Source organism: Ancylobacter sp. TW_SC_1 (assembly GCF_056836805.1).
On record NZ_JBWZZR010000002.1, the window covers coordinates 1 to 43,214 of the forward strand.

Genomic DNA, 43,214 nt, shown 5'->3' on the forward strand with positions numbered 1-43,214 from the left:
TTGCTGAGGGGTGGTGCGGACGGCGGGGGTCGAACCCGCAAACCCTTACGGGCGAGGGGTTTTAAGCCCCTTGCGTCTACCAGTTTCGCCACGTCCGCATGTCACTCGGCCAGCTCTTTGTCACCGAGTTTGTCACCTCCTTCGAGCACCTTGAGCACGTCGTCAAGGTGCTTGGGCGCGAGGTGCGCATAGCGGAGCGTCGTCTGGATGGCCTTGTGCCCCATCCACGTCTTGACCCGCATGAGGTCAACACCCCGCTGGACCAGTCGGGAGGCGCACGTGTGGCGGAACGTGTGGATGACGGCCTCCCCGATGAAGGGGTGATGCGTCCGCAGGCGTTCCCAAACCGAGCGGAGCGTGCTGCGGTTGATCCAGACGAACGGGCCTGCATCCCCCGCCCCGGCCGCTCGACGGCGCTCTATGGCCTCCCTAGCGCGTCCCGTGAGGGGCACGGTTCGGCTGTTGCCGGCCTTCGTCTCCCAAAAGGTGACGGAGCGGTTCCCCTTCGAGACATCCTCCCAGCGCAGCTTGTACGCCTCCCCGACGCGCGCGCCGGTGTCCACGAGGAAAAGGAAAAGGTCGCGGTGCGCAACGTCGCCCCAAAGCAGGAGCGTGTTGAACATGTCGGCCTCCTCCTCCTCGCTGAACCAGCGGAGACGCCCCTCGCCTTCCTTCTGGCGCGGGAGGTCTGGCAGTTTCTCGATGAGGGAGAGCTTTTGCGCCGTCTTGGCGAGGCTGGAGATGGCCGCGAGGTGCCGGTTGATGGTGCTGCCTGAGCGTTCCCCATCGCGCAGGAACTCGACGTACTCATGGACTTGCGAAGTGTCGAGCGCCTCGGCTGGAGGCGTCGAAGGCCCCACCCATCGGACGAATGCCTTCGCGGTAAGGAGCATGACGCCCGACTTCTGAGACGCCCAGCGCACGGCGTTCACGCGGCTCACAAGGGCGTCAATCGTGGTGATGTCTCGCCCCGGCCTGCGGTCGCGGGGGCCTGCCGGAAGGGCCTTCCCCCGCTTGATCGCGGCGAGGGCTTCCAGCTCCCACGCCTCGGCATCCTCTATGGTGCGGAACCCGAACTCCCGCACCCGTTTGCCATTGGACATGAAGTCCACAAAGTAGGTCGCGCCTTTCGGCCTGACGCTCATAATCTGTCCTCCTCACGTGCGATGAGAGCGCGCGCCAAGAGGCCGGAGCCCTTCTCGGAGAGCCAACGGCGCTTGGAACGCTCGTCCTCCCCGACTTCCTCCTCAATGAGGCCGCGCTCGCGCAGTTTGATGAAATTCTCAGAAATTCGGGGCGCTATAACGCCTAAGCGTCGCGCTAGGTCGGTGGCCGTTGATTCGCCCTCAACGGCAAGGGCGAGGAACGTGACAAGCTCCATGCTGGAGCCTTTAAGCTGCTCTCGCAGCGTCATTATTGCGTCCAGAAAGGGCGCCGCTTTCTTCGAGATATCCATAGAACCTCCTGCACGCGCTCACCGCGTTACGGTTGCATTCTGGCATAGGTGCTACGGATAAGCGACACGTTCCTCAGGGGGGCGGAAACACGTAGGCGCTCACGTAAGCGGTCCCTATCCAAAGCTCGATATGCTGCCCGTCACGGCGCCACGTGATGAACGGACGCTTGCGCCGCGTGTAGCCGCCTTCGACGGCCGCCTCTAAAAGGCGCGGGATGCGCACGTAGAAGGACTTCATTCCTACACTGCCTTGATGTTGGGGCATTCATTCCTAGAACCTTTCGTCAGATACACATACGCAGGCGAAGGCGTCAAGAACGAACCGTGAACAAACGGGTAACGATGCACCCCTTATCCACGCTTCGGCGTTTGCCAGATTGTCACTTTACGGGGGCCTTCACGAGCCGATTGCGGCCTCGTTGGCTGGCATCATCAGGCGCGCGGCACCGCCCGCACGCGACGGGCTAAGAGGCCCGTTTCGCCGTCTTCTAAAGGGCTGAGACGCCCCGTTGTCCAATGAGTTTTGTGAATCACTCAGGGCGGAATGATTCACGCCGTTGATGGGGAACGCGCGCGCTGGCGCGGAACCGCTAGGCGTAGATCAGCCCATCGTCCCCAACGTACGGCCACACCTCGCCGGCCTTGGTAGCCGCCTCATCTAGCGCCGTGGCGTGCGGTTCCGGCCAATCGCCATCCCAAAACCCCGCCCCGTGCCTGCACCGGGTGAGCCAGAAGTCGTGACCGGCCATAGCGGCCTTGCGGGCCGCGAGGCTGCCCTCAAACTCGCGTGAGAGGGGCGCGCCTTCACATTGGATATGCGCGAGGTTCGCCGCGTAGAAGGCTCGGCAATCGGCCTGCATCACGGCCAGCGTTTCGGGGGCGATATCGTCGATGTCGCGGCCCGTGTCGAGCGGCTCGCCTTCGTCATCCGTGGAAGACCAAAGCGCGGCGCCGACATAGGCCCGGAAGAAATGCCATTCGGGGGAGCCTTCGCGGAGGGTGTCAGTCATTGGCCCGGCCTCCCGAAGGGGCGAGGGCGCGGAGGACGGCTAGGGCGCGGTCGGCGTCGAGGGTTGCCACCCGGTCAATGCCGAGCTTGCCGTCTGCGTAGAGCCGCCCGGTCAAGTAGAGGTCTCCCCTCCCCCAAACCTTGGCCTCGCACTGGCCCGGCTCAATGCGCGGATCAACGTCGAGCCAAGGGCAAGCCGCGCGGAGCGCCTCAACATGCCCCATGAGGGCCGTGGCGCGTTGCTCCGCTTCGGCCACCTTCGCGCGGGTCGCTTCGAGGCATTCACGGGCGGGTGCCAGGACGCGCCGTGACACGTCCGCCGCAAGCCTCTCGATAGGCCGCGCGGTGCTGATACAAGCGGAAGGCCAGCTTATCCGGTCGGAATGGTGCAACTGCCGAGCGAGGTCGCCAGCGCTGGCACCTACGGCAACCTTGTCGCCCTTGTCGCGGCGCATCCAGAATTCGATGCCGTCCACGATGAACCTACCGACGCCATAGGGGCCCTCTTCGGCCTGCGTCAGGGTGCCGCCCATGGCCGCACTAAGGGCGGCAGCGAACGCGGCGACGTCAACGAAAGGCGCGTCCCAACGGTCGCGCTTGATGAACGGGTTATCAGTCATCGGGGTTGCCTCTAGAGCTTGAGGATTGGTAAGGTTCCCCCCGGCAACCCCACGCCCTTGCGAGCGTGAGGAAGCCGTCTCTAGAGCCAGAGAATGAATAGGGCCGTGAGGGCTGCCACCCTCGCGGCTTTCTTCATTTTCGGGACCTTTCCAGAAACGAAGACGAGCACCACGATTTGCATGGTTCGTTTCTCCGGGGGGTATCAGCCGGACTTGATCGCCCGGCCGGGCACGCTAGGCGCACCACAAGGCGCACCCGATGCGGGCCGGATGCGCCCTAGCTGCGTCTCGTTGTGGGGTTGTTAGGGGCGCGCCATGGCGTCCCGATAGGACACCACTGCGCCGAGGCAGCGGGAGCGGAGATAGACGCGCCCCCGGAAGTCATGGGCGAGCCAATCGCCCGTTGCAGGGTGAAATGAGACCATCAAGCGGCGCATGTTCAAGCCGCCACCCGAAGCCGGGGCGGGTTAGCGAGCGCCTTACGCGCCTCGCGGCAAGCCTCATGCACCATATCGGTGAAGTAGCTGCCATACCGGCACCCGTCCGCCGCGCTCTTGGCGCCTAGGCCGATATGGTCGCGGAAGTCGGCAGGGTCAGAGTGGATCGAATTTCCGAGGTAGTCGCAGGCGACCAGAAGGCCGTCCAAGGTGACGGAGACACGGAAGCAGTAGACGCCCCATTCGCCGCTCTGGCACTTCGCAAGCACCTCGCCGGTGTCGTCCCACGATAGGTCCGCGTCGTCTTCCCACTGCCAGTCCAACGAGACCGCGAAGCGTGCCGTGCGGAAGGTCCAAAGGTTGTTCCAGCGGCTCATGATCATGCCCCCCCGTTGAGCTTCGCCACGGCTGCGTAGATGTCCGCTTGCTTATCGCCCGTGGTGATGATCCGCATGTTGTGCTTGGCGTAGTAGTCCAAGCCGTCTGTCTTCTCGTCTTCCACCGTCTGGCGGTCATAGTCCCCGAAGTGTATGCCCCAAGGCGACTTGGCGTTGTCCCGAACGAGGAGCGTGTAGTAGGTGCGAGCCATGATCACGCCCCCATCAGCTTGAAGGCGACCGCCTTGCGGGTCATCCAACGCGCCCAAAGCGTGGCGCGCATCCGGTGGAACGGCCCGGCGAAGTAAGAGGCCCGGATGGTCCGCCCATCGTGAGCGTTGAAGACTTCCGCCAGCGAACCGCCAGCGAATGGCGTGGTGACTTCGTAGTCTCGAAAGACGCGCATTGCGGCCCCCTTATTGCAACGATAAAGCGTCGCATTTGGACGTGGTTTCGGCCCTGCTAGGCCATCATCAGGGGTGCAGCATCAGCACCCGACCTATTCACTTTTCAAACAACCCGCCGCTAGCCCGGTGCCGTTCGGCGTTGGGCGTCGCTTCGTTGAGATGCAACGTATTTCCGTCGTATCGGGATTGCAAGCAAGAAAATGCTCGTTGATTGAATTTTTTTGCGGATCGTTCAATTGCAACGGTTTGTGCGCCTTCATTGTCACCAATCGGTGACAAAGCGCAGCGCGGGAATGCGCCACAAGCGACGCAATGGCGTCACGCTAGGCGCGGCCATCCGTGGCGCCTAGGGCTGGCGTTAGGGTGCTCGCCGGGCGGTCGTTAGGGTGCCACAAAGGGGATAGACGGGGATTGGACACCCCATCAAACACGGACACACGAAAGCTTTTGCTCATGTCGAGCATAAGTCACTCAAGGCGCCCCATCAGGCCCGCCTCACATACCCATAAGATGCCACATCTAACGCGAACCAAGGCGCCGCAACGGTTCCCGCGCCCGTGGTGACAATGCGAGGTGACAGGGTGCCCGCCCTGCCCCGCTCAAATGCCAATTCGAGGCCCCCGGAGGGGGGTTTCGCGCACCTTTCTCTATTCAGATGCGCACACGGATTTTCCCCACAAATCATCCGGGGTCCCTTCACGAGGACTCCAGCGCCCCCTAGGGTGCCCGGAGAGCGCCGCTGAGAGGGGTTGAGAGGCAGTGACTACAGGAATGCTGTTCAGTTGGGCCGACCTTCGACGCCACCTCCAGACGCACTACGGCAGCGCCGAGTGGACGATGGAGGAGGTGGCGGCCCTAGAGTCCTTCGTCGCCATCTGCAAGAAGGCTGGCGTCCCCATCGTGTTCGACGAGGAGGCGCGGGATTCGGGGCTGGCGATTGTCGAGATGCTCCCCCTGAACACCCGGATCATGATCCATAAGTACCGCTCATCAGGCGGATGGATGAGGCGAGCGGGCCACTCCTTCATGCTCTGCACGGGGCGTATGAACGCAGACCTTTGGGAGGCTCACCCTCCGGGCAGCTCCCTCGCGCGCGCTCTGACCATCATCGCTACTCCGGTGAAGGAGTTGCTGCCCGAACTCTTTGAGGCCCCAGCCCCGAACAAGGAGAGTCCGTGGGCTAGGGTGGTCGCTGGTGATGGTGACAGCCAAGCGCGACGAACCAACTGAGACTTGAGTCCACCACTAGGCTGCCCTCCCCCGAGGGTGCATAGAGGCCCCCTCAAGATACCTCTTGACCTACGCCCTCCTGAGCGCCAGCGAAGGAGGGCACGACCAGCTCAGGGCAGCCAATGAAGACCGCCATCCTCGCCGTAGCTCTATGCCTCGTAGCCGCTCCTTCCAATGCATCGTCAGCGTACCAACGTCTCTCGCCCCTTTCGGCTCGCTACATGGCATGCCTCTCAACGCAGTCGCTCGTATATGCTGGGCAGCATCCTAAGGCGGACGCTCGGGATGTCTTTGACCTTGCGAAGCTCTACTGCGACTCGGCGTGGATGGACCTGATCCGAGATGGCGGGCAAGAGCCGGCGGACCTGATTAGAGATACGGTCTTCGAGGCGCTGAGGTCCGCAAAGGGGGAGTAGCCCCGGTCGGCTCTCTCTATGTAACCAACCGGGGCTCTTCCTATAGTGGGGGGTTAGCCAAAGCGTTGCGGCGTAAGGCTTTCTACATCCACGTCTGAGGCCATTCTCTGGCCCCTAGAACGCCCTCCATGAACCGCTCAAGCTCCTCGTCCATGAGCCTCGCGTTGTGCTCAGAGGCGGCCTTGTCGGTGTCTGAGGCCATCTGCTCCACCCAATACTGACACGCCCCCGCGAGGGCATCCAAGCGGTCGTCGTGCTTCAGGGCGCCGCGCTCCTTGGTGAGGCGGGTGAGCTGGTGGAACAGGCTGTAGTGGCTGGCGAGTTCGACCGCCAAGCCCTCGACCGAGCGGAGGTCTTCTTCGACCACCTTGCGGTCCACGATGATCCGGTGCTGGTTCATCAGGGGCTCCAGCGTCTCGGCGATGCGGGCCTCCTTCTGCCCCTTCGCTCGCACCTCCTCCACCGTGACCGGGTGAACGCGGGTGAGGACGGGCTTCATGAGCTGCGTGAACATGCCGTCACCGAAGTTGCTCTCGATGAGCACCCGGTTGACGCCCTGCTCCTTCGCGATGAGCGCGAGGCGCCGAAGCGTGTCCTCGCTGTAGCCGCCTAGGAAGCCGCCCGAGGCGGTCACGCAGAGCCACCCGTGGATGATCTTCACCACGGCATAGGCCGTCTCGTCCTTGCCTCGGCCCGAGGGGTCGATGAACATCACCGAGCCGGTGTACTCGGCCATCTCGTTAGCGGTCCACATGGGCCGGTGGAAGCGGTCTCCGCTCATTCCGGGGTTCGGGATGTCCTCAAGGACTTGGTCCACGCCGGCCGCCCACACGAACTTCACGGGGGCCATGCGGGGGTCGAGGGTGAACACGAGGAGGTCGGAGAGCTTCAGCGGGTAGCGGTCGGCATCCGAGAGCGAGCTGTCGAGCATGAACTGAAGCGCGAAGCCCGAGCGTCCGTACTCTGCCTCCTTCTCCCTCAGCACCTCCTCAGGGAAGCGCGGGGACACCGGGTCGCCGGCCTTGGCCCCGTTTGCCATCAGCCCGAGGATGTAGGGAGCGAGCCGCCCGGCGTACTTCTCGGGGTTCGTGGGGATGCGCGCGGGCCAGATGCGGATTTCGTACCCGCGTCCAGGGAGGTCATTGTAGATCGACATTTCGGACTGCGGCGTGCCGAGGTAGGTGATGTACCCGCTCTCGGGCTTCACGACCGCCGCGAACTCCTTGACCAGCTCCAGAAGGCGCTCTCGGGCCTGCGTGGTGTAGGAGTTGTTCGTGGTCTCGATGTCGTCCGCGATGATTTCGTCAGCGCGGGAGCCGGTAATCTGACCGGTGATGCCCACGGACTTGACGGAGGGGTCCTTCGACGTTCGGGCCGGGCCGAAGTCGAACATCACCACGCTGTCCTTCTGGCCCTCTCGGGGGCGCAGATGTTGCAGCATGGGCATTTCGTCGATGATCTTCTTGACGAACATCGACAAGGAGTCGGCCGCCACCTTCGAGGCGGACACGACCATCATCTTCCAGTCGTGGTTCGTGTAGCCGCGCCAAGCGACGAAGGCCCCGTAAATCCAAGACTTCCCGACTCCTCGGAAAGCCATGATCATCTTCTTCTTGGGGCCGTGCTGGAGATAGGCGGCGATGTCGTACTGTTCGGGCGTCGGGTCGGGCAGGCCGAGGTGTTTCCAGACGAGGAACAGGAAGTTTCGGAAGTCGGCCTTGATCGGGTCCGCGTGGACGAAGACCGGGCCGTTCGGCTTGGTGATGGGCACTCCTGAAATGGAAGCGCCCCCTCAGAGGGTGTCCAAGGGGGCGCAATAGGTGGGCGATAGCGGCTTAGTGGGCCGCGTGAGGCTCGTCTTCGTCTCCCGTGAAGGGGAGCGAATGGAGCACGTTCTGCACGGCCGGCGAGGTCACGGAAGCCGTGATGCCGTTGTCCTTGAGGAACTTGATGGCAGCCGAGATATCGGCCGCAGTCGCCTCCCCGCGCTGGATGCGGTCGGCTAGCTCCTTCGCCACGGCGGCGTGCAGGGAGTCGAGGGTATCGTTGTCAGCCTTGCTCACGAGAAGAAGCGTTCCAGTTTGGCTCGGAAGAGGGTCCAGAGGCCGGCGAGGACGGCGAGACCGCCACCCCAATAGGCCAGCTTGTTCGCGTGGCGCGCCTGCCCGGCTTCAAGAGCCTCGACGCGGCCTTCGAGTTTGATGCGCGCCTCTCTTTCGGTAGCGGCGCTGGCGCTGATGCCGTCGAGCTTTCCCTCGATACGGCCAAGGGCACGGTGGAGTTCGGTGTCGGTTGCGTTCACATTTCAGTCTCTTCGGGCACCGGCTGGAGCCCGAGTAAGGTGAGGGCCTCATGGCCCGGCACACCAACAACCGCGCTGATGCGGTCAGGGGCAGCAGGGAAGGCCGCTAGCGGCTCCTCCCCGCCTTCTACAGGCCGCATATCCGAGACCGCGAGCAACGCCTGAGCGCGCTCTGCGGCGTCCATATCGGCTCCCCATGCGGGGATGGTGAGGGGTTCATCAGGCACCCGGATGAAGGCCGGCCATACGGGGCCAGACGCGACAGCGTAGCGTTCGCCCGCTGCGTCCTGCCAAGCCGCGCTGCGGAAGGTCTGTCCGTCAGCCTCCCCGTAACCTACGCAGCGCGCCAGTTCGTTGGCGTCTCCGATCAAAGCGGCCGGCACGGCGATAGTGACTATCATCTGCTCAGTCATGAAACCCTCGGCGCGGCGGCCTTGTAGGGGTGGCCATCGTCGAGCAGGGACACGGCGTCGCTTGTCCACGCGCACCAGCCCTCGAACTTGGCTTCATCCTCGGGGGATAGGCAGGCGTCGATATAGGCGTGTGAGCCGAGCCGGATGTATCCGCCCATGCTGTACTCGCCGCCGTTGTCTTCGAAGGCGGGGGATGGCGAGGTCCCGGCGTTTATCGTAAGCCCATTATGACGGAAGCCGTATTCACCGACGGGTCGGCTCGTCTTAGCGGAAATGAGGCACGGCGCGCCGTCTTCGATAACCCACCCGCTGGTGTAGAGGTCCGCGAGGCTGGGGGTCCGGTTGAGGCCGAGAACCCGCTTCCCCCCGCTTGAGTAGCTCTTGACCAAGCCCCACGCTCCCGGCGCGTCGTTTCCGACAATGGTTAGCCAGTTGGCGGGGTCGGAACCGATAAAGGCGAACAGGCCGATGAACGTTCGTGCCGCAGGGGCCGGAGACATGCCCTCTATGCGCCAGTTGCGGTTCCAATCGCTGAACATGCAGGGGCCTCCCGCCAGCCCTGTTGCCTCGTAGGCCGGCCGGGCCGCCTCGTCCGGCTGTGTGTAGCGCATCGAACCGGCCGCCGCATTCCACGCGGTTGCGTCGGCAGCGACCTTGCGGATGTCGAACAGGCCCACAACTTCGGGAAGCTGCTTGGGGGTCCACATGCGGAACGGCGCGCTGACAACACCGAGGAGCTTGTAGGCAATCTCCGCTCCCTCAAGGTCGAGGGTTACGGTCAAGCTCTGTTCGGTAGCTCCGGGGCTTGCGACCCCGTCTGCGAGCCAATAGCCGCCCGGCTTGCTGGCCTGAAGCACGCTACCAGCGTACCCGCTGCCGGCGCTGACAGAGATAGTCGGCGCAGCGAGGCCGGTCTTAGGCCCGAGGAAGCCCTCTATGGCGCTGATTGTGGAAGCATCGGTCGCTCCACTAATCATTACGAGGCCGTAGAGGCGTCCCCGGAAGGGGAACGCTGAGCCCGCACGCATCCCCAAATAGGCGCGATGATTGCCGAAATTCCCGCCCCCTGCGGGTGAGCCGGCAGAGTAGACGCCCGACGACGAACCATCGAAGCGCGCGCGCATCTCGTCGACAATGCCCGAACCAGCGATGTTGAACGCGCAGCTCGTCACAATGTTCGTGTCGAGGGATGCAGGCGCCACTACGGCACCGAGCGAGCTGGAACCGCGCAAACTATACCCCGCGCGGCTTGCGCCCCCACTTCCGCCGCTTGGCGCTGCGAAATTGGCGCTTCCGGGGTAATCCACCGCAAGCGCGCTTGGTGAGGTCTCAAAGAGAAACCCGTAGCCGTTAGGCGCGCCCAAGAACCTGAAGCCCGCCCATGCAGTCATCTTGTCGGATGCGGACAGGTCAAGCGTGCCGATGGTGGACATAAAGTCGTCGACACCGTCGAAGTCGAGATACCAGCGCCCCAATCCATCGGTCTGAAGCGCCGGCCGGGAGAGTGCCGTGGGCTGCACGAAGTGGTTTCCGCGCCCACTCTTGTCGCGCATGAGGGCGACCTGCTGACCCGCTGTGTTGGCCGGAAGGAACCCGTCAATGTCCTGATAGAGCGTCGAGAGGTCAGACGGGTCCAGCCAAACGCCCTGCGCACCGGAAGCGAACAGGGCGGCGATGAGTTCGGCCCGGCGCCCCATAGACGGGATGCCGAAGCCGAAGCCAAGTCGCCGCATCAGGGGACCATGTGGACGTTCGAGACGGTGCCTTCAGCCCACACACGGGTTCCGGCCACCTCAAACCACCCGGCAGGGACGCCGGTTACGGTGCGCTTGATGCCGCGCGCGCTGGTGAAGACAAGGGTGCCGCCAATGCCGACCCAAAGCGCGCGGAAGGGCTCGGGGGTGTCGACGGTGTTCGAGGGGGTGACGGGGATGAGGTCAGCCGCAGGGCCGGTGTTCTTGATGTTATCGAGACTGAGCATTCAATTCCTTCAGATGCGGGTTGAGGCACGGATGAACAGGTCGTCTACCTGCTCTTCGGACAATCCAAGCTCGCTCGCGAGGGCGCTCAGGTAGGCATTGTCCCGCTCAAAAGTGAGCGCGTCCTGCCACCAGATGCGGAGCTGGAAATACGGATGGGTTTCGACAAGCGCCTCTACCTGAGGCAGGAGGCCGTCTTCGTAGAGGATGATGCGTGCCTGAGCGCGGGTGACGGAGGTAGGAACTTCCGCAGCGCGCGGCGCGTAGGCCCACTCCGAGCCGTTCCAATCGTAATCGCCCCCCGGCCGAAGAGGTACCGCCACGGTACCCTCAGGCTGAGCGGCAATGGCCACCTCAAGGCTTTCTGCGATACTCTGCACATACAAGCCATCGGGCCGAATAAGCCCGTATTCTTCAATGCCTCTCATCGTAATTCGGTCCAATTTGTCAGTGTTGCGCTTCCGTTGATGCGGTAATAGTGGCCGGCCGGGACAATAAATCCTGACTGCCACGTCCCCGAAGCGCCAATGACACCCACCGTTACCCACACACTTCCGTTGGCCGATACCTGCATCTCGCGGAGAGCTGACGCTGCCGCCTGAATGTAGACGCCAATTTGGTACCCGGTGGAGTTCTGGTAGACGGTGCTGCCGGAACGCGACGCGGTCACGTCCTGCCAAGCGGCTCCCGGCCGGAGTGCTCTGGAGGAGAGGGCAAAGTAACTCCCCAATTCACCCCAAGCGGAGGTCCAGATGGTACCGTTCACGCGCAGCGCGGCGTGGTTGGTTCCGTTCTGGTCCAGATAGTAAAGGCTCCCATCCCCGCCGCCAGCGAGGTATTTCCGGTAGACGTTCGGCCGATGGAGCGAAAAGCGCGGGGTGCCCTCTGAGGTGTGCTCAATGGACGCCCCGCCGTTCACGGTGAACGGGCCTGCCATGCTGTCGCCACCCGTCCTGCTCACAGGGGAATAGTCGAGCGCCGCCTGCTTGCCGGAAAGAGCTGCGTCGAGGCCGCTAACCTGCGCGATAGTGTGCGCGTGGGAGGAGTTAGCCTTGCCGGTAAGGGATGTCTGGAGCGAACTCAGCGAGCTTTGAAGCGTGTTGAGCGCCGCTGTGACCTTGCCGCCCGCGACGGAACTTCGGTTAGTCACGTCGTCCGAGTCAATCTCGATGATGCCCTGCGCCATTGCGATGACGTCAATAGCTGCCTGAATGTCCGCCGCAGCGAGGCCAGAGAGAGAGCTATCGTAGGCAAGGTCACTGGCCGTGGTCGGGCGCACGGCCTCGTTTGCAGCCGCCGCATTCTGAGCCGCCGCAATCGCCACGGCCTGAGCCCCTTCAGCCGCCTCCTGAGCGGTCAAGGCGCGAGAGGCTGCTGAGTTCGCAATGTCGGTAACAGAGGAGGCCGCCGCCTGCGCGAGTTCCGCCTGCTCCTGAGCCGCCGAAGCCGCCGAAGCCGAACTCACGGCTACCTGAGAAGCCGCCGAGACGGTCTCGTCAAGCTCCTGCACGATGTGCAGTGCGTGGTCGTAGGTGGAGTTGAGGTCCGCCCCCGTGACCGTAGAGCCGTCTGAGAAGCGCACGACGGGCGCGCGGTCAGTCTCGCGATAAACCTCGACCTTGGCCCCCGCTGCCGGTGCCGAGGAGAGCTGGATTTGCGTATCGCTGAGCCACTCGAAGGTTGCGGACGCACCATTTACGCGCGCCTTCACATAGGCGCGCGAGAGCTTTTCGAACGGGACCACGAAGAGACGGTTCGAGCCGTTTCCTACGTAGACCACGTATGTCGTCTGGATTGCTGTTTTCCTTATCAGTTGTGAGACTTGGGGGCGTAGTCAGGGAGGTCCCGCGACATCGCCCCTAGGAGGGTCGTGACGGGGAGGATGTTCTGCCAGATGAGTGGCCGGACCATCGCCCGAACCTCAGCCTTCGAGCGGCGACGGCCCTCCATAAGGGGCTCTACGAGGGCGTTGATGGCGCCCGGAACGTCGTCGATGAGGCCCGTGGTGGGGTTCCCGAAGATGGCATTCGACGCCTGCCCGGTGGACCGGCTGTTGAAGACGCCGCCACGCCCGGCAACGGTCATGACGCTGTCGATGACCATCGGGAGCAGAGCGGACATGCCGGTGCGCTGGAAGCCTCCCATGGCGATGCCCTTGATGGACAGGCGCTCTTCGAGCTGCTTCTCCGTCAGACTAGGCGCGTTCGCCACGGTCTGCATCACGTGACCGAGCTGGGCCGATATACTGGTCGCGAGGAAGGTCGATACGCTCTCCCGGTCCCACATATGGATGTTGTGGAGGAGCTGCTTGGAGTGCGCCCCGATGACGAAGGAGCGGAACTGAAGCAGGACTTGAGCGGCCGGGTGCGACATCCACTGCATGAACATCCCCGGCGAGTTCTCCTGCACGACGCGGCGCGCCATGCGATCCACCGCGCGCTCGAAGTGAGCGGCAGCCTGAAGGTCATCCCACTGGTCCACGTTGATGCGCCTGAGGGTCTTGGAGCCGTCCGCAAGGGAGCGGTGCTGGCGGATTTGGGCGAACACCCTATCGGCCATCTCATCGGACAGGCCGAGGGCGCGAAGGCGCTGGGCGTTCTGTGCCACCGTCCCGTCCGCCATCATCGAGAACTTGTGGAGGATGGCGCTGCCGGTCCAGCGGTGCAGGAGCGTGTTGATGCCGCTGAGGCCAGACACCTCGGCGGTAAACCGCTTGCCGAGCCCGAAGCCCTTCTCCACTGCCTCAAGGCGAGGGCTGGAGGCCGCCACGGTGCCCCATTCAGCGTCACCGGCGATGCGCCATTCGCCCGCCGAGCGGAGGCGTTCAGCGCCGAGGCCGGTGATTGCCTCGAACTCGTCCGTCAGCTCGTGAGTGACGCGGCCGGATCGAGCGTCGCGGACCAATGCACGGAACGCCGGGAAGCCCGACATGGCCGCCTTGACGCCCGCCTGCGAGACGATACCGCCAAGCTCCGCAACCTGTGCGAAGCCCACCTGACCCATCACTCGGAGGAAGCCGTAGTCCCGCGCGAGGCGGCTGACTGTCGAACCCATCGTGTTCGGGTCGTGGATGGGAACGCCGGCCACGTTCTTGAAGAGGTAGTCGAGCAGCTTGATGTCGGCCTCAAGGGCCGTCCTGTCCTGGCCCACCTCGGCCGCCACGGCGCGGACCTTCTGGAGATAGTTCTCCCACTCACCGCCGTGCGTGAAGCCGTCGATGAGGAGGTTCTGCTCGCCGTCCACGTCCTTACCCACCCGCGTGCGGGCGAGTGCCACCCACCCCGAGGTCTGGCGGTTGTAGACGCGGAAGAGCTTGTCAGCGTCCCGCTCAAGGAAGAGGTCCGCGAAGGAGGCCGCCCGTCCGTCCGGCAGCTCCATCCTCAGGTTCTCGTCGAGGAGGACGCGGTGCTTCGTGCGGGCAATCGACCCGCCGTCCACCGGCCGGGACATCTTGGCAATGACATCCTCGGCGTCCTCAGGGTCCACGCCGGGGAGGTCCGAGAGGAGCTTTCGGAGGCCCTCAAGGTCGTCGCTGAACATGGCCCCGCTCTCGCGGATGTTCATGCCGTAGGCGAGTTCCTTGAGCTTCCTGACGTAGCCGCGAGAGACCTTGTCCGCCACCTCCTCGGCCAGCTCGGGGGCCTTGGCGCGCATTGCCGTGGCGACTGCCTTCGAGAGCACGTCCGGCCCGTAGGCGTCGAGCATCTCGACCACCTTGCCGTAGCTGAAGATGCGCGGGAGGTAGTTCGCGTTCTCTGCAATGGTCCCCGCCCCGCCCACCGGGCGAAGCTGGCCGGACAAACCCCACTCCCGGCCGGGGTCGTTCATGGCCTCCAGCCGCGCGCGATAGAACTGCCGGTCGGCCGCCGCCGCCTTCTTCACGTGCGGGCTGAACTCCTCCAGCGGGTCCGTGCTGCTCACGGCGCGGGACACCAGTTCTGTGAACCGGCCGCGCTCAGTCAGGCGCTGGTACCACGAGAGGCCCTGCTCGTCGGCCCAAGCGCGATAGGCGGGCTCGTGCACCTGAGAGCGATACGTCTCGGCGGTGCGCGCAAGCTTTCTCTGCTCTTCGCTCGCGGTCCATACGGTTGCCATGCTCTTGTTCGCATGGCCCACGGCGTCCTCACCGAGGACGTTCGCAGCGGCGCGGGTGGCCGGATTGACCGACTTCTTGCCCTGCGCCGTGGCGTCGAAGCGCGCCTGTCCGAGGGCCGCTCCGGGCGTCGTGTCGTCGCCGCTCAGCCGCACGAAGTCGTGGGCATCCTGCCTCAGCGGCAGGCTGGAGACGCCCTGAGCAGCGCCCGCCGAGCTGTCCTTCGGCCGCAGCGGGACGGCCCCATAGGCCCCCTCCACTTCCTCTACGGTGTCCTTGGAGAACTGCCTCAGGGCAGCCGCCTCCTCGGCCATATGCGGCATCTTGGAGAGCGCCCCGAAGGCCGCCCCCATGAACGCCCCGCCCGCCCCCGCGAGGAGCACCGCATCCCACTCCGGGTTCGGCTTGAGGCTCTCTTCAGCCCCCGCGAGTCCGGCGTTGATGGCCGCCCCTGCCGCCCCGGCGCTGAGGACACGCTGGAGCTTGTTGAGCTTGGTGCCCCACATGATGGCGTTGCCGGTGCCCGCCGTGGCGATGCCCACGCCGATGCCGATGGGGTCCCCCAGCGAGGCCCCTACGGAGAGCAGAGCGCCGGTGATGCCGGCCTCAGAAAGGGTCCGCTGGCGGTCCATCTGAGCGATAAGCTCGTCCCGGATGGCGTTCGCTTGGTCCGCCGAATAGGCGTTCTCGAAGGCGCTCCAGCGGTCGCTCGGGATGCCCTTGGTGAGGGCCTTGAGGCGCTCATCGGTCATCTGGAAGTCGGGATCATCAGGCAGGAGCCACGGCTTGGTGAGGAGCCACCCGGTGAACGAGTGCTCGCGGGCCGCCGCCACGACCGTTTCCCCGATGCCCGGCCCCGGAGCGGCCTCTGCGGCCATCTGCTCGGGGACCGTGATGGGCCTCGTGGGGGAGCGGTCGGAAGGAACGATGTCGGGCACCCCAAGGAGGGCCGCCGCCTTACTCCGGTGGTCCGCCATCTGTTGCTCCACCTTGTCCCTCACGGTGCCTGGAGCGCCCCCAGCGGCGGCGTCCGAGGCGTCGTAACGGCCCACACCGCCCGCGTTGATGGCGCTGTAGATGTCGAGGAGACCCATGCCGGGCTTCACCCCGGCGTCCTTCAGGTAGCGTTCGGCGGCCTCAACCTGCGCCGTGACGGGCATGTCCTGCGACACGCCGTACTTGGCGCGCTGCGGCTCACCCCACTGGATGAGGCCGCGATGCTCGCCCCACTTGGTGGTGGGGCCTTTCTTCCACGGGTCGAAGGTGCCTGCCGTCTCGTAGGACATGGCCGTGGCGAGGTGGATCGGGTCCACCCCGAGGCGTTCTGAGGACGCGCGAATGGCGTCTGCGAGTTCGTTGCTCATGCTCTCCGCTGCTACTGGAGGCCGCCCTCCTGCCAATCCCCACGGGACTGCCGGCGACGGGCCTTGCTCTTCTGGTTGGTGACAATGCCGTCTCGCTCGGCCCCCTCGAACTCAGCCTTCGCGGCGCGGACGGAGAAGTTGAGGGCGCTCCGAGCGTCGTCTTCCATGACCATCACGGGGCCGTTGCCGTCCCTTCGGGTGATCGACCAGACGCCTTGCTGGCCGTCCCCCGATGGGCTGATGGTGAGGTCTTCCGCGTCGAGGCCATACTTGGCGCCGTACTTCTCGGCCCACTGCCCGAGCTTCCACTCAGCGATGCCCTCGAAGTTCGGCGGTAGGTTCCGATCGGTTGTCGGAACGGGGTTGCCGTTGATGACCGCGTGGCTGTCGCGTATGCGCTTGGTGGCGAGGTCGAGGGCTTCATCCGGGCTCTTTCCGAGACGGACGTAGAACGCGCCCCAATCTTCCATCTTGCGCGCTGCCTCCTCCGTCATCGTGATGGCCCGGCCGTCCCCCCACGAGAACGGGTTCCACCACGAGCTGCCGCTGCGGAGCTGCCCGAGCTTCTCCTTCAGGCTGTAGATGTCCTGCCGGAGGCTCGCCGGGAGTTCCTGAGGGTTCGCCTTATCGGTGAACTTGACGGCCGCCGAGAAGGAACCCGCCTCGTCGTACCCCATGTCCTGCCGGGCCACCCGGTACGCCTCATAGAAGAACTGGTCCTCAGCCGAGACGGTCTGCGCGAGGAGGCGCGGCGAGCGGGTGTAGAGGGTCTCGTAGAGATCCACGCCGGAGCGGAGCGCGGGCGGGACTTCGCCCTTCTCAAGCGCCTCTCGGGTGGCTGACGCGGGGCCGGCCTTGAGGATTGACTTGAACTGCGGGTCCACGAGGCCGTTCTTCATCAGCGCCCCGAGGCGGAAGTTCATGCCCTCTTCGGGCTTCCCCTGAGCGGCCATTGCCTCGGCCTTCTTACGGATCAGCTCGACACCCTGCTTCTGCTGGTCATCCGCCGAGATGGTCTTCGTGTCGCCGGCTTCGGTGCGCACGTCCATCGGCACCATGAGTGCCAGCGTGCCATTCTCGGCCGCTACCTCAACACGGCTCCCGAGGAGCGCCGCATCACGATCCGCGTTGGCCTTGTTCTGGAGCCGGAGCTGCTCCTTCTGGTAGGCCGCCGTGCTCGCCTGAGCCCGGTTGATGATGACCTGAGCGGCCGGCCCGGTGTCCTGCTTGGCCGCGATGGAGCCCACCCCGCCGCGTGTGTCGTTCAGGAAGTGTTCGACATACGCCTCGTTGTTCGGGTTCTCAGCGAGGCGCCGCGCGACGCCCAAGACTACCCCGTCAAGCTCCTGAGGCTGGAGCCCCATGGTGTCCTTGTATTGCCCGTACTGGCCCCTGAGGGCGGCCTGAAGGTCGGCCGGGGATTTGCCTTCGGTGATGCCGGCGCTCACTGCCGCGAACCACGTGTCACCCACTGCCGTGAGCGCTGTGTCCTTCTCCCGCTTGACCTTGTACTCGGTCGCTTGGGAGCGCAGGCGCCCCGAGAACTTGTTGAAGACGGCGCCATAGGCGTTCTTCGCGTCCTCATCAGCGATGCCCTCAAGGTCCCCGCGCGCGGCGTTTGCGAGGTAGGCGTCGAAGTCTCCATTGTCCCGGTCGAAGTCGCCGCTATCCCACGCCCCCTGCACCTCGGACAGGCGCCTCACGGCGAGCTGCTGAGCGGCGCTCTTGGCGAATGCCTTGCTGGCGACGGGGCTGGAGGAGATTGGCGACGTACCGGCCCTGACGTGGGCCTGAAGCTCTCCCACGGTGGACTGCGCCACGGCGGCCTCGGCACTCGCGGCCTGCTTCGCCTCCATGTTCGCGAAGGCTTGCGTGAGGACGGGGGAGAAGGACTGAAGGGCCGCCGCCACGTCGAGAAGGTCGTTGCTCCGGGGGACTTCCGGGGGGCGGACATAGGAGTTGACGGGTGCCGCAGTGGGCCGCAAGGGGCGCGCTTCGACAATCTCAGGGGCTACCCGGCGAGACGCGCGGGTGCGGCGGGGGCCGGTGATACGGTCCTCGTTGACCGGCACGAGGCCGGGGAGCTTTGCCATGGGTTATCCTGCGGAATACTGGTTGTAGGCGCCCAACCCGGCCTGTGCGATGCCGAGCCCAAGCCCTATGGCTGAAGGCTTCCGGCCGCGCGCTACGGAGTTGATGCGGTTGTCTCTGGTGGTCTCGGCTCCCTGCCGCTCTTGTTCGAGCTGCGCGAGGGTCATGTCGAGATTGCCCTTGGTGTTCGCCCGGTCACGCCCATAGCCGGACGCGATTTCCCCGAGCAGCATATCGACCGAGAGGCCGCTCACCCCGAACTCGCCTGCGGCGGCCTCGGCCGTGGCGGTGTCCGCCATCTGCTTGCGATTGGCCGCCTGCAACTCTTCGGAGGCCGCGATGCGCTCCTGCTGCGTGCGGAGGTTGATCTGGCTCACCTCGTCGTTCATCGCCTGAATGGAGTTAAGGCGGTTCTGCTCGTACATCGCCTCCTGAGCATCCGCCTGCGCGGTCTGGCCCATGAAGCCGACAACCGACGAGGCGGCGCTGATGGCGAGCCCGACAAGGGCTACTGCGGTACACATTCGATGCGCTTGTATCTCGCGATTTCGTGGAAGGGGGTGCCGGCAACACCGGCGTTTGGAATGGTCCTGAGGACCTTGAAGCCGCACCAGCGCAGCCACCGAAGATGAACCTCGTTGCGCGCGTCTGCGTAGTTCACGAGGACCGGGTACCTGCTATGGAGCACGTCGAGGACCGGGCGGCAGCGCCGCAGGAACTCCTTCTGCTTCGACGTAATGCGCGGCGTGCCGAGGAGCCACACGAGCCCCATGTCAGGCACGTCCGTGGGGTAGGTGCCGAACATGAGGACCGTGCCCGTCTCGTCCCTCGCCGCGTAGGCTTCCCCCTTGAGGGAGTGGAGAAGCACCTCCAGCGGCTCCAGCCCGACGCCATCGCGAACCTCTGCAAGGTCCTCGCGACGCATCCCGGCCGCAAGCTCGCGGCAGTCGTCTTCGGTGGCCGCGACGATGCGCGCGCGCGTCACAGGCGCGTCCCTTGGCTGACGTAGAAACCGGTCCACTCAGCGGAGAGGATATGACACGGCAAGAAGCTGTCGTTCTCAACGGTCACTGTCACGTCCGTATTGCGCGCCATCAACGGCACCCTAAACGCGCCGGCACCGATAGCGATGGAGCCCGCCACAAAGGTTCCGAGCGTCCGCCCCGAGCACACGTAGGTGTAGGCATCGCGCGCACCGCTCGGGGCCACCTTGATGCGGTAATAGCCGCTGTGTTCGTGAATGAAGGTGATTGAGCGGAGCTGTAGCCGGCCCGTGACAATGGACGACACCCCGCCCCCCGGTGCCTCAGCGCGCATGAAGAGCGGCGAGAGCTGGTAGCGCATCGTGTAAGTGACGCCAACGAATGCCGAGACGGTCGTAAGGTTGCCCTCGGCAGATACGGCGTTCCCGCCATCCCGGCTAAGCGGCAGCTCGACGCCCGGCGCCAACCCTCCAGAGCTGGCCGAGACCACGTAAACGATGCCATCAGGCGGCGCATATGGCAGCGTAAAGGTCGTCCGATTGGTGGCCGCGTTGTAGCTCCGGGTCAGCGTCAAGGCGCTCACGCGGGTGTCTAGGTGGTAGGTGAAGCTCGCCTGAGCGTCGGTGTGAGAAGGCTCTACGCTCATTCTCTCCAGCCGCACTCGGCCGTCCGCGTCCTGCACCACGAGGTAGGCAGTGGACTCGATGAAGTCCACGTTTAGGACCTGAGTGCCAGGCCGGAACTTCCACTTGTGCCAAGCGGATTGGACCTTGGTGCTGTCCGACCAGAACCATTGGTAGACGAACACAGCATCCGGCTCCTGCTTCGAGAGGCAGAGGAGGACGTTCTCGGCCGTGTTCACGGCCATCTTGAAGATGCCGCTGGGCAGGAACTTCGGCACATGCCCGGTCACGTCCACGGCGTCATAGGTGGACGTATCGGCCTCCAGATAGTACTCGCGGATGGCCGTGTTTGAACCGCGCGGCGCGGCAAACATGACCGACTTGCCGGCCCCCACGGGCCGCACATGGCGGCTGCACTCGAACTCGGTCGTGACGTTGATTGCGACGGACTTCGGGGTCAGCACGTCAGGGCCGTTGAGCACAAACTGTGTCTGGTCCGAGAAGAGGAAGAGTTCCTTGTCGAAGGGGACCGCGTGCCGGAGGATGGAGACCTTCGTGTGCGACACGGCCACGTCTATGGGGTCCGTATCCACGAGCTGCGTGACCGTCTGCCGGAAGAAATTGAAGAAGTCGCCGGCCCGGCTGAAAATCACGTTCTCATCGGTGATGAAGCCGAGGCGGTTGCGGTGGAAGAACACGTCCGCAATGGGCCGCCCGACGAACGACGGCCACGGCGAGCTGTCCTCATCGCCAACGCCGTTCGTGTCCCATGTCGCGGGCTTGAACGTGAACGTCCCATTCGCCTCGCGCACCAGAACGTGCGGCATGGTGGCTGCGTTGAGCGTGGTGTAGAGGCCCGGCTTAACCGTCTCGACCCACGTCCCTGAGGTGGTCCCGTTGTCGTTGTCGAAGCGGACATAGTAGGCGTCGAACTTCGAGGTGTTGTCGCCCACGACCTTCGCCACAAAGCCGTTGTTCACGGTCTCGGGGAGTTCGCTAAACCGCTGGATGGTGCCTTTGACCAGCTTGAGCGAGTTGCCGGACTGCGCGTCCATGACGGAGATGACATAGTCGGCCGGGCCGATGAGCCGCACGATGGAGCCGTACCTCTCGACGGTGAACCCGGAGCCGCCCAAGGACGCCTGCAACTTCGTCACGAGCTGAGCCGCGATGTAGGTCGTCTGGATGAGCGCCTCGTACCCGGCCTCGAAGGCCGCAGGGGTCGAGTGAGTTGCGGCAGCGGCGCCGTTGACGGACACCTGATAGGTGCTTGCGTAGGCCCCCTGCTTCACCCAAATGAGCGCCTCGAAGGGGCGTGTCGGCGCGCGCGCAGTGGTGGTTCCCACGACCTTCGCCTTGTTCACCACGAAGGTGTAGTCCGCCACCGTGACCATCCCGACATCTTCGGCCGGGTTAGAGGTGTTGAGGTAGCCCCACCCGCTCGGCGCGTTCACCGTCTTCTCTACGCCGCTGGTGTCGAAGACCCGGATGGAGCCCTGACGGGCAACGACGAGGTATCGCTCGGCGGTATCCCGGTTGATGGTGTGGAGGAAGGCGTTCCCGAAGGGCGTAGCCGAAAGGACCGAAGCGTGCTCGGTAGGGGGACGCTTGCGCAGCCCCTCGACTACGGACGAATAGGCGTTCTCCTGAACCTCGGCCTGAGACGCTAGGCGGATTGCTGCCGCCTGCTGGCTTACGCCGTTGATGAGGTTCGGGATGGCGCCGCTAACGAGGCGGCCTGCCATCAGCGATAAAGGACCCGAGCGACGGGGGAGTTCGTCAGGATGGACAGGTCTTGGCTCTCGGCCTCGGCGTTCATGAGGTCAGCCAAGGCGGCAGCCTCATCGCGCGCGGTGAACTGGTAGAGTTCCACTGAGCCCAAGACGCGCTGCTGGAAGACCCGCGCCGAGCGCATCACGCACAATTCGCGCGCCGCGTGGGGCAGCTCGTCGAAGTTCAGGAGGAGCACCAGCTCCACCCGGAGAGGCCGCTCGAACGCGAACGTGTTGCGGCTTCGGTCGTAGAGCTTCCCGCCGCGCTGGACCACGTCTACGCCCTGCCCCGGCACGGAGCAGCGCATGGTGTTCGCCGGCAGGATGATGAACTTGTCGGGGCTGCTGAGGGGCAGCTCCATGGTCTCGGTGTTCCAGTGCCAGCCCTTTGCCTGAAGGGCGCGGTTCACTTCCGAGAGGATGTCGCGGGCCATGGCCGCATCGACGTGCCCGCTGCTCTCCAGCGAGTTGATGGGAGACTCACCGATGACGCTGAGGAGGGTATTGACCGCCTCTAGTTCGGTGGCCGGAGTGGTTCGCATTCTTCTCCGAGACGAAAAAAAGGAGCCTCTCCCATTACAGAAGAGGCTCCTCAGGTTTCAGTTAGGTCAGGTCGCGGACTTGCTCAGCTCGACCGCGCACTCGGCGCGAAGGATGCCGTGGCCCATGGCGTACTTGGAGACCAGCAAGGTTCCCTGACGGTTGATCTGGTATTCACCCTCCGACGAGAGGTCGAGGAGCTTGACCGTGCCCACCGCGTCTTCGGTGAAGCCGACCGCAACGGTGTCCGTGAAGACGCCGTCGTAAGCGGCCTGCTCGCTGCCGGTGATGGTCGTGGACGGGAGGTGGTTCGACTTGACGATGGTGACATCGGCAATCTTGATGACCTTGCCGTCCGAGTACGAGCCCGAGCCGTTCCAATCCTTGTTCAGGACCTTGGTGTTCGAGGCGAGGCCGTAATACTGGAGCGGGCGAACCGCGACGTAGCGGCCGGACTCGTCCACGTCCTTCTCATCGAACACGCGAGCGATATCGACGATACCGGCCGCGAGGTCGTCCGAGGAGGTCGCGTAGGTGGTCTTCTTGAGGACGGCGCCGCCAGCTTCGCCAGTGATGGCGTTGGACGCACGGGCCGCGTTCACGAGGAGCTGAGCGAGGACCTTGTCGGCCTTGATGGCCAGCTCGGCCGCGCACTTGCCCGCGTACTTCGAGCGCACGTCGTAGTGGTTCTTCGCTTCGTCGATCAGGGCGATGAAGACCGGCGAGACAAGCAGGCGGTCAATCGCGATGATGCGCTCGGCGTGCTTGATCGACTGGCCGGTCAGCTCATTGCCCGGCGTGTGGTAGTAGGCGGTCGCACGGCCGATGATCGGGAAGGAGGCAGACTTGCCGTTCTCGATGGTACGAACCGTGGTGAGCGGCAGGAAGACGTTCTTCTCGTCGAACAGGGTCGCGACTTCGCCGGACCACTTCTTCAGGAAGAGGGCGTCATCCGCGCCCGTGGCGTTGGACATGCCGAGGCGCGAAGCAGTAATGTCAGTCATAGAATTTCCAGTGAATTGAGGAGGAAGGTTGAGGCTTCCTGACTCACTCATCACTCGAACACAGGGTTGTCCTCCGCAGAGGGCCAAGGTCTCGTAAGGTGTTCAGATTGCCGAGACGCCGCGTATTCATTCACGCAGCACGTCTATGCTTCCATTCACTGGATTAGGCTGAGCCTTTTACCGCCATGCTCAGGGCGGGGGATGAAGCCTTACAAACTTCCCCAAAGAGCCTCTTAACGCCATGCTCAGGGCGGGCAGTCACTTGATGAGAGGCTTCACGAGCCCCTTCACCTCACCGAGCTTGCCGTAACAGTCTTGGTGAGCGTCGTAGAGGTCCACCGTGAAGTTCGCAGCGGCCTTCGATCCGGCCCCCTTTGCGGGGACCTTCGGGGCAGCTTTGCACTCCAAGAGGGACTTAGGGATTGCTACCTCGCTGCCGGTCGCGCAGCCCATCAAAGGCACGCTCAAGAGCAGCGGGAAGAGGAGCGTCAGGCGCACGGTCGATTTCTCGGTAGATGGGTTTCAGGTCCTCCGCTCGCTTGGCGTTGCTGGCGGCGTTTCGTTCGGCGGCCTTGATGGCATCGTTCAGGCCCTTCTCGACACGCTCAAGGCGCGCCACGTCGGCCTTCAGGTCCGTGACACGGTTCCAGAAGAAGACGTTGGCGAACCCTGAGGCGGCGAGGCCGAGGACCAGAACGAGGATGACGATGATGGTGCTACGGCTGGGAATCATCGGGCTCGGGCTGGAAGGCTCCTGCTTGAGTTTGGGGGAACGGCGGGTCCCTCGCGCGGGTGACGGCGAGGAACTTGAGGTAGTTTCGGTCGTCCTGAGTGGCGAAGCCGAAGTAGCCGAGGAGGAGACTGCCACCGAGCCCGATCACGGCCACAAGGGCCGTTTGGCGCAGCACGTCGTCAGGCCCGAGGAAGATCATCCACGAGGCCGTGAAGGCGCACCAAATGAGGGCTAGGTAGAGCAGTCGCCTCCGGCGCTGCCACTCGGGCTTATCGCCCTTCTCAGACGGCCGAGCGGGCCAGCTTAGCTTCCACCCGCGCACGGAAGGCAGGGTCCTTCTTGTAGATGGGGTTGCGCATGTCGGTCTTCATCTCTTCGAGGGAGGCGTAGACATCCGCGCCGGAGTGGGCGTTGCCGTTGATGAGATTGGGCTCGGAGGTCGAGGCAGCCTTGTACTTGGCATAGAGACCCTCGATAGCGAGCTTGGTTGCGGCCGGGTTGTCCCCGTCCACGATGGCGTCGTAGGCCGCGACTTCGGCAGCCGGAAGGTTCGCGGCGGCCCACTCGACCATGCTCGCGTAGCCCGCATCGCCGCCCACGGGGGCAAGAAGCTCCGCGCGCTGTGTGTCCGCAAGCGCCTGCTGACCGGCGATGTAGCTGTCCACCAGAGCGCGGGGGATGCCGCCCTTTTCCAGCGCCTCATAGTCGGCGTCTTCAAGGGAGCCGTTGGCATGGTACTTCGAGTTCAGGGCGTCGAAGTCCACGCCCGCTGCGGAGACCGCCTCACGGGCCGCTTCTTCGTCGGCGTTGGCCGCATCCTCAGGAGCAGACTCAGGGGCGGCGTTGCCCTCGGGGGTCTGGCTGGCGGGGGTCTCAACGGGGACTTCAGCGGCCGGGGCGGCCTCCTTGGGGGCCTGCGACTGGCGGCGCTCCAGCTCGGAGTAGGACGCCAGAAGGGCCTCGGTGTTGACGCTCTTCGTCGCGGCGTTCCAGAACTTCTCGGGCACGTTCTCCGGGCGTTCGCTGACCACGGGAGCATCGGCGCCGGTCACATTGCCCGGCATCTGAACGGAAACTGTCATGGGGTCCTCAGTAGTTGACCTGGACGGCCCCGCTCAGGGTGGCCGGGGGTTCACCCGCGAACTCGTCAAGGGTGTCGATCGGTGCCGGGGGGGCGGTGCGCTTGGCGCGCTTCGGGGTCTCGGGCTTGGCCGTGACGGGCTCTTCCGGGGTCGTGTTGGTGGCGGTGTCGGTCACGCTGCGGCGCCTTCCTGTTGCTGGTTCGCGGGGTTCATCTGGTCGCGGGCGATGTTCATTGCGCCGGGGCCAAGCTTCTCGGTGAGCATCTGCGCCATGGCTTCCTGAGCCTGCGCTGCGCGCGCCTGAGCCACCTCTTCGTCACTGCGCACGAGGCCCTCCGTCTCCACCGCAAGGGCCGTGGCAACGCGGGTAATGTAGTCCCCGACGTTGAGGCGCTCTGCGATGACTTCCTGCCCGAGCGGGGCAATCTGCTGGAGGAGGAGGTTGAGCTTGGTGAGGTCGTGCCCACGCCCGAGGGCTTCTAGGCCGGTCACAATGGTGGGCTTCACGGAGCCCTTGGGGAGCTTCGGGAGCTTCTTCTGCCGCGCCATCTGGTGCTCAAGGCGCGCCAGAAGCGGGGGCTGAAGTTCGAGCGCGAGGATGGAGTAGACGCCGCCGAGGGCGTCCTCAATCTCGCCCGCCATGTAGCGGACTTCCTCGGCCGTCACGCGCTCACCCTTGCGCTGGATGGCGGTGTTCAGAAGGAATGCGAAGGCTAACCGCTGTGTGATCTGCTGGATGGTCTCCAGCGCCACGCGGAAGTCGGCCGCCTTTTGGACCTGAAGGACCGTCACGTCATTCGCATTGCCCGAGCGGACGGCGCCATTCGGGGAGTCGGTGAGGGTCTTCTGCCGGGTGGTCCCGTTCGGGTCCACGAGGAAGAGGACCTTGGCGGACGCCGCGGTGCCTTCGACGATGGCCTGAGAGAGGGCCTCAAGGGACGCGAGGTCCCCGAGATACTCCTCGACGTAGGAGCGACCGTAGTGCTCGCCGTCCACCTTCGAGAACCGCATGGCGATGTAAGCGGACGCGTTGAGGGGATAGGAACCCTCGGAGCCCGGCACGATCTGGTCCGCGATTTCCTGATGGACCAGCCACTTGGAGCCACTGCGGCGGACGTAGGTGTAGAGCTTGACCGTGGTCTTGACGGCCGGGTCGGAGCCTTTCTCGGGCACGAGGCCCTTAAGCTCATCAGGCAGCGCCTCGCGGTCCAGCTCTTCCCGCGTGATGATTTCCAGCACGTTGCCGGACGGGTCGCGGTAGACGACATAGGAGCCGAGGCGGAAGACACGGACGCTGTTGTCCGCCTGCACGTGAAGCAGCGCGTTGCCGGCCACCACGAGGTACTTGAGCGCCTCGAAGAGGGACACGCGGAGCGAGGTGGTTTCCACCTCACTCATGATGCGGCGCTCCATGGCGCCGAGGGCCTTCTCGACTTCGGACTTCAGCTCCGGCGCAATGCGCGCCTTGGCGAGGTATTCAGGTTCGAGCTTGTAGCGGAAGAATGGGGCGTTCGGCGGGAGCAGCGCGAGGAGCAGCTTGGAGGCGAGATTGTTCACCCCCCTCGCCCCGATGGACTGGAACGGAGTCTTGAACTTGTGACCCGAACCAACCCCTCGGGGCGGCACCAGCGACGGGATTGTGAGCTTTGCACACGCTTCCGCCCGCTGGATGTAGGGGTGTTGATCGGCCTCAAGCGCGGTGTATCGACTTTCGGCTGAGGTCCTCAAACCGGGGTGTTGACCCCTGAGCCACCACCCACCGAGGACGTGGGATTGATGCGGAGCGAGGAGCGCCCCTTTCGACGGTTCTTGAGCCCCGCAGCGTCACCACCGGGGTTCTCGGGGGTCTGGAAGACCTGAGCAGTGGGCTCCGGGGGCGGCGCTGCGGCTGCCGGGGTCTTAGGCTTGGGCGTCTTCGACATACACATTGTCGAGGAGTTCTTCTTTCTGCTGTTCGAGCTGTTGGCGAAGGAAGCGAACCACCCGAACGGACCCGACGCTTGCCCACACGTCCCGGTCAGATGCGTCCATGCTGGGCGCGCGGTCTTGGAACCGCCGTTCGAGCGCGGCAACAAGAGCCTCGGGAACAGGCGGGAATTGATCTTCGAGCATTCGGGTATCTCTATAGTGGGGTGTTAGCGGCGGCCGCAGATGCGGGTCGCGAGGCGATCAATCTGCCACCGGAACTCGGCCTGTCCGGCATCGTTCCAGAGGTAGAAGTGGAAGGGCTTGTCGTCGAGCCGGCCCTCCATCGCGGTCGGGACCATTCCGGGGCGGTCGATACGAACGGTCGTCCCCTCCATGCGCTCGATCAGCTCAAGCTCGTTCGGGAAGCGCATGTCATCCACGACGACACTCTTGCCGGCTGACATCAGCGCGCGGATGCGGGCCTCGGTTACGTCCGCCCACAGCCCCTCGGTGATGGTCTTCCGGCCCCAATCGGTGCCGATAGTCTCCATGATCCGGCGCGGGGTAATGCCGCCGAGGCTCGGGATGGGGGCCTCCTTGAGGTCGCCCTCCACCATCCGCTCGATGTCGTTTGCGGAGATGCCGGCCGACGCGAGGAACTCCCGCGTCATGGCCTTGAGGGGACCCGCGAACTTCACCACTTCGAACCCGTGAAGCCGCGCCAGCACTCCCGCAGCGGTGGACTTGCCACTCTGCGAAGCGGGGCTGTAGAGCCCGATTAGGACGGGCACCAGAGGATGGGCTCCTTCGTCTTGAAGTCGTAGTCCGAGGCTCGGAGGATGCGCGCCACGCGGGCCTGCACCAGAGCGTCCGCCTCGGTGAGGCCGGACTTCTCATAGGCGGCCACGACGGCGCCCCACGACGGGTCTTCGTTGAGGATGGTGAGGGCCTTCTTCGGGCCGCATCCGGGGAGCCCGGTGTAGCCGTCCGTCTGGTCCCCGATGAGGGTCTGATAGAGGTGGTGGTAGTCCGCCTCCTCCTCAGAGATTTCCACGATGCCCTCCTCGGGGGAGCGGCAGTAGAGGCCGGGGATGGTCTTCATGTCCTTGTCGATGGACACGATGACCTTCTCGCCCTTGAGCTTCGACCACGTGGCGAGGATGCCCATGCAGTCGTCGCCCTCAAGGTGCGGCCGGAGGTAGGCGCCCTTCTCCTCGATCATCCATTCGCGGATGGCCTTGAGCACGAGGGGCTTCTTCACCTTCGCCCGGTTGCCCTTGTAGGTGGGCAGGATGGACTTGCGGAAGTTCTCCTCGCTGTCCGTCAGGCAGAGCCTGAACTCGGTACCCTCCAGCTCGCTCATGAGCCGGTCGAGTTCCTCGTTGATGGCGGCGCGGACTTCGTTCTCATCGCAATGCCACGTCCAGAAGCCGGGCTCCCACTCGTAGGCTTTCTCCTTGGCCGCAGAGCAGCCGTAGGCGAGCACGTCAGCGTCAATCAGGAGGGTCCTCACGCGGGCACCCCCGGCCGAAGCACCACCACATTCTCGCGGCTAGGCGCGTGAGCATGGAAAGCGGCCTTGTGGAGGTCCCACGCGAGCATCTCCAAGTCCATCTTGGCGCGGCGCGTGGAGACTTTCTCGCGTAGCTGAATGAGGTAGGCGATTGTCTTGGCGCGCTCGCACATCAGGTCGAACGCGGGGGTCTGCTCTTCGTACTCGTCAGTCAGTCAAGGGCTCCAATGCGTGGTCGATGTCTTCCTCGACGAGGTAGACGTTCAGGACCCGGAGGCGGTTGAGGGCACCGGGGATGGCCGCCCGAGCGACCTCCGGCGTGTCGTAGAACTCGGCGTGAGCGATGCGGCCGGACCAGCCCCGAGCGTAACCGGGGCGGCCCTTGAAGCGGCCTTTCACGGGGTCGTAGAGGACGGCTCCGGCTTTCACTCGGCCATGCTCATCGCGTTCTCGCGAACCACGAAGGAGCTGGCCTTGCGGGCCACCGTGGCGAGAACGTCCGGGTCCAGATGCGGATTGAAAATCGAGGCCCCGCGATAGCGGAACCACTCGTGGACTTCGTGCAGCTCGGCGTCCTTCAGGAGACCGAACACGGCGCCCACGACTTCCTGCCGGCACATGTGGCGGGACAGGTATCGCTTGCCCGACTTCCACAGGGTCCGGCTACCGTCACGCTTGGCGCTGTCGAGGGAGGCTTCCGCCGTCTCATCGACTTCTGCCTGAATGAACGGGCGGTCCCCGTCGAAGCCCATGAGGATGGACCAGCCGGGCTTGTAGGTGATGCGGGAGATGATCCCGAGGATTTCCGCGTTGGTCACTTCGGCTGACCTTCGTAATGCTTGAGCTGTCGTTCGAGCGCCCAAATGGTGATGCCCTTCGCCATGTCGATGAGGCCGAGCAGAACCATGGTGATGAGAAGCAGTATTTCAGCGTTGGTGAGCATCTCAGCCCCGCAAGCCGTGGTAGTGCGGCAGCTTGGAGAGCCTCTCAAGCGTCTCTTCCACGCGCGACCAAACGTCATGCGCCGAGACTTGCGCCCAATACCCACGGGGTCGGCGGAAAATGATGCCGGGGCGCCGCACCCGCCACTCCATAATGACGTAGTTCCAGTATCCTTCGGGGTCGTTCACCACCTTGAAGCGTGCGGTATGCTCGTTCAGCGTCGCGTTCGTCATCTTCAATCCATGCTCTTGAGGGTTTCGAGGCGCCGCAGGCCGGCAGCCGTGACGCTCCACTTCCGGCCGTAGAAGCCGGTCGCGATGCGGGTGGTGAGGAGGCCGTCACTCGCCGCCATGGCGATGATGTCGGCGTGCTTCCGGGCGAAGTCGCCCTTGGTCGTGAAGGGCCGCCAGCGGGCCTCGTCGAGGACCGCGACCAGCGAGTTAGTGAGTTTCACGCCAGTTCGCCCCGACCTTGTATTCGCCGTCGATGCGGACGCGGAAGTTGAAGTGTTCGCCCGCGAGGCGGAAGCATTCGACAAGGGTACGGCCGAGCTCATCTGCAAGTTCCTTCTTGGCTTCGGCCTGAAGCTCGTCATGGACATTCGCCACGAAGGCGTAGTCCTTGCCGAACACACGCCCTTTTTCGGTGAGTTGACGGAATGCGAAGATGGCCGCCTGCTTGGCGATCAAGGCGCCAGCGGATTGCAGGAGGGTGTTCAGGGCCGCGTGGGCCGAGCGAACGAAGAGCTTCCGGCCGTCGAGGCCGATGAGGTAGCCGCCCTTGGTGCGCTTTCTCCACCACGTGCCATCGCCACCCTGACGCCAGAGGTCAGGGTCTTCGACGCGCTCGGGGAGCGCCATCGGGCGGAAGCCGTCAACGAAGAACTCGATGCTCTCCTTGAGCAGCTTCAGGGCCGGAACCTTCTTCAGGAAGGTGCTCTTGAGCTTCTTTCCGGCCGCCTTCAGTTCAGCTTCGCCGGGGCTCGGCATCCCCCGGAAGAACCGCTTCTCCAGCTCGGAGGTGTCGATGCCTTCCCGGCGCGCGGCGCGAACGATGTCCAGCACCGTCTCGCCAATCTTCTTGTCGCCGGCCCCGTAGAGGAAGGCGTAGATGAAGGTCTTGGCGCCGTTGCGGTAAATCTTGTGCAGGACGTTGTGGTCATCCCGCTCCTCATCCGTGAGGCCGAGGGCCTGCACGTTCACCCAATGGATGTCACCCTCAAGGAGGACCTTGGCGTAGGCGCCGCCGTCGTACTTCGCCATGAAGTGGGCGAGGCAGCGCAGCTCAAGGCCCGCGAGGTCGGCTCCTACCAGCACCTTACCTGCCGAAGCCATGAACAGGGCGCGGCATTCGGAGCCGTAAGGGGTCCCGACTTTGGGGACCTGGGCGACGTTGGGGTTCGAGTGTGTGCAGCGGCCGGTGACGGCGCCGATGGTGTTCACGCCGCCGTGGATGCGGCCATTACGCTCCACCCGGAGCCACGCTTGGTCGCCCTCGGCCAGCATGCCGATGCGCTTCTCGACGAGGAAGTATTCCGCGAGGGGCTTGGCCTCGGGGTAGTCGAGCTTGCTCAGAATGGCGTCGTCGATCTGAGCTTGGCCGCTCTTCGTGTGCTGGTCGGGCACCCACCCAAGCGACTTGAGGCGGTCGGCAATCATCTGCCGGGACGCGGGATTGAACTCGATGAGGTCAACCTTGGTGAACGGCTCGCCTTTGACGTAGCCTCGCGCCTTGTTGTTCACCTTCGGAATGAAGAGGGTCTCGACCCGCTTGGGCGGGAAGGTCTCCTGAAGGGCCTTGTTGAGTTCGAGCCGGCGCTTCACGAGCTGCTCGTAGAGGAGCGTCGCGGCCTCGCGGTCGAAGGCGAAGCCGTGGCGTTCCTGCCGCGCCATGATTTCCGCGAACTCGAACTCAAGGGCGAGCGATGCGGCGGACGGCTTGCGGGCCTCGATCCACTTCAGGAGAACGTCTGTGACTTGCACGTCCTGAATGCAGTAGACGTGCATGGAGTCGTTCCACGCGTCCCACTTGCCGGGGAGGTCATTGCCCTTGTCGTCCTTGCCGTACTCGCCCTTCATCTGGCCGAGCCGGTAGCCCCACGCTTCGAGGCTATGGCGGGTCTTGCGGACCTTCGGGGGCATGCGGCCAAGGCGGACCAGCTTGCCATCCCACACGTCCGTCTCGGGCTTCACCAGCCGGGCGGCGAGAAGGGTGTCGAAGACGCGGCCTTTGTAGGCGAACCACGGGTAGACCTTGCGGAGCGCGGGGATGTCGAACTTGATGATGTTGTGGCCGATAATCTCGTCGGCCTGAGCGAGGAGTTCGACGCCGCGCTCAACGTCACCGGGGCCGCGAAGGTCATCGGAGAAGTCGAAGACTTCCCCGGTGTCGGCGTCCTTCAGCACGAGGCAGTGGACGCGGGTAAGGGCATCGAGAAACCCATCGGTCTCGATGTCGAAGATTAAGCGCAGTGTGAAAGTCCTTGTCGGGTGTCACCCGCCGATGGGCGTCCAAGGGCAGCGAGACGCCGGGCAGCCCGGTATCAAGCCCTTGGGCGACATTCGCCATTTGCGGGGGAAGGTATAGGGAAGCTCCGGCGCGCTTCCGGTGGCGTCAACGTGCCACCCGTGGGCCGCGCTGATGGAAAGCATGGTCAGCTTGACGCCGCTTCCGGTGGCGAGGATTTCCGCAGGGGAGCCAAGCTGCCACTGGAGAAACGCCGGGAGAGAGGCCCACTCCGAGGCCACCAGTTCCGTGAGCGCGTCGTAATCCGCGTCCGAGAGAACCGATGAGCCCCGGTCGTAGTAGAGGTGGGCGCTCATGATGACCCGCCTAGCGGCTAGGTCGGGAGAGATTGGCATCAGCCGCCGTAAGCGGAGCGATAGAGGCGCTCCTTGGCGCCGCTCCGGGTCTCTCCGGGGAGCCGGAACTCACGCATACGCATGAGCATCTGGAGGCTCGTGTAGGTGCGGAGCTGAGCGGTCTTGATGCGCCCGCCTGCGGCCGGGGTGTAGGCAACCTCGAACTCGGCCGTGTCCACGTTCATGTCGAGGGACACTACCCGGCTTGGCGCGGCGGGCCAAAGCGCGGCGAGCACGTGAGTGCGGACGAACTTGTGGTGCAGCGGGACGGCCTGCGCGTGAACGGTGCCGAGGACCCGCTTCGGGTTCTCCGCATCGACCACCTCAAGGCGCTCGGGGGGAAGGTCTCGCTCAAGCGCGTTCACTGTCTTATAGCCGCGCTCATCCATGATGCGGCGAAGCTCAAAGATGTCCGCCATGTCAATACCGGCGACACGTTGGAGCGTGTGGTCAATACAATCGCAGCGGCATTTCATAGGCTCATCTCCTTGAACTTCTCCGGCACCACGAAGAGCCACTCGCGGTACTTCTCGCGAAGCCGCTCGGCGCGCGCTGAGCTGCGCTCGAACTGCTCCCGGCTCTCGCAGCGGGTGAGCGTCATGGTGTGGTCCGCCTCGTCGAGGGCGAACGCATTGGTGGTGTGGACGCGCGCGCCGTCGAAGCCGATCTGGCAGAAGCCGAGGTCGAAGCGGTCGAGGGCCTCGCGGCACGGCTTGAAGACGTGCAGGCGGATCACGTTGACGGGGGGCTGGCCCGGTTGCTCATAGAGCCGCGCATCAGCGACGGTCGGGTCATCAGCGAAGTACTGCATGGCGGCGACAACGGTGTTCGCGTAGCCGGCGTCGAGGAGCGCCGAGTGGATGGCGTTGTGGCCTTCCATGTACGGCACGAAGTAGTCGAGGTCCTTGATAGGCCGGCCGAACCACGCGTCACGGAGAGCCCCGCCCGCCAGATAAGCGAGCGGAGCGTGCTCCTGAATTAGCGCGAGAACGGCCCGCCCCTGTTCGGGGATCAGGCTCATTGGGAGGGTTCTCAGTTCACGAAGTCGATGTCCGGCACAATCACGGACGGCTTGAAGATGACCCGGTAGTGCGAAGCACTGGCCGCAGCCGGCTCAAGCTGCTCCGCGAAGAACGTCACGTTGTCGGACAGGCCGAGGAAGTGCTTCTTGAAGGTGCCCGGCGCGGTCTTGCACGTGACGGTCAGCTCACGCGGCTTGTCGCTGTTCCCGAGGGAGCAGAGGCCCTCAATGGTCAGGATGTAATCTGCCGTGATGCCGTTGTAGAAGACGATGCGGCGGTTGATCTCGAATTGGTCAGCCGCACGCGAGAGGTTCCGCGAGGCCACGTTGGCATCGGAGTCACAAGCCGCCACGCTGAGCGCAAGGGCGCCGAGCCCGGCAAGAGCCACGAGCTTCTTCATTACTTCCTCGATTGTTGGGGGGGGGGGGGGTCAGAAGGGGATGTCTTCGTCCGCGTCGGTCTCGTCCTCGAACATCCCTTCAGGGTCGTGAGGCAGGAGCCGGCCGGTGAGCTTGTCGTATCGGACGTAATCGGCGGGACCGACTTCTCCGAACTCGCGGTTCTTCAGGAGGCGGACCATGGAGACCGAGGGGGCCTCGCCTTGCTGGTCGCGCTCCATCGCAATCACGTTGTCACTGAGCTGCTTGAGGCTGCCGGACCCTCGGAGGTTCGAGAGGGTGACGCGACCGCCTTCTTCGTGGGCCGCGCCTTCCGGCTTGTTGAGGTGGACAATGGCGATGATGCCCATGCCCGTCTCCTCAACGAGGGACCGAAGCTTGGTCATCAGGCGGTCGATGTCCTTGCGCTCGCCTTCGGAGCTGCTCTCCTGTCCAGAGACCACGATGCTGATGTGGTCGAGGATGGTGAAGTCCACGCCGCACGAGACTGCGAGGTAGCGCAGCTTGGCGAGAAGGTTCTCGCTGTCGAGAGAGCCGAAGTGATTGTAGAAGAACATCCGCTTGTGGATGACTTCGGCAACGCTCTCCTCCCACTTCTGCGGGCTGATGACGTTCTTGTCCGCCCGGAGCTTGCCGAGGGGCACGTCATTGTGGATGGCGACGTAGCCCTGCGCGGTCTTCTTGTGGCTCTCCTCCAGATACACATTGCCGATGGTGCAGCCGTGGGCCTGATGGAGGTGATAGGCCAGCTCGCGCGCCAGCGTGGACTTGCCGATGCCGGAGCCCGCCGTGAGGAGGGTAAGCTCCCCCTTGCGGAGGCCCCCGAGCATCTCGTTGAGCTTGGGCAAGGGCAGCCCGAGGCCAACCGTGGTCTCCTCAAGGAGCATGTCCAAGGTGATTTCGGTGCCGGCCACGATGCCGTCCGGCCGGTAGACCTTGGCGTTCCACAAGGCGTTGATGACGGCCTCGCCCTTGCCCGCCAGAAGGCACTCGTTGGGGTCCTTCAGGGGCAGTGAGGCGATGGCGGCCTTGCCGGGGGAGAGTGCAGCGGCGCATTCCAGCGCGGCCTTCGTGCCCGGCTCGTCCATGTCGAACATGAAGACGACCTGCTCGAAGCTCTCCAGCCATTCGAGGTTTTTCTTGATGGACTTGAGGGCACCCTGCGCGCCGTTCGGGACGGACACCACGGGCCACTTATTGCCCTGGAGCTGGGAGACCGTGAGGCAATCCACCTCGCCCTCGGTGACGACAACCTTCTTGCCGCCTTGGCCCCATAGGTGTTGCCCGAAGAGGCCGGCTTCCTTGAGGTCTCCGAGGACCTTGAAGTCCTTGTTCGCGAAGCGGAGCTTCTGCGCCACTTCGTTCCGGTCCGCATCGTAGAACGGGGCAATCTGGACCGGCTTGCCATTGTACTCCCCGAGGCGGTAGCCGAACTTCCGGCATGTTTCCTCGGTGAGCTTTCGCTTGGACAGGGCAGCGTAGTTGCCGCCCCTGATGAGGTCGGCGCTCAGCCGTGTTCTCCTGTTGTCGGATGGCTGCCGGGGAGCGTCTCCGTCCCCCGGCTCATAGTGGCCGCAGCCGAAGCAATAGCCGTGGCCGTCCGTGTAGCGGGCGAGGTTGTCCCTCGACCCGCACGCTGGGCATGACTCCTTGTGCGAGAAGGAGCTGTCGTCTTGGTCCACTCAGTCGAGCGTTGGCCGCCAGCGGAAGACTTCCTGCCCCCCACGCGCGCGCGCCTCACGGCGCTTTGCCTTCTCCTTGGCCTCCGTCCACGCGCACAGAACGAGGAGCGCGGCGAATATCAGGAGGACGAAGCCGAGGCCGCCGATAGCCTTGAGGGTGAGGAGGAAGAGGACCACGGCCAGAGTGCCGATAGCCACCCCGATCATCACCAAGCCGGTGAACTTCAGGAGGAGTGCTGAGAAGTCCTTGGCGAAGAGGAGCTTGCTGCGCATCACGCAGCCTTCCGTGTGGCGGCCTTCGCCTCAAGGCGCTGCGCCCACTCCTTCAGCTTCTTGCCGAAGGCTCGTAGACCCTTCTGCAGAAAGAAGACGGGACGCTCCTCCTTAGGCCGGATGGATGTAAAGACGACGGAGGCGACGTAGCCATAGGCATAGGCCGCACTCCACGTCATGGGCGTTCCAAGCAACCACGCGAACGTCTTGATCACGGGCGCCCAAACCACGCCGCCGATGAGGGCGCAGGCCACCACCGTTGCCGCCATGAGAGCGAGGCCCAACGGCACTGCGATGACGAGTGAGATGACGCGGAGGATTCGGTCTCCCATCACGCCGCCTTCCGCGCACCCCAGCGGTCACGGATGACCAGCCGGTATTCGCCATAGGGGTAGCCGTTGATGTCCTCTTTCATCGTCGTGATGATGTTGTGGCCGCGCTTGCGGAGCTTCTCGATGGTCGAGGAGAGGCGCGTGCCGTAGCCGAGGAGGACCGCTTCGCCCTGCGTGAGGGTGCGGCCCGAGGTCAGATGCGCGAGCACCTGCTGAGTGCGGGTCATTCCGGGGGTTCCTTGGGAAGAGGGATGAGAGGGGGCGCTAAGGCCCCCTCAGGCCGGCATCACGCGGCGGCGTGCTTGGTGACGGTGACGAGCGGCGCCGGGGCGGACGCTTCGTTGACCGAGGAGAAGACCACGAACGTCTGGCCGGGGTGCTCCTTGGCGAGGCGCGAGGCCTCCTTCTCGGCGGCTGCCTTCGTCGTGTGGACGAACGGCGTGTTGGCCGGCTTGAGATGGCCCTTCGAGTTCTTCTGGATGACGATGTGAGACTGAAGGGGGACGCCCTTCTTCGGTGCCGGGGGCACCTCGTCGAGGATGATCGTGTTGGCGCGGAAGCCCTTGATGGCGGGCTCCGGGGCGGCCTTCACGAGGTCGAAGCGGGTGCGGAAGTAGCCCGACGACTCCCCGTCCAGCCGCACCGACCCGAAGGGCGAAAAGCCGGTGATGGTGAAGGTGGCGTCCTTCGTCGAGCTGGGGTCGAACATGCGCCGGACGTTCTGGTCTTCCGGCGTGTCCTTGAAGCGGACGACATCGCCCACCTTCAGGGCCTTGGGGTCGGTGAAGAGTTCGAAGCGGCTTGCGAAGGCGCCCACGTTGTAGGCATCGCCATAGCACGCGCCGAAATACAGGCAGTCGACGCCGGAGGTGCCGGCGCTCTCCACAGTGAAGATGCTCTCATTGGTGGAGAGCGGCCAGAACCAAGAGCGATACTGCTGGTCGTGCGGGGTGCCCTTGAAGCGAACCTTGTCACCGGCCTTGAACTTCGTGGTCGTGGTCATCTTGTCTTCTCCCATGTGTCGGGGTGCGCATCGGCGCGTTGAGACGAAGACGGCCCCGCTCCCGGTCAGGGGAACGAGGCCGCGTGTGTGTTTGGCGATAGTGGGGGGTTAGCCCCGGAGGGCCGTCAGCGGTGGGGCGCCGGGGTCGGGATGCCTCGGGACGCCAGCCACGGCAGAACGTCGAAGCTCGGGCACGCCTTGGGGGATGCCTTGGTGAGCTTGATGAGGTCCCGATGGCCCATGATCTGAGCGCCGGGGAAGAGCTTCAGCCACTCCCGAAGGACGCGCTCCAGCGAAGCGAACTGCGCCTCGGTGAAGTTGTTCTCGGGGTTGCCTTTGGCGTCGATGCCGCCAGCCATACACACGCCGAGGGAGCGCGTGTTCCAGCCGGGGCCGCAACCGCCTACGTGGGAGCCCACGGTTTCGATGGGGCGCGGCTTGTGGCCGGTGGCGGCGGTCTCAACGGTGCCATCACGGCGGATGACCGCGTGATAGCCGCAGCGGAACCAGCCTTGAGCGCGGTGCCACTGGTCGATTTCCTTGGACCCGATGTCCATGCTCGCCTTGGTGGCCGCGCAGTGGACAATCAGGGTGTCGATTTTACGCAATGGGGTCCTTCTTCCGGGGCGGCTCAAGGAGCCACGCCTGAGGGATGAGCTTGTCGGCAAACTTGAAGCCGTTCTTCTCGCACCACATGGCGTATGTGGTCGGGCTGCCCTTCGAGATGCGGGCGCGCGAGTTCGAGAAGACGAAGCGGATGTCGAGGTCGGGGTGCTGCTGCTTGATGAGCACGTGCTTCTGACGGTCGGCCACGACGAAGCGGCCCTTGGTCTCGATCACGATGCCGTTCGGCAGCACGAAGTCGGGGTGGTACTTGGCGTTCCGGGCTGGGCGGATGTAGGGGACGATATCCTCCTCGTAGCGCGGGTCGATGCCCGCAGCCCGAAGCTGAGCCGCCACCTTTTCCTCCAGCCCGGAACGGAAGCCTTCACGCAGCCCCACCGCATCATCTGCGGCGGGAACTGCTTTACGCGGGGCCACGATCAGAAGGCGTCGGCCGAGTCCGCGTCTTCGTCGCCATCGTCCGGGTTGAGGTCATCCTCATCCTCGTCCGTGGTCTCGTCCTTGAAGGCGGTCTCGTCGTGGGCGTAGCCGTCCTCCTCACCGAAGCCGTAGCTCGACGCGGTGCGGGAACCCTGCGACACCAGCTCGATAATCTGCGCGCCGTTCAGGCGCAGCTTGAGGCCCGCGAGGCCCGAGCCGGGGATGAAGTAGTCGCTGGCCTCGAAGGCGACCTTGCCCTCGGTGCCGCCCCAAATGGCCGGAACCTTCAGCATCGGGCGGCCCTTGGCGTCGAAGATGTCCGGCTTGGCGGACCACTTCTTGCCCTTGCGGGGACCCTGCTTGATGACGCCACCGGCCGGCATCGAGAACTTGAACTCGATTTCGCCCGTGGGCTCCTCGGTCTCGTTGTCGTAGACGGTCTTGAACAGGTCGTTGACGGTGACGGCCTTGAGCTTCTTGCGCTGGCCCACGTCGAGCTTCTTGAACGCCTCTTCGGCGGCCTTGATAGCGGCGTCGTGGTGCGGCTTCAGCTTCGCGATGAACGCCTTCACGGCCGGGTCATCGGCCCGGTAGACCACCGTTACGGAATACTCACCGTCCGGCTTGGGGAACTTCTCGTTGCCGAAGTCCGGCTCGCTCAGCTTGGGGAACTTGAACGTACCGCGCGGGGCGGTGAACTTCGGGTACTTCTTCTTTTCTGCCATGTGCTCTCAGTTGGCAGCGGCGACGCGAACCTGCGCCACGAGCTGCTTGGTCCGCTGGCCCCGGTGGAAACGCTCCATGGTGGCCACGTCGTAACCTTCTTCACGAAGGGCGAGGATGTCGGCGGTGCGGGCACGACGGCCCGTCGACCACGCCTCAATGGCGCGGCCCAAAGCGGTTTCCATGGGGAACCTCAGCGATGCGAATGGATGGGTATTTGCGATAGTGGGGGGTTAGCCCCGAGGCGGGCTCAGGGCGGCGAGCCACGCAGCGGTGAGGACGATGAGGAACACGGCCCACGAGCCCATGAGGGCGGCCATAAAGACGGCCATCAGGGCGTCAATCACGACCGCTCAATCTCCCCCGCGAGGTACGCCGCAACGGCAGCAAAGGCCGGCGTGCGATTGCCCTCTGGCGAGGACATCAGGTTCTTGGTGACGGTGAAGAGGTCCTGTGGAGGGACGCCAGCCCACTCGGCCACGAGGATGAAGAGGGCGGTTGCGGTGTGAACCTGAGCGCCCGGCTCCTCACTCTGGAGGCGGTCCACAAGGTCCATGACGAGGCGCTGCACGGTGGCCGCGCTGGCGCCATTGAGGCGGTCGCGATCAAGCATCGTGCTTGGCCTCCCAAGCGGCCACCACGAGGCGGCGCAGCTTGTTCTTCTCGGGGCGGGCCAGCTTGGCGCGGTCGAAGGTCTTGCCGTCCACGGTGATGCTGTCGTGGGCGGCGCCGAGGCGGATGGTGATGCCGAGGGACATTGATGCGGGTCCTTGAACGTGAGAAACCCCGAGCAGCCAATTCAATGACCGCTCGGGGCTTGGGATGTTGTCGAAGAACGAAGGGGTGCGCCGGCTTTCCTTGGTGGCCGGAGTGGCAGTCGCGCTCGCCGTGTTTGTGATGGCGATGACTGGCCGGGCCCAAGTCCCGACCGCCGCCCTTGGGGCGGCCTGCTACGGTGTCGTGGCGTGGCTCTCGGTTCACGCCACGGCGTGGATTATCGAGGGCTTCAGGAGGCCAGCGAACAAACCGTAATTGCGATAGTGGGGGGTTAGCTCAGGCGGGCACCTTCCAGAGGGCCGCCACGGCACGGCGTGGATAGAGATTCCGCTGGTACATGGTGTTCTTCTTTTCGACCTTGATCGAAATGCCGTGGCTATCGCAGTAGGCGGTAAGGAGGCGCCCGACATCTTGGGACGAGAGGCCCTCAGGAACGGACGGGAACGTTTTGATCTCCTTGGCAGAGAAGTATTCCTGTCCCTTCGCGGCCCGAACCGCGAGACCTACCTTCACCAGCTCAGCGCGAACGGCGGCGGTAGCCTCTGCAAGCTGCTTGCTGAACTGCGCCTCCATCTCTGCGCGCATCTCAGCCATGGCCTTCATGATGCCGCCCACGTCCGGCATCTCGGCCACCGTGCCCTCACCCACGGTCGCCCGGTCGGCGCCCTGAAGGACGTAGCCGCCCGTCTTGCGGATGGTGGGAAGAACCTCGCGCGTCACCCACTCCTGAAAGACGCGGGCCTGCGGCTTGTCGCTGCGCATGATGAGCTTGTAGAGGCCGCTCTCGGACAGGAGCACGAGCCGGGAGGTGTTTCCCTCAAACAGGTGCCAGAGGTGAGAGGTGCAATCTCTCTTGTTGATCTTTCGTACCTCGTCAGCGCCGAGGCCCACATAGTTCTTACCACTCTGGCGGATACCAAGGACGGTGCGGCAGTCCACGGCGACGAACCACGGGTTCCCCTCCAGCGGCACCACGCGGATGCGGTAGGTGGTCGTTGCGTTGCCGTTGCGGGTGATGAAGTCGAAGGTGTCGGTCATCGGTCAGTCTCTCTTTTCGGGTGTCGAAGTTGCATTTGCGACGCTTTTCCGTCGCATTTAGGCAAAGAAAAACCGGCTCTCGCGGATCCCGGAGAGGTCGAGGTCGCCCATCGGGGGCAGCGGCGGGAGCTTACCGCCATCGGGGAGCTGCTCCTCCAGCTCCTCCTTGAGCCGCTGGAGCACGTTCGGGGTGTACATGGCGATGAACTCCTCTCTGAGAAGGTGGGCCATCACGGCAGCGTTCCCGGCGTGCGTACCGTAGCTGTCGTGGATGAGGGAATAGGACCGGATGCCGGCCTCAAGGCACCGCACGACGGTCCCCTGCATGTGCGCGGCGTCCAGCGAGTGGACGAAGTTCGGGGCGATGGCCGAGGCCATGCGCCGGGTGTCGATGTCCTCCTTTTCGCTGCGGACCTGAAGGCGCAGCCGCACCTCTTGGAAGGTCAGCTCAAGGCGCTTGCCCGAGAACTGCCTGTAGTCCTGCTGAGCCACGAGACCGGCCGGCGTGGTCCACCGGACGGGCAGCCCATGCTTTGCGACGGCTGAGGCTGCCGCCTGAAGCCAATCCATGGCCTGCCTTGCGGCCACCACGACTTGCCCCACTGCCTCCCACGTGAGGCCGGCCATGTATTCGGCTGCCGGCCACCCGTCCCGCGCGCGTTCGCCCCACGGGAACCGTGCCGCGTCCTCCTCGAACATCGGCTTCACCGTGTCGTCGAAGATTTGCTCGGTGAAGCCGTACCGCTTGGCGCCATAGGGCAGCGTCATCACGGGCTGCTTCGTCACCTTGCGGGTGATCCGCCCCACCCACCCGGTCGCGATGTTGTGGCCCCCGGCAGCGTCCGTGAGGACCTGCTTGGACACGATGTCCGCGACCTGCTGGTAGATGTCGTTCGGCTCATCGCCGGGAACGAGGTTCACCGCCTTGCCGCCGATGGGGTCGCGCAGCATGGCCGAGAAGTTCTGGAGCCCGTTGCACGTGCCGTCCATCTGGACCGGCAGCGCGCTCTCATAGTCGAACCCCTCGCGGACGAAGCCGGCCCACTCGAAGCAGAACGCGAGGGCCTGCCACGGCTTCTCGGCGTCCGCCCAAAAGCGGTTGTCGAAGGGGTCTTCAGCGGACGCGAGGATGGCCGCCTGATTGGCGTAGACCCAATCAATCCGCTCCTCCATTTTCTTCTTGTCCACGCCCCAAAGCCCCGCGCCGTGGACGGCCAACCAGCCGGCCCCTTGGGCGTCCGCGATGGGGACGGTGTTCGAGAAGAGGAGGAGGCCCCGCGCGCGGTCATCGCCCTGGGGGTGGAGATAAAGCGGGACAGCGTAGGCCCGGCCCCTGAAGTCGAGCTGATAGGGGAAGTAGATGGCTTCCTCTTCAACGAACTCGCGCGCAGTCTGCGTGAGCTTGGAGAGCTGGATACGGCGGCCCTTAAGGCGACGGTTCTCGGTCTCGACGTGGGTCCGGTCAGCCTTCCATTTCTTCATGCGGTCCTGCTGGTCCTCCGTCATGTCCTCCCAAGCCATGTCCTCGGGCACGTCGGGGGGGCGCTCGGGGTTCTTCAAGTCATCCGGGGAAGGCAGCCCGGCGATGCCAGAACCGGCGTCGTAGAGCTTCTCCATCACGTCGAGCACGCGGGAGTTCACGGCCCATGCGGTGTCCTGCATGGCGTTCACGGCCCGATAGACCGTCTCCATGGGCAGCTCGGCCAGCTCCTCCAGATACGCCCGGTTCCCCGTCTTGATGAGGTGCAGGCGCCGGACGCGGCCCGACCAGTAGCCCCCCTCGGTCGGAGAGGTCCAAGGCCGGGGCGGGATGATGGTCGGGAGGTAGATCGGGAGCAGCGCCTCGCAGCGGCGGTTCTCCTCATTCAACCACTCCATCGTCCCCTCGGCGGGGACAATCCAAATGCCGCCCTCGCGCTTGTTCGGGGCGTTGTTCACCTCCTGCGCAATGATGCCGGTAGAGGTGATCATCAGTTCGATGAGCTTGACGCCGAGCGTGATGCGCTGGTCGCGGGTCCAGTCCTCCCAAGGCTCCCCGAGCTTGCGCTGATAGTGCAGCATCACGCGGCGCTGGTACTTGGGGTTCGCGCTCGTCTCGACGATGCGGTTTTTTGCCCAATGGTAGAGGCCGGGAGTGTTCTCCTCCATGTGCCTAAAGCGCAGCTCATCCTCGATCAGAATGCCCACTTCGTAGGCGAGCGTCTGGAGGCGCGGCCGGGAATTGAGGTGATCAAGGACCACGCGCACGGCGAGGAACGCGGCCAACTCCGGCTCGACCAAGGCGAGCTTATCAGCGGCAGCGTGAAGGCGCCCGGCAGCCCCGGTGAACGCCTCCTCCATGAACTTCTCAATGGCCTCGACCACCTTCCCCACGCTCCCGTTGAGCATGCGGCGAACGGAGGATGTCTCCGTCTCGGTGCCCTCGGCGCGGGCCTTCTCAACGTCGCGCCAGAAGCGGGCGATGCCGAGGGAACGCATGCGTTCCTCAAGGGCGAGCTGGCGGGGCATGTCGGGGTGGACATCAGGGCGCGCGGAAGCGGCCGGCGAGGCGTCGGTGTGGTGCATCTGAACAATCCCGGTTTGACGATAGTGGGGGGTTTGCCCTGACGCCGTTTGTCACCAAATCTGTCGCGCTCTCTCGGGGTCCGAAAAGTGCAACGCTTTTCCGTCGTATAGAGACCGAAAAAACCCCCGGAAACGCTTGGTTTCCGAGGGGTCAGATTGAGGTGATACGGATATCAGTAGCGCACGAACTAGATTTTAAGTC

At 64.5% G+C, this 43,214-nt stretch carries 55 protein-coding genes, 1 tRNA gene and 1 other RNA gene; 1 reads left to right on the forward strand and 56 read right to left on the reverse strand.

The annotated features are described in order from the left end of the window. Positions 1–11: 11 nt before the first annotated feature. The 10 genes from AC1PZ7_RS22915 to AC1PZ7_RS22960 all read right to left on the reverse strand — a co-directional run bounded on the left by AC1PZ7_RS22915 (position 12) and on the right by AC1PZ7_RS22960 (position 4,305). Positions 12–98, reverse strand: a tRNA-Leu gene (locus AC1PZ7_RS22915). A 3-nt stretch (positions 99–101) separates the two neighbouring features. Beyond that, positions 102–1,145, reverse strand: coding sequence for a tyrosine-type recombinase/integrase (locus AC1PZ7_RS22920; RefSeq protein WP_482359750.1), 1,044 nt, complete (start codon positions 1,143–1,145; stop codon positions 102–104). Further along, a complete protein-coding gene (locus tag AC1PZ7_RS22925) occupies positions 1,142–1,456 on the reverse strand; it encodes a helix-turn-helix domain-containing protein (protein ID WP_482359751.1) in 315 nt (104 codons plus the stop codon). Before AC1PZ7_RS22925 ends, AC1PZ7_RS22920 begins: the two co-directional genes overlap by 4 nt. Positions 1,457–1,529: 73 nt before the next feature. Next, entirely contained in the window at positions 1,530–1,694 is a 165-nt protein-coding gene (locus AC1PZ7_RS22930) for a hypothetical protein (RefSeq protein WP_482359752.1), read from the reverse strand. Between the two features lie 179 nt (positions 1,695–1,873). Further along, positions 1,874–1,940: hammerhead ribozyme type II (locus AC1PZ7_RS22935), an RNA gene on the reverse strand. Between the two features lie 106 nt (positions 1,941–2,046). Continuing rightward, complete coding sequence (locus tag AC1PZ7_RS22940) at positions 2,047–2,466, reverse strand: hypothetical protein (RefSeq protein ID WP_482359753.1); 420 nt, start codon at positions 2,464–2,466, stop codon at positions 2,047–2,049. After that, positions 2,459–3,085 (reverse strand): hypothetical protein, encoded by a 627-nt coding sequence (locus tag AC1PZ7_RS22945; RefSeq protein ID WP_482359754.1) that lies wholly within the window; start codon positions 3,083–3,085, stop codon positions 2,459–2,461. Before AC1PZ7_RS22945 ends, AC1PZ7_RS22940 begins: the two co-directional genes overlap by 8 nt. A 439-nt stretch (positions 3,086–3,524) precedes the next feature. After that, the gene (locus tag AC1PZ7_RS22950; RefSeq protein WP_482359755.1) at positions 3,525–3,899 is read right to left on the reverse strand and encodes a hypothetical protein; all 375 of its coding nucleotides are present in this window, start codon (positions 3,897–3,899) and stop codon (positions 3,525–3,527) included. A 2-nt stretch (positions 3,900–3,901) separates the two neighbouring features. Next, complete coding sequence (locus AC1PZ7_RS22955) at positions 3,902–4,111, reverse strand: hypothetical protein (RefSeq protein ID WP_482359756.1); 210 nt, start codon at positions 4,109–4,111, stop codon at positions 3,902–3,904. A 2-nt stretch (positions 4,112–4,113) separates the two neighbouring features. Beyond that, the gene (locus tag AC1PZ7_RS22960) at positions 4,114–4,305 is read right to left on the reverse strand and encodes a hypothetical protein (protein WP_482359757.1); all 192 of its coding nucleotides are present in this window, start codon (positions 4,303–4,305) and stop codon (positions 4,114–4,116) included. Positions 4,306–5,077: 772 nt separating this feature from the next. On the opposite strand from AC1PZ7_RS22960, the gene AC1PZ7_RS22965 reads away from it, so the two are divergent. Continuing rightward, the gene (locus AC1PZ7_RS22965) at positions 5,078–5,536 is read left to right on the forward strand and encodes a hypothetical protein (protein ID WP_482359758.1); all 459 of its coding nucleotides are present in this window, start codon (positions 5,078–5,080) and stop codon (positions 5,534–5,536) included. A 498-nt stretch (positions 5,537–6,034) separates the two neighbouring features. On the opposite strand, the gene terL is transcribed toward AC1PZ7_RS22965, so the two are convergent. The 46 genes from terL to AC1PZ7_RS23195 form a co-directional block, all read right to left on the reverse strand. Continuing rightward, the gene (gene terL / locus AC1PZ7_RS22970; protein ID WP_482359759.1) at positions 6,035–7,723 is read right to left on the reverse strand and encodes a phage terminase large subunit; all 1,689 of its coding nucleotides are present in this window, start codon (positions 7,721–7,723) and stop codon (positions 6,035–6,037) included. A 64-nt stretch (positions 7,724–7,787) separates the two neighbouring features. After that, positions 7,788–8,015: a hypothetical protein gene (locus tag AC1PZ7_RS22975; protein ID WP_482359760.1), complete on the reverse strand. Its 228-nt coding sequence runs from the start codon at positions 8,013–8,015 to the stop codon at positions 7,788–7,790. Then, positions 8,012–8,254 (reverse strand): hypothetical protein, encoded by a 243-nt coding sequence (locus tag AC1PZ7_RS22980; RefSeq protein ID WP_482359761.1) that lies wholly within the window; start codon positions 8,252–8,254, stop codon positions 8,012–8,014. Before AC1PZ7_RS22980 ends, AC1PZ7_RS22975 begins: the two co-directional genes overlap by 4 nt. Then, entirely contained in the window at positions 8,251–8,667 is a 417-nt protein-coding gene (locus tag AC1PZ7_RS22985; RefSeq protein WP_482359762.1) for a hypothetical protein, read from the reverse strand. The genes AC1PZ7_RS22980 and AC1PZ7_RS22985 overlap by 4 nt, the downstream gene beginning before the upstream one ends. Next, the gene (locus AC1PZ7_RS22990) at positions 8,664–10,400 is read right to left on the reverse strand and encodes a hypothetical protein (protein WP_482359763.1); all 1,737 of its coding nucleotides are present in this window, start codon (positions 10,398–10,400) and stop codon (positions 8,664–8,666) included. Before AC1PZ7_RS22990 ends, AC1PZ7_RS22985 begins: the two co-directional genes overlap by 4 nt. Continuing rightward, positions 10,400–10,648 carry a spike base protein, RCAP_Rcc01079 family gene (locus AC1PZ7_RS22995; RefSeq protein ID WP_482359764.1) on the reverse strand — a complete coding sequence of 83 codons (249 nt, stop codon included), beginning with the start codon at positions 10,646–10,648 and terminating at the stop codon, positions 10,400–10,402. Before AC1PZ7_RS22995 ends, AC1PZ7_RS22990 begins: the two co-directional genes overlap by 1 nt. Positions 10,649–10,657: 9 nt before the next feature. Further along, positions 10,658–11,074, reverse strand: a complete 417-nt coding sequence (locus AC1PZ7_RS23000) for a hypothetical protein (RefSeq protein ID WP_482359765.1) — start codon at positions 11,072–11,074, stop codon at positions 10,658–10,660. Further along, positions 11,071–12,426, reverse strand: a complete 1,356-nt coding sequence (locus tag AC1PZ7_RS23005; protein ID WP_482359766.1) for a phage tail fiber domain-containing protein — start codon at positions 12,424–12,426, stop codon at positions 11,071–11,073. The genes AC1PZ7_RS23000 and AC1PZ7_RS23005 overlap by 4 nt, the downstream gene beginning before the upstream one ends. 29 nt (positions 12,427–12,455) lie before the next feature. Beyond that, complete coding sequence (locus AC1PZ7_RS23010) at positions 12,456–16,103, reverse strand: hypothetical protein (RefSeq protein ID WP_482359767.1); 3,648 nt, start codon at positions 16,101–16,103, stop codon at positions 12,456–12,458. 11 nt (positions 16,104–16,114) lie between these two features. Then, positions 16,115–18,196 (reverse strand): hypothetical protein, encoded by a 2,082-nt coding sequence (locus AC1PZ7_RS23015; RefSeq protein WP_482359768.1) that lies wholly within the window; start codon positions 18,194–18,196, stop codon positions 16,115–16,117. A 3-nt stretch (positions 18,197–18,199) separates the two neighbouring features. After that, positions 18,200–18,718 carry a virion core protein, T7 gp14 family gene (locus AC1PZ7_RS23020; protein WP_482359769.1) on the reverse strand — a complete coding sequence of 173 codons (519 nt, stop codon included), beginning with the start codon at positions 18,716–18,718 and terminating at the stop codon, positions 18,200–18,202. Continuing rightward, positions 18,703–19,179, reverse strand: a complete 477-nt coding sequence (locus AC1PZ7_RS23025) for a hypothetical protein (RefSeq protein WP_482359770.1) — start codon at positions 19,177–19,179, stop codon at positions 18,703–18,705. The genes AC1PZ7_RS23020 and AC1PZ7_RS23025 overlap by 16 nt, the downstream gene beginning before the upstream one ends. Beyond that, entirely contained in the window at positions 19,176–21,545 is a 2,370-nt protein-coding gene (locus tag AC1PZ7_RS23030; protein WP_482359771.1) for a phage nozzle protein, read from the reverse strand. Before AC1PZ7_RS23030 ends, AC1PZ7_RS23025 begins: the two co-directional genes overlap by 4 nt. Next, positions 21,545–22,114 carry a hypothetical protein gene (locus AC1PZ7_RS23035; RefSeq protein ID WP_482359772.1) on the reverse strand — a complete coding sequence of 190 codons (570 nt, stop codon included), beginning with the start codon at positions 22,112–22,114 and terminating at the stop codon, positions 21,545–21,547. Before AC1PZ7_RS23035 ends, AC1PZ7_RS23030 begins: the two co-directional genes overlap by 1 nt. Positions 22,115–22,180: 66 nt before the next feature. Next, positions 22,181–23,086 carry a phage capsid protein gene (locus AC1PZ7_RS23040; protein ID WP_482359718.1) on the reverse strand — a complete coding sequence of 302 codons (906 nt, stop codon included), beginning with the start codon at positions 23,084–23,086 and terminating at the stop codon, positions 22,181–22,183. Between the two features lie 445 nt (positions 23,087–23,531). Then, positions 23,532–23,849, reverse strand: coding sequence for a hypothetical protein (locus AC1PZ7_RS23045; RefSeq protein WP_482359719.1), 318 nt, complete (start codon positions 23,847–23,849; stop codon positions 23,532–23,534). Next, positions 23,833–24,048 (reverse strand): hypothetical protein, encoded by a 216-nt coding sequence (locus AC1PZ7_RS23050; RefSeq protein WP_482359720.1) that lies wholly within the window; start codon positions 24,046–24,048, stop codon positions 23,833–23,835. The genes AC1PZ7_RS23045 and AC1PZ7_RS23050 overlap by 17 nt, the downstream gene beginning before the upstream one ends. Before the next feature lie 82 nt (positions 24,049–24,130). Beyond that, positions 24,131–24,931 (reverse strand): capsid assembly protein, encoded by an 801-nt coding sequence (locus tag AC1PZ7_RS23055; RefSeq protein ID WP_482359721.1) that lies wholly within the window; start codon positions 24,929–24,931, stop codon positions 24,131–24,133. 7 nt (positions 24,932–24,938) lie between these two features. After that, positions 24,939–25,106 carry a hypothetical protein gene (locus AC1PZ7_RS23060; RefSeq protein ID WP_482359722.1) on the reverse strand — a complete coding sequence of 56 codons (168 nt, stop codon included), beginning with the start codon at positions 25,104–25,106 and terminating at the stop codon, positions 24,939–24,941. Next, positions 25,103–26,659: a portal protein gene (locus AC1PZ7_RS23065; RefSeq protein WP_482359723.1), complete on the reverse strand. Its 1,557-nt coding sequence runs from the start codon at positions 26,657–26,659 to the stop codon at positions 25,103–25,105. The genes AC1PZ7_RS23060 and AC1PZ7_RS23065 overlap by 4 nt, the downstream gene beginning before the upstream one ends. 171 nt (positions 26,660–26,830) lie before the next feature. Continuing rightward, complete coding sequence (locus tag AC1PZ7_RS23070; RefSeq protein WP_482359724.1) at positions 26,831–27,043, reverse strand: hypothetical protein; 213 nt, start codon at positions 27,041–27,043, stop codon at positions 26,831–26,833. A gap of 23 nt (positions 27,044–27,066) precedes the next feature. Beyond that, positions 27,067–27,630: a hypothetical protein gene (locus AC1PZ7_RS23075; protein ID WP_482359725.1), complete on the reverse strand. Its 564-nt coding sequence runs from the start codon at positions 27,628–27,630 to the stop codon at positions 27,067–27,069. Continuing rightward, positions 27,618–28,352 carry a hypothetical protein gene (locus AC1PZ7_RS23080; RefSeq protein WP_482359726.1) on the reverse strand — a complete coding sequence of 245 codons (735 nt, stop codon included), beginning with the start codon at positions 28,350–28,352 and terminating at the stop codon, positions 27,618–27,620. The genes AC1PZ7_RS23075 and AC1PZ7_RS23080 overlap by 13 nt, the downstream gene beginning before the upstream one ends. Positions 28,353–28,559: 207 nt before the next feature. After that, entirely contained in the window at positions 28,560–28,781 is a 222-nt protein-coding gene (locus AC1PZ7_RS23085; protein ID WP_482359727.1) for a hypothetical protein, read from the reverse strand. Beyond that, a complete protein-coding gene (locus tag AC1PZ7_RS23090) occupies positions 28,778–29,170 on the reverse strand; it encodes a hypothetical protein (protein WP_482359728.1) in 393 nt (130 codons plus the stop codon). The genes AC1PZ7_RS23085 and AC1PZ7_RS23090 overlap by 4 nt, the downstream gene beginning before the upstream one ends. Further along, entirely contained in the window at positions 29,167–29,295 is a 129-nt protein-coding gene (locus AC1PZ7_RS23095; RefSeq protein ID WP_482359729.1) for a hypothetical protein, read from the reverse strand. The genes AC1PZ7_RS23090 and AC1PZ7_RS23095 overlap by 4 nt, the downstream gene beginning before the upstream one ends. Before the next feature lies 1 nt (position 29,296). Next, positions 29,297–29,527: a hypothetical protein gene (locus AC1PZ7_RS23100; RefSeq protein WP_482359730.1), complete on the reverse strand. Its 231-nt coding sequence runs from the start codon at positions 29,525–29,527 to the stop codon at positions 29,297–29,299. A 2-nt stretch (positions 29,528–29,529) separates the two neighbouring features. Continuing rightward, positions 29,530–29,748 (reverse strand): hypothetical protein, encoded by a 219-nt coding sequence (locus AC1PZ7_RS23105; RefSeq protein ID WP_482359731.1) that lies wholly within the window; start codon positions 29,746–29,748, stop codon positions 29,530–29,532. Further along, on the reverse strand, positions 29,735–31,699 hold the full coding sequence (locus AC1PZ7_RS23110; protein ID WP_482359732.1) for a DNA polymerase: 1,965 nt from the start codon (positions 31,697–31,699) through the stop codon (positions 29,735–29,737). The genes AC1PZ7_RS23105 and AC1PZ7_RS23110 overlap by 14 nt, the downstream gene beginning before the upstream one ends. An 87-nt stretch (positions 31,700–31,786) precedes the next feature. Then, positions 31,787–32,116: a hypothetical protein gene (locus AC1PZ7_RS23115; RefSeq protein ID WP_482359733.1), complete on the reverse strand. Its 330-nt coding sequence runs from the start codon at positions 32,114–32,116 to the stop codon at positions 31,787–31,789. Positions 32,117–32,154: 38 nt separating this feature from the next. After that, entirely contained in the window at positions 32,155–32,574 is a 420-nt protein-coding gene (locus AC1PZ7_RS23120; protein WP_482359734.1) for a hypothetical protein, read from the reverse strand. A 53-nt stretch (positions 32,575–32,627) separates the two neighbouring features. Further along, positions 32,628–33,176 (reverse strand): hypothetical protein, encoded by a 549-nt coding sequence (locus tag AC1PZ7_RS23125; RefSeq protein WP_482359735.1) that lies wholly within the window; start codon positions 33,174–33,176, stop codon positions 32,628–32,630. Positions 33,177–33,187: 11 nt separating this feature from the next. Next, positions 33,188–33,577, reverse strand: a complete 390-nt coding sequence (locus AC1PZ7_RS23130) for a beta-sandwich lipoprotein (RefSeq protein WP_482359736.1) — start codon at positions 33,575–33,577, stop codon at positions 33,188–33,190. Positions 33,578–33,607: 30 nt separating this feature from the next. Further along, positions 33,608–35,257 carry a DnaB-like helicase C-terminal domain-containing protein gene (locus AC1PZ7_RS23135; RefSeq protein WP_482359737.1) on the reverse strand — a complete coding sequence of 550 codons (1,650 nt, stop codon included), beginning with the start codon at positions 35,255–35,257 and terminating at the stop codon, positions 33,608–33,610. Then, positions 35,258–35,530 (reverse strand): hypothetical protein, encoded by a 273-nt coding sequence (locus AC1PZ7_RS23140; protein WP_482359738.1) that lies wholly within the window; start codon positions 35,528–35,530, stop codon positions 35,258–35,260. Then, positions 35,530–35,862 (reverse strand): hypothetical protein, encoded by a 333-nt coding sequence (locus AC1PZ7_RS23145; protein WP_482359739.1) that lies wholly within the window; start codon positions 35,860–35,862, stop codon positions 35,530–35,532. Before AC1PZ7_RS23145 ends, AC1PZ7_RS23140 begins: the two co-directional genes overlap by 1 nt. Next, positions 35,862–36,089 (reverse strand): helix-turn-helix domain-containing protein, encoded by a 228-nt coding sequence (locus AC1PZ7_RS23150; protein WP_482359740.1) that lies wholly within the window; start codon positions 36,087–36,089, stop codon positions 35,862–35,864. Before AC1PZ7_RS23150 ends, AC1PZ7_RS23145 begins: the two co-directional genes overlap by 1 nt. 59 nt (positions 36,090–36,148) lie before the next feature. Further along, a complete protein-coding gene (locus AC1PZ7_RS23155) occupies positions 36,149–36,865 on the reverse strand; it encodes a hypothetical protein (RefSeq protein ID WP_482359741.1) in 717 nt (238 codons plus the stop codon). A 125-nt stretch (positions 36,866–36,990) separates the two neighbouring features. Continuing rightward, positions 36,991–37,473, reverse strand: coding sequence for an N-acetylmuramoyl-L-alanine amidase (locus tag AC1PZ7_RS23160; protein WP_482359742.1), 483 nt, complete (start codon positions 37,471–37,473; stop codon positions 36,991–36,993). After that, complete coding sequence (locus AC1PZ7_RS23165) at positions 37,466–37,867, reverse strand: endodeoxyribonuclease (protein ID WP_482359743.1); 402 nt, start codon at positions 37,865–37,867, stop codon at positions 37,466–37,468. The genes AC1PZ7_RS23160 and AC1PZ7_RS23165 overlap by 8 nt, the downstream gene beginning before the upstream one ends. Positions 37,868–37,908: 41 nt before the next feature. Further along, positions 37,909–38,634, reverse strand: coding sequence for a hypothetical protein (locus tag AC1PZ7_RS23170; protein ID WP_482359744.1), 726 nt, complete (start codon positions 38,632–38,634; stop codon positions 37,909–37,911). 6 nt (positions 38,635–38,640) lie between these two features. Beyond that, on the reverse strand, positions 38,641–38,817 hold the full coding sequence (locus AC1PZ7_RS23175) for a hypothetical protein (RefSeq protein ID WP_482359745.1): 177 nt from the start codon (positions 38,815–38,817) through the stop codon (positions 38,641–38,643). A 158-nt stretch (positions 38,818–38,975) separates the two neighbouring features. After that, positions 38,976–39,245 (reverse strand): hypothetical protein, encoded by a 270-nt coding sequence (locus AC1PZ7_RS23180; RefSeq protein WP_482359746.1) that lies wholly within the window; start codon positions 39,243–39,245, stop codon positions 38,976–38,978. Continuing rightward, complete coding sequence (locus AC1PZ7_RS23185; RefSeq protein ID WP_482359747.1) at positions 39,238–39,390, reverse strand: hypothetical protein; 153 nt, start codon at positions 39,388–39,390, stop codon at positions 39,238–39,240. Before AC1PZ7_RS23185 ends, AC1PZ7_RS23180 begins: the two co-directional genes overlap by 8 nt. Positions 39,391–39,685: 295 nt before the next feature. Then, complete coding sequence (locus tag AC1PZ7_RS23190; RefSeq protein WP_482359748.1) at positions 39,686–40,447, reverse strand: BRO-N domain-containing protein; 762 nt, start codon at positions 40,445–40,447, stop codon at positions 39,686–39,688. Between the two features lie 57 nt (positions 40,448–40,504). Further along, a complete protein-coding gene (locus tag AC1PZ7_RS23195; protein ID WP_482359749.1) occupies positions 40,505–43,012 on the reverse strand; it encodes a DNA-directed RNA polymerase in 2,508 nt (835 codons plus the stop codon). Positions 43,013–43,214 lie beyond the last annotated feature (202 nt).

Excerpts from the sequence above, each read along its gene's own strand:
- AC1PZ7_RS22930 (WP_482359752.1), bottom strand. The coding sequence starts at position 1,694 with ATGAAGTCCTTCTACGTGCGCATCCCGCGCCTTTTAGAGGCGGCCGTC.
- AC1PZ7_RS23190 (WP_482359748.1), bottom strand. The coding sequence starts at position 40,447 with ATGACCGACACCTTCGACTTCATCACCCGCAACGGCAACGCAACGACC.
- AC1PZ7_RS23170 (WP_482359744.1), bottom strand. The coding sequence starts at position 38,634 with ATGGCAGAAAAGAAGAAGTACCCGAAGTTCACCGCCCCGCGCGGTACG.
- AC1PZ7_RS23120 (WP_482359734.1), bottom strand. The coding sequence starts at position 32,574 with ATGGCGGACATCTTTGAGCTTCGCCGCATCATGGATGAGCGCGGCTAT.
- AC1PZ7_RS22990 (WP_482359763.1), bottom strand. The coding sequence starts at position 10,400 with ATGCGGCGACTTGGCTTCGGCTTCGGCATCCCGTCTATGGGGCGCCGG.
- AC1PZ7_RS23100 (WP_482359730.1), bottom strand. The coding sequence starts at position 29,527 with ATGACGAACGCGACGCTGAACGAGCATACCGCACGCTTCAAGGTGGTG.
- AC1PZ7_RS22955 (WP_482359756.1), bottom strand. The coding sequence starts at position 4,111 with ATGGCTCGCACCTACTACACGCTCCTCGTTCGGGACAACGCCAAGTCG.
- AC1PZ7_RS23095 (WP_482359729.1), bottom strand. The coding sequence starts at position 29,295 with ATGCTCACCAACGCTGAAATACTGCTTCTCATCACCATGGTTCTGCTC.
- AC1PZ7_RS23055 (WP_482359721.1), bottom strand. The coding sequence starts at position 24,931 with ATGACAGTTTCCGTTCAGATGCCGGGCAATGTGACCGGCGCCGATGCT.
- AC1PZ7_RS23125 (WP_482359735.1), bottom strand. The coding sequence starts at position 33,176 with ATGAGCCTGATCCCCGAACAGGGGCGGGCCGTTCTCGCGCTAATTCAG.
- AC1PZ7_RS23000 (WP_482359765.1), bottom strand. The coding sequence starts at position 11,074 with ATGAGAGGCATTGAAGAATACGGGCTTATTCGGCCCGATGGCTTGTAT.
- AC1PZ7_RS23140 (WP_482359738.1), bottom strand. The coding sequence starts at position 35,530 with ATGCGCAGCAAGCTCCTCTTCGCCAAGGACTTCTCAGCACTCCTCCTG.
- AC1PZ7_RS22985 (WP_482359762.1), bottom strand. The coding sequence starts at position 8,667 with ATGACTGAGCAGATGATAGTCACTATCGCCGTGCCGGCCGCTTTGATC.
- AC1PZ7_RS22960 (WP_482359757.1), bottom strand. The coding sequence starts at position 4,305 with ATGCGCGTCTTTCGAGACTACGAAGTCACCACGCCATTCGCTGGCGGT.
- AC1PZ7_RS22925 (WP_482359751.1), bottom strand. The coding sequence starts at position 1,456 with ATGGATATCTCGAAGAAAGCGGCGCCCTTTCTGGACGCAATAATGACG.
- AC1PZ7_RS23185 (WP_482359747.1), bottom strand. The coding sequence starts at position 39,390 with ATGTCCCTCGGCATCACCATCCGCCTCGGCGCCGCCCACGACAGCATC.
- AC1PZ7_RS22920 (WP_482359750.1), bottom strand. The coding sequence starts at position 1,145 with ATGAGCGTCAGGCCGAAAGGCGCGACCTACTTTGTGGACTTCATGTCC.
- AC1PZ7_RS23145 (WP_482359739.1), bottom strand. The coding sequence starts at position 35,862 with ATGGGAGACCGAATCCTCCGCGTCATCTCACTCGTCATCGCAGTGCCG.
- AC1PZ7_RS23195 (WP_482359749.1), bottom strand. The coding sequence starts at position 43,012 with ATGCACCACACCGACGCCTCGCCGGCCGCTTCCGCGCGCCCTGATGTC.
- AC1PZ7_RS23180 (WP_482359746.1), bottom strand. The coding sequence starts at position 39,245 with ATGCTTGATCGCGACCGCCTCAATGGCGCCAGCGCGGCCACCGTGCAG.
- AC1PZ7_RS22965 (WP_482359758.1), top strand. The coding sequence starts at position 5,078 with ATGCTGTTCAGTTGGGCCGACCTTCGACGCCACCTCCAGACGCACTAC.
- AC1PZ7_RS23150 (WP_482359740.1), bottom strand. The coding sequence starts at position 36,089 with ATGACCCGCACTCAGCAGGTGCTCGCGCATCTGACCTCGGGCCGCACC.
- AC1PZ7_RS23070 (WP_482359724.1), bottom strand. The coding sequence starts at position 27,043 with ATGCTCGAAGATCAATTCCCGCCTGTTCCCGAGGCTCTTGTTGCCGCG.
- AC1PZ7_RS23175 (WP_482359745.1), bottom strand. The coding sequence starts at position 38,817 with ATGGAAACCGCTTTGGGCCGCGCCATTGAGGCGTGGTCGACGGGCCGT.
- AC1PZ7_RS22940 (WP_482359753.1), bottom strand. The coding sequence starts at position 2,466 with ATGACTGACACCCTCCGCGAAGGCTCCCCCGAATGGCATTTCTTCCGG.
- AC1PZ7_RS23155 (WP_482359741.1), bottom strand. The coding sequence starts at position 36,865 with ATGACCACGACCACGAAGTTCAAGGCCGGTGACAAGGTTCGCTTCAAG.
- AC1PZ7_RS23115 (WP_482359733.1), bottom strand. The coding sequence starts at position 32,116 with ATGAGCGCCCACCTCTACTACGACCGGGGCTCATCGGTTCTCTCGGAC.
- AC1PZ7_RS22950 (WP_482359755.1), bottom strand. The coding sequence starts at position 3,899 with ATGAGCCGCTGGAACAACCTTTGGACCTTCCGCACGGCACGCTTCGCG.
- AC1PZ7_RS23015 (WP_482359768.1), bottom strand. The coding sequence starts at position 18,196 with ATGGCAAAGCTCCCCGGCCTCGTGCCGGTCAACGAGGACCGTATCACC.
- AC1PZ7_RS23030 (WP_482359771.1), bottom strand. The coding sequence starts at position 21,545 with ATGGCAGGCCGCCTCGTTAGCGGCGCCATCCCGAACCTCATCAACGGC.
- AC1PZ7_RS23130 (WP_482359736.1), bottom strand. The coding sequence starts at position 33,577 with ATGAAGAAGCTCGTGGCTCTTGCCGGGCTCGGCGCCCTTGCGCTCAGC.
- AC1PZ7_RS23035 (WP_482359772.1), bottom strand. The coding sequence starts at position 22,114 with ATGCGAACCACTCCGGCCACCGAACTAGAGGCGGTCAATACCCTCCTC.
- AC1PZ7_RS23020 (WP_482359769.1), bottom strand. The coding sequence starts at position 18,718 with ATGTGTACCGCAGTAGCCCTTGTCGGGCTCGCCATCAGCGCCGCCTCG.
- AC1PZ7_RS23010 (WP_482359767.1), bottom strand. The coding sequence starts at position 16,103 with ATGAGCAACGAACTCGCAGACGCCATTCGCGCGTCCTCAGAACGCCTC.
- AC1PZ7_RS23040 (WP_482359718.1), bottom strand. The coding sequence starts at position 23,086 with ATGTCCAACGCCACGGGCGCGGATGACGCCCTCTTCCTGAAGAAGTGG.
- AC1PZ7_RS23045 (WP_482359719.1), bottom strand. The coding sequence starts at position 23,849 with ATGATTCCCAGCCGTAGCACCATCATCGTCATCCTCGTTCTGGTCCTC.
- AC1PZ7_RS22995 (WP_482359764.1), bottom strand. The coding sequence starts at position 10,648 with ATGCTCAGTCTCGATAACATCAAGAACACCGGCCCTGCGGCTGACCTC.
- AC1PZ7_RS23050 (WP_482359720.1), bottom strand. The coding sequence starts at position 24,048 with ATGATCTTCCTCGGGCCTGACGACGTGCTGCGCCAAACGGCCCTTGTG.
- AC1PZ7_RS22945 (WP_482359754.1), bottom strand. The coding sequence starts at position 3,085 with ATGACTGATAACCCGTTCATCAAGCGCGACCGTTGGGACGCGCCTTTC.